This window comes from Arthrobacter sp. 131MFCol6.1 (assembly GCF_000374925.1).
Classification (GTDB): Bacteria; Actinomycetota; Actinomycetes; order Actinomycetales; family Micrococcaceae; genus Arthrobacter.
Window position 1 is genome coordinate 286,954 of record NZ_KB895541.1, and the last position, 53,798, is coordinate 340,751.

Consider the following 53,798-nt stretch of genomic DNA (forward strand, 5'->3'; position numbering starts at 1 on the left):
CCGCCGCCAAGGCCTTCACAGCTGCCGGCGCCCGGGTTCACATCGCCGACATCAATGCCGAGGCGGTGGCCGCAGCCAGCGCCGGTAACCCGGACATCACCGGATCAGTGACGGACGTCAGCAACCCCGACGCCGTCGCCGCCCTGTTCCAGGACGTCAAGAAGGAGCTTGGCGGTCTGGATGTGCTGGTCAACAACGCCGGCATCGCGGGCCCCACGACCCCGGTCGAGGAATACGACGCCGGCGCTTTCGCCGCGGTCATTGGAGTCAACCTGCAGGGCACGTTTAATGTCACGCAGCGGGCTATCCCTTTGCTGAAGGAATCCGACGCCGCGTCCATCGTGACCATGTCTTCCCTGGCCGGCCGGTTCGGCTACCCGAACCGGGTTGCTTATTCCACTACCAAGTGGGGCCTGGTCGGATTCGCAAAGACGCTCGCCATGGAACTGGGACCGTTTGGCATTACCTCGAACACTATCCACCCGGGCGCCGTGGACGGCCCGCGCATCATGAGCGTCTTCGAGGGCCGTGCGTCCATCTCCGGCCGCACTGTTCAGGAGGAAGTCGACTCCGCGATGGCCAACCAGTCGGTGAAGCAATTCATCAACCCCGACGACATCGCCGCCCTGATCCTCTTCCTCGCCGGCCCGCACGCCCGCACCATCTCCGGCCAGATGTTCCCCATCGACGGCGACTCCAAAGCCGCAGTCTAATGAGCGCGAGGCATATTGCCGCGCAGGCGCCAGCCATCGGCCGCCCCGCCGGGACAAACGCACTCCCCGTTATCGTCGCAATCTATCCCGGCTTTGCCCGGGGAATCCTGGCCTGGACGGTTCCGCATATACCCGTCTGACATGCGTTTTGCGGCGCTTCCGCCACAACGAAGAGCACGACAAGCGATTCTTGGTAGCTGGCCCTTCCGGAGTCCTGGAATCCGTCGCTGGGGGAGAAGAGTTCCCTGCCTCTTTTGGGCGCCGGACGGATCTGTCAGCCGAGGGCCGGAATCTTTTTCGGGTTTCAAGACGCTCCCTGTTCTCCCGGGAGGCGGAGCGTGAGTTGCCGGGCGTGGAAGTCGAAGTGCTGCGTGGGGTAGGCGTAGACGGCGTTGAGCGTCATCTGGGGTTGGAAGAACGGGTCCCACCGGTCGGGGAACGCCATGGACCGGAGGAGGGACCCGGCGCTCTCGTGGTCGAGCCGGCGGGACAGGGCGGCGATGGTTCGGTCCAGTTTCCGGCCCATCCGCTCTCTGTTGTAGACCAGTGCGGCGGCACGGGAGCCCCAGTAATTGACGACATCAAACGGGCGCGTTCCGGCGTTCAGGACCGCGGCGAACGCCCGGCCCGCCGGTGGGGGAAGACGGCTGACGACGCGGACCAGGGGGAGTAGGGCACGAACCACCATGTAGCCGAAGACCATGTGGAAGAGCAGCTCTTCATTGGTCCATCGCGTGCCGTCGCTCTTATGGTGAAGACCGGCGGGCGATGCGCCCTCCAGCCACATACGGAGTTCGCGGCGGGCACGGCCGTACCCGGCCAGGATCTCTTGTTTCGTTGGCTCCATGCCGGGCCCCTCGCACTCTCAGATCCACAATCGGCCGCAGCCTGGTGGCCGGACAGCCTTCATTATGCCTTCACCGGCCAATTGCGGCTCTGATGCCGGTTCCGGGCAAGCCGGGGCGGCCTTGCCCGCTGCCAAAACCACGTGGCAGCGTGGCGATCAGGTGCTGCGGGACCTGTATGTATGCGCGTGGCATCACCGAGGCGATGATGACGGGCGTTCGACGATGGACGAGCTCGCTGGCCGGACCCTGGCGGCCGGCAGGGTACTCGTCTTTTGAGGCTCGTGCGTTGGTGGCCAGGAAACTCACGGTGCCGTGGGGGACGGTGGCATGATCCGCGGTCAAGCGCATGCCTCCCATCCTTCCCGGGCGGCCCATCATGGGACCGCCCATGTCGGTCGCGGCGACGTTGACGACGGTTCCGGCCAGGCCGGGAACCGCGCAGCCGCCCGGGCGAAGCCGCCGCCTGTCCGCGGGACGGCCAAGACCGCGACGGCGGCGAGGGAAGCCACGCCGCCCCAGAAGATCAGCATCATCAGCGCCATCAGCACCCACCCCCAGACGCCCCAGCCGCCATTCCATCCATACATCATGCGAAGACCTCCATCCTTGTGACGAGCTTTCTTGGTACCGGCCCTGTGAACGGCGCTTGTGCCTTCATTGCGGCGGCAGGGCAGTGATGTATCTAGGCGGCGGCTTCCACGGGCAGGCCGCCGAGGCGCCATTCGAGCATTCCCTCGTTCAGCCGTCTGGCCCTCCGGCCGGTGGAGCGCAGCAGGTCTACCGCTTCGTAGGCCAGGACGCAGTAGGCGCCGCGGCAGTAGGCGACGATCTCCCGGTCCCTGGGCAGCTCGGCGAGCCTGTCGCGGAGCTGGTCGAGCGGGATGGAGAGGGCTCCGGGGATGTGGGCGGCGTGATACTCCTCGTCGGGGCGCACGTCCAGGACTGTCACGGTTCCGGCGCCGGCACGCACGAGCAGGTCTTCCCGGGTGACTTCCTCGTCGTGGGCCCGCGCGCCCTCCAGCCCCAGGTAGGCGATGCGTTTGGCTTCGACGTCCGCCACGTGCTCCTGCGCGACGGACCGGAGCAGGCTGTAGAGCCGGAGGATGTCCGGGCCGGCGAGGTCGTAGTGGATCCGGTTGCCGTCCCGCCTGGTGGTGACCAGTCCTGCCTGGCGCAAGGCCTGCAGGTGCGCCGAGGCCGTGCTGAGCCCCAGTCCGGCGGCGGCGGCGAGGGTTTCCACGCTGCGTTCCCCCTGGGTTAGCAGGTCCAGCAGCTCCAGGCGCTTGCCGTTGGCCAGGGCCTTGCCCACTCTGGCGAACTCCTCGAAGAGTTCCGATTTCCTGGCTTTGTCGCCCACTTGCTCCTCCAAAGTTCCATGTAATACTGGAACAAATACTATTCCACGTTTATCTGGAATACCACTCTACCGCCGGTATACCGGCGTGGAAGGAGATGAAGTCATGGGCCTCTTGAATCTGATCCCCGTCGTCGACGAAGGACTGGGCAACTCCACCTACCTCCTGGACCTTGGCGAGGGCCGCGCCCTCGTCATGGACCCCGAACGGGACCTGCGGCAGGTACGCGCCGAGTCCTCCTCGCGCGGATTGAGCATCGCCTTCGCGGTGGAAACCCACCTGCACGCCGACTTCATCTCCGGCGTCGCCGAACTCGCCGAGATTGAGGGCGCCACCGTACTGGCCCCCGAGGTCGGCTCCCGCAGCTTCGCCCACACCGGGCTCAGCGACGGGCAGAGCGTCGAGATGGGCCGTTTCACCCTGCAGGCCCTGCACACCCCCGGGCACTCGCCCGAGCACCTGTCCTATGTCCTGTTCGAGGACGGGGACCTGGCCGGGATCTTCACAGGAGGTTCCCTGATGGTCGGCACCGCCGGGCGCACCGACCTGGTCAGCCCGGACATGACGGTACGCCTGGCCCGGGCCCAGTACCGGTCCCTGCAGCGGCTGATGGAATTCCCCGACACCACCCCGGTCTGGCCCACCCACGGAGCCGGTTCCTTCTGCTCCGCAGGCGGCAGCGGCGAACGGGTCACCACCATCGGCGCCGAACGGGCCACCAACCCGCTGCTGCAGGTCGACGGCGAGGACGCCTTCGTCGACGCGCTCCTGGACACCCTGGGAACCTTCCCCGAGTATTTCCTCCGCCTGGGAGAAATCAACAAACGCGGCCCCGCCGTCCTGCGCGAACAGCCCCGTCTCACACCGCTGTCCGCAGACTCCGTCGAGGAACTCACCGCAGACGGTGCGCAGGTCATCGACGCACGCCAGCCCGCAGACTTCGCCGCCGGGCACATCCCCGGTGCACTCTCGATCCCGTTCCGCCCGGTCTTCGCCACCTGGCTCGGATGGCTCGCCACCCCGGACCGGCCCGTCGTCATCGTCCGAGGCCCGGAACAGGACCCCGCCGACATCGTCACAGCCTCGGCGAAGGTCGGCTTCGACGCCCTCGCCGGGGAACTGGACGGCGGCTACCCCGCCTGGACCCGGGAACACGCCGGAGCCGACGCCGTACGCCTGATCGGGTCCGGGCAAATGATGGACCGGCTGCAGGCAGGGGCCGCCGTGCTCGACATCCGCCAGACCGGCGAATACGATGCAGGCCACGTCCCCGGTGCCGTGAACATCGAACTCGGCTACCTCGCCAGAAATCTCGCCGACGCGCCCGAAGGCCCGGTCATCGTGATGTGCGGTCACGGTGAACGCGCGATGGGCGGGGCGAGCATCCTCGCCGCATCCGGCCGCACCGGCATCGCCGTCTTCAACGGCGGACCGGCCGACTGGGCGGCCGCCGCCGGCCGCGCCGTGGAAACCGGCACGGACCTGGAGGCTGCCAAATGAGCAACCGCGACACCAGCGCAGAGACCGGCACCGCCGCACGGCCCGCGCTCACCCTGGGCCTGCGCCAGAACCTGGCCCAGTTCATGCTCCTGGTGGCAGTCAACGCGCTCGTCGGGGGCACCCTCGGCCAGGAACGCACAGTCCTGCCGCTGCTGGCGGACCAGGTCTTCCACCTGGACCTCTACACGTCCGCCCTGACCTACATCCTGGCCTTCGGACTCGCCAAGGCCGGCACGAACTACTTCGCAGGCACCCTCTCGGACCGCTACGGCCGAAAGCCCGTCCTCGTGACCGGCTGGCTCGTCGCCGTGCCCGTGCCGCTGCTGCTGATCTTCGGACCTTCCTGGGGCTGGATCGTCGCCGCCAACGTCATCCTCGGCATCAGCCAGGGACTGACGTGGTCCACCACAGTGGTGATGAAGATGGACCTCGTCGGCCCGTCCCGGCGAGGCCTGGCCATGGGCCTGAACGAGGCCGCCGGCTACCTCGGCGTCGCCGGGACCGCCCTGGCCACCGGCTACATCGCCGCCAGCTACGGGCTGCGGCCAGGGCCCTTCCTGCTCGGCGCGGCCTACATCGCGCTGGGCCTGGGCCTGTCCGTGTTCGCGGTGAAGGAAACCCGGGGCCATGCCCGGCTCGAGGCCGCCAGCCACACGGCGGCCCATGCTGGCGCCCACGGGGAGCTGAGCAACCGGGAAATCTTTACCCTCACCAGCTTCCGGGACAAATCGCTATCCTCGGTCAGCCAGGCCGGCTTGGTCAACAACCTCAACGACGGCCTCGCCTGGGGCCTGTTCCCGCTCCTTTTCGCCGCAGCGGGACTGAGCATCGAAAAGATCGGGATCCTCGCCGCCGTCTACCCCGCCGTCTGGGGAGCCGCGCAACTCGTCACCGGCGCGATGTCGGACCGATACGGTCGGAAATGGCTGATCGTCGGCGGCATGCTCGTCCAGGCCGCAGCCCTAAGCATGGTCGCCTTCGGAACCGGCTTCGGGATCTGGCTTGCCGCCGCCATCCTCCTGGGCCTGGGAACCGCCATGGTCTACCCCACCCTGCTGGCCGCCATCGGCGACGTCGCGCACCCGGAATGGCGGGCACGCTCGGTGGGCATCTACCGGCTCTGGCGCGACGGCGGATTCGCCGTCGGCGCCCTGCTCGCCGGCATTCTGGCGGACGCCTTCGGCATCCCGGCAGCAGTTGCCGTCGTCGGCGCCCTCACCGCACTGTCCGGGATCCTCGTCGCGGTACGCATGCGCGGTTCGGACCACATCTCCACCAGGTAGTCCCACGACGCAGACTGAGGTCACCGGTATATTCGCGCTGTGCTCAGTCTGCGCCGATATTGCCGGCGGCCAATGGGCCCGCCTGATGAATGCGGCGGCACCAAAGTTTTCCACCGCACCCTTTGCCCTGCCGCCAGCCTCCATGCTCAGGTGAATAAAGGATTAGCCCCATAGGTTTTGCCCGGGCCCAAGGTCGGCCCGGCCGATGTTGAAGGAGCCCTCATGCCAGACAAGGAATCTCAGAACGCTAGCCCGGAGGAAAGTGCCTCGCGGGGGCTGGTTGTCCATGTCGCCGGACCGGCCGAGGGCGCCGGGCTCGCTGCAGCACGGGTTCAACGCTGGGGGCTCGATTAGCGAAGCTCTTGGTCAAGGCATCCGGATCCAAGCTTGCGGGAACAGCCTGAGTTCGGTGGAACTGACCCCGGGGCAGCTTCTTCCCGGGGTCAGGTCCGTCCCGGCGGCGATAGCCTATCTCGCGACGCGGCAGTGGGAAGGTTGGGCATACATCCGCTTGTGAGATCCACTGCCATCAGGCGGACGGGCTGCCCGCTGATCCCGGCCGGGTGGGAAACAGCGGCCGGCAGGTCGTGCACACATCCCCGCTATCCCCGTCGGGGGAGGCTGAAACGGCCTTCCGCTCGAGTTCGAGGCGCTCCCGCAACTCCCAGCGCAACAAGGCAACGGAGAGGAGCGCGAAGGCAGGCTGGATCACGCCGGCCAGCACTGCGGGGGTGGCGCCGGCAAACAGGTGTGCCGCGAGGCTCCCCTGGCCGGGGGACGTTGCGAGCACCAGTCCGGTGAGGCCAAGGACAGGCCATCGGAGGTCGCAGAGGGTGGCCTCGGCACCGATGGGGGCGCCGATGTAACTGCCTGCCACCAGGCCGGTCAGGAGGGACCCCGCCGCGAGGACCACAAAAGACCACCAGATGGCAGCCGTTTGTGTCATCATGCCGTTCGCGGCAACGACGACAGCCGCTGCGGCGGCAGCGGCGACGGCTGCCACCGCCACCCGTGACGACTGCCAGCGGCGAATCTGGCCCCAGTCACGGCTCATGGACCACAACGGTGTGTGGACCCTTCCACTGTGATCGTCGCCCGGGATTTCTTGCTCGATCCGGCTGTCCGCATCCATGACTCTTCCTAGCTGTGCTCTGGTTGTGGGTTCGCTGAGCCGGCGCGAGAGTGCAGCCCGGTCCAGATGACCACAACACCCACGAGGGTCATCGCGATAAAACCGAGGCCGGAGTATCCCATCGAGGCAAGAACCGGGCCGGCCAGGGCCCCGCCGAGCGCCTGCGGCATTCATGCTGAGATCCGAGACGCCCTGGATGGCGGGACGATCCTGGATATGGACGGACTCGGCCACCATGGCCGCGCGCGGCCGGGTATGGCGCGGATGATGCCCGCGTTCCAAGCCGTGGCGTGCTGGAGCCTAGGGGTTGGCGTTCGTCCATCCGGGGTCGACGGCCAAGGCCACCGAGATCTCAGGGACTGTTGTCAGTGAGTTGTGCACCGTGCAGTGGGAAGCGACGGCGAGCAGGGCCTCGTGCCGCTCAACAGGCACGTCGGCGGGGATGGTGAGGTGCACGTCGATCCGGGCGACGCGTGCAGGGCGTGCGCCCATGTGGAATTCCGCCTCCACGGCCAGGCCCCCGGTGGGCAGGTTGTGCCGGTTGAGGTAGCGGCGGGCGTAAAACGCGACGCAGCTTGCGAGGCTCGCAACGAACAGCTCAGTGGGGGTGGGGCCGGTGTCCTCCCCGCCGTCGCCGTCCGGCTGGTCGGTCCGGATGACATGGCCGCGGACGTTGATGTCGAAGCGGTCACCGCCCCGGTGTACGACGTGTACCGGCTGCTGTCTCCGGACGCGGGGCCACTGGCCGGCGTTGTACTGCCGGGGACTGTGATGACTGGTTGGCTGCTCATGTGTGCTTCTCGATCCGTCGGTGGGGCATGGCCCGGAAGACCCCGTCCGGGGCCGGGGGTCGGGTGGCTTCCTAGGATGCCGGGGCGGCTGCCATTTTCGCCCGGACCTCGTCCATGTCCAGCTCCTTGATGCCCTTCATGAGCTGTTCCAGTCCGGTTGCGTTCATTGCCCCCGGCTGGGAGAAGACGAGGATCCCTTCCCGGAAGGCCATCAGGGTGGGGATGGAGGTGATGCGGGCGGCGGCAGAGAGGCCGGGCTCGGCCTCGGTGTCCACCTTGGCGAAGACGACGTCCGCGTGGTTCTCGGAGGCCTTGCTGAAAGTGGGGGCGAACATCCGGCACGGGCCGCACCAGGCAGCCCAGAAGTCCACCAGGACAATGTCGTTGCCGGTGATGGTGTCATTGAAGGTCGCTTCGGAAATATCGATGGTTGCCATAGGAAAACATTATACCCCCGGGGGTATTTTGGCAATAGAGAAGACCGCCCGGCGCCAGTTTGCATTAATACCCCCCGGGGTATCATTATGGAAGGGTAACTACCCGCCCGGGTTGCCGGACATCGTGAAAGGACACCAGCATGAAGAGCATTTCAGTGGACGATCTGGCCGCACTCGGGCCTGATGTTTCCGTCATCGACGTCCGGGAAGAGGAAGAATACGCGCAGGCCTGCGTTCCCGGGACCAGGAACATTCCACTCTCACGTTTCCAGCAGTCCCTCGGTGATGTTCCCATCGGGCGGACCGTGTACGTGATGTGCGCCTCCGGCGGCCGCAGCTCCCGCGCCACCGCACACCTCACGGCAGGAGGCTATGACGCGGTGAACGTCATGGGCGGCATTACGGAGTGGTACCGCAGCGGGCACCCGGTCAACTACCAGGCCGGCGGCAAATGAACATGTCCACCACCCTCAGCCCGCACCTCCAACCCGACTCCGGCAGGCGCCGCACCACCGGCCGCCTCAAGCGCGCCAACGGACAGCTCACCGCCCTGATTGCCGCCGTCGAATCGGGGGCAGACTGCCGGAACGTCGTCACCCAGCTGTCGGCGGTCCGCGGCGCGCTGGACAAGGCCGGATTCGAACTGATCTCGACGGCGATGCGCGACTGCCTCACCGAGCCGGTGGACATCCTCGCGGCGGGTGGCGTACAGCCCGGGTTGCCCGGCCAGAAGGCCACCCTCGAGGAAATCCGCACCCTCTTCCTGCGCCTGACCTAGTACGGCGTCAGCCGCAGTCCCGGGAAGCCCCTAAGTCCCCATTTTCGCAGCACCCCAGCCCCGTCCTACCGAAAGGTCCAGCCCATGGAAATCACCCCGCAACAGCTCGCGGAACAGCTCAAGAGCGGCAGCGATGCCCAGATTGTGGATGTCCGCGAACCGGCTGAAGTCGCCGAAGGCATGATCCCCGGCGCGACGCATATAGCCCTGGGCGAACTGGCCGGCCGCCTCAACGAGCTGGACAAGTCCCGCACCGTCATCGCCGTGTGCCGCAGCGGACGGCGCAGCGCAGCTGCCGCGGACCAGCTGGCCGCCGCAGGCTACACGGCGTACACCGTGCCCGGCGGAATGCTCGACTGGACAGCCGCAGGGTTCCCCGTCAGCTGACCCCATCAGACTGCCCGGGCGGCGCGCCCCCAAGCGCAGCCCGGGCTTCCACTTGCCCGGACCGTGTCCCTGACATGGCGAACGGGGCGGTGGAGGACGGTTACCGCAAGCGCGGAGCCGCCACAAGAAATGCTCCAAGATATACCGAAAGAGATCATGACTTCCTTGAAGACGACCAATGCCCTTGATACCGCTCCCAAATCCATCGATGCCTCGACCCTGAAGGCTTGGGAAGACAACCACGATGATCTGATGATCATCGACGTGCGCAGCGGCGCTGAGTTCGATGCCCTGCACATCAATGGCTCCTACCATGTGCCGCTGGCCCTGCTCAGCGAACACACCGAAGAGTTCGCTGCCAAGATGGGTACCCGCGTGGTCCTCGTCTGCCAGTCCGGCAACCGGGCCGAGCAGGCCCGCAAGCATCTGGACTCTGTCGGCCTGGCCAGTGCGAGTGTCCTGTCCGGCGGTGTGCCCGCCTACGCAGCGGCCGGCGGAAACGTGGTCCGCGGCCGTGGCGCCTGGGCCCTGGAGCGCCAGGTCCGGATGACCGCCGGCTCCCTGGTCCTGGCCGGCGTGCTCGGCAGCAAGTTCATCTCGCCCAAACTCGGCCTGATTGCCGGCGGTATCGGCGCCGGCCTGACGTTCTCCGCCGCCACCAACAGCTGTGCTATGGGTCAGATGCTCTCCAAGATGCCGTGGAACCGCTCCGCGAACGAGCCCACCGCGCACCAGGCCCTGAAGAACCTGGACGCCCGGGCATGATCATCTCCGCGGCGGCCTTCGGGCTGATCGTCGGTGGCCTGCTGGGCCTGGTCGGAGGCGGCGGATCCATCCTCGCCGTGCCCGCCCTGGTCTATGGCGTGGGGCTGCCGCTTGCGGCGGCAATCCCGACGTCGCTGGTCGTCGTCGGCGCTTCCTCCGCCGTCGCGGTGCTGCCCCGGCTGCGGCACGGGGTGAACTGGAGGCTGGCCCTGATCATCGGCGCGGCAGGAACAGTCACGGCGTACCTTGGCGCGGCGGTCAACCGGCTTCTGGACCCGAAGATCCTGCTGCTGGCTTTTGCCGCGATCATGGTCTTCGCCGGCATCCGGATGCTGATGCCGTCCAAATCCTTAGGCGGCGCCTGCGCACTGCCCGGCGGCGGCGTCAACTGGCGCAGCTGCCTGCCCAAGGCAATCGCCACCGGCGCCGTCGTCGGGTTCCTGACCGGTCTGCTGGGCGTGGGCGGCGGCTTCCTGATCGTCCCGGCGCTCACCCTGGTGCTCGGGCTACCGATGGCGTTGACCGTCGGGACCTCACTGGTGATCATCGTGATCAACTCGGCCGCCGGCTTCGCCGCCCACCTCGGGGACCTGCAGATCAATTGGGCCGTCACGGCGGCCTTCGCGGTCACCGCGATGGCCGCATCACTCGCGGCCGGACGGATCGGCACCAGGATCCCGGACAGGGTCCTTAAACGCGGCTTCGGAATCCTGGTCTTGGCTGTCGCCGCCTACGTCGCCGCACAGGCACTCCTGTCCTGAGAGCGACTGCAGGGGAACAGGGAAGCGCCGGAGGAGATATCCTCCGGCGCTTCCCTGTTCCTCAACGCCTGTGCCGGGAGAGTCGACCTACCGTCCGAACAACTTCGCGAAGAAGCCCTTGCCGGTCGGCTTCTCCTGCTCGTGCCCGCGGCAGCGCTGGGAGACCGGGACCCCGCGCATGACCTGGTCAACGTGTTGACCGCATCCCGCCCACGTCGTCTTCTGGCATTTCTTGCATGTCACTGCACGGCACATCTGGTTGCTCCCCTTACCTGGCTGGACTGTCCCATCAGTATACCCCATGGGGTATTTTGGTGAGGGAATACTTCCCCCTGAAGCTGGAGGGGCAGTCCGGCGTGCCGGGGCGGGTGCGGCCAAAGGGCGGCTCGGTGTCGGCGGGGCAGGGTTTCTTCACCTGTTCTGGACGCCCGGTTCACAGGTCGACCTTGACGACGCATGAAGGCGCTGGACAGTCTCGCCTCGTCACAAGGCCGCGGGCTGCGTCAGGGATAGCGTCTCCGCTCTCTGATGTGCCAGGGGGTGCGAGGCGTCCTCACCGCGTCGGCCTCCGGCAGGAAAATCCTCTTGATTCGGCTGCTCATCGGGAGCATTGTTGGCCCTGCGGAACGGCGTAGTGCCGCGAGGACGGGGTTTCCGTAGCGGGAGGCATGATGGCGGCAGGCATGGTTTTCCGGATTGTGGTCGGGGTCGACGGGTCGGATTCTTCACTGGCGGTCCTGGATTGGGCCCTTGAAGAGGCCCGGCTGCGGTCAGGGCAGGTTCACGTTGTCACAGCATGGCACTACCCCGTTATCGGGGACGCTGCCGGCAAAGCTGAGGACCATGATTCATTCGGAGACAATGCCCGGCGCGCACATGCTGATGCGCTGCGGCGCGCATCTGGAACCGGCCTTGCGGTCACCGGTGAAGTGATGGAGGGGCACCCCGCCGACGTGCTCCTGAAGGCTGCGAGCGGGGCGGACCTGCTGGTGGTCGGATCGCGGGGTCACGGCGGCTTCGCCGGAATGCTTCTGGGCTCGGTATCGAGCCACGCGGTGCACCGCGCCCAGTGCCCCGTGCTGGTCGTCCGTACCGGCGCCGAAACGGTTCAAGGCTGAGGGCAGGTACCCGAGCCTCAAGGGCCTTCTTCCGCACAGGCAACCCGGCTTCTGGAGACTATCGGCCCCAACGCGGTCCCCCTGAAGCGGACCCGGCTCGCGGAGCGCATCCTCAGGAAGCTCTGGGCGCCCGTGCCCTGGATGCTGGAAGCAACCATCATCCTTGAGTTCGCACTCGCCAAATGGCTCGACGCGACCATCATCCTGGCCGTCCTGACCCTGAACACGGTGTTGGGAATCATCCAGGAGAGACGGGCCGAGGCGGCAGTGGATTTGTTACGCAGCCGGCTGGAAATCAATGCCCGCGTGCTGCGGGACGGGACGTGGACGCTGCTGCCGGCCTCCCGGGTGGTTCCCGGCGTTCAGGAAACTGAAGCTGCACACTGGCTGAGCACATGAAGTATTGCCCACAGGGACGATGCAACCGTCTCACGGCCGACGTCCGCGGCATCGACGTCGTTCACGATGATGTCTCGGAACAGGACGGCGAAACCCCCGCCCGCGACCGGGGACAAAACGTTGGCGGTGGCCCGGTGTCCCGGACCGCCGCCAACGCTGTCAATCAATCAGTTCAATTATTTCCAGGATCAGTTGCTGGCAACGGATTCCCGTGCCTGCTGCCAGGCGGCCCATCCGGCGTAGCTGCCGTCGAGTTCAACGACGTCGTACCCGGCCCGGCGCAGCGCGCTGGCCGCGACGGAGTTCCGGACGCCGCTCTGGCAGTAGGAGACGATGGTGCCCTCGGCGGGGAGCTGGTCCAGGTTCCACATCACGCGGCCGCCGCTGAGCTGGTGGGAGCCGGGGATGTGTCCTGCGGCGTGCTCGGTGCGGTTGCGGACGTCCAGGACCATCGCGGCGTCGAAGCCGTCCAGTTCTTCAGGCTGGATCAGCTGCGGGGTGCTGGCGGGCAGTCCCTCGATGCTGGTGACGTAGCCGGCGACCTTGTCGATGCCGACCCGGACAAGGTGGTCCCACATCTCCTGCGCGGCGGCCTGACTGGGGGCCAGCAGCACGAGCGGGTTCTTGTCGGTTTCCGGGTTGACCACCCAGGCGCCGAAGCTGGCGGTGGACTTCCCGGCCGGGATGTTCAGGGACCGGGCGACCGTGCCTTCGTGGACCTCGGCGTTGGAGCGGGTGTCCACAAACGTCACGGTGTCGTCGGCGAGGCCGGCCACGACGTCGGCGGTGGCGAGTTCGGTCAGGGGAGTACGTTCGCCCATGACGGTGGGGCCCTCCCGGTTTTCGCGCTTCATCCGGCCGAAGTAGGCGTGCGCGTCGGGCTGGCCATCGAGGAGTTCGGCGACGAAGCCGTCCTCGTCATTGGCGGCCAGGTAGGGGCCCCACCAGGAGTACAGCCGTTCGTAGCCGACCGTGGAGGAGGGGATGGCGCCCAGGGCCTTGCCGCAGGCGCTGCCGGCGCCATGGCCGGGGTGGACCTGGACATGGTCGGGCAGGGTCAGGAACTTATCCCGCAGGCTCGCGAAGAGCTGACGGGCGCCGGCGAAGCGGGTGTCGACGCCGCCGGCGGCCTCGTCCAGCAGGTCCGGGCGGCCCAGGTCGCCGGAGAAGACGAAGTCACCGGAGAGCAGGTAGCCGGGGGCGTCGGCGAACGCGCCGTCGGTGATCAGGAAGGACAGGTGCTCCGGCGTGTGGCCCGGGGTGTGCAGAGCCTTGACGGTGATGTTGCCAAGGGTGATTGAGTCGTTGTCGTTCAGCCGCTCGGCCTCGAACCCGTACTGCCAGTCCGCGCCGCCCTCGCCGGAAACGTACGCGGTGGCGCCGGTCGCGGCGGCCAGTTCACGGGTGCCGGAGAGGAAGTCTGCGTGGATGTGGGTTTCGGTGACGGCCACGATCGTCATCCCGTTGGCTGCCGCCAGGTTGCGGTAGACGTCGATATCGCGGCGGGGGTCAACGACGACCGCCTCACCCTTTGCCTGGCAGCCGATGAAGTAGCTGGCCTGGGCGAGGTCTTCATCGTAAATACGCTCGATAAGCATGATGCTCTCTTTCGTTGGGCGGTGGGGGAGTTTCCGGGAGGGGATCCTCCATCGGTCTACTCCCAACGATAATACCCCCGGGGGTATGTTGCAAGCCGCACTCAACGGGCCTGGTGCTGACTTCCCGCCGCTAGCCGTTATACCCTCCGGGGTATAGAATTGGCAAAGTACCCACCCACCTTTGGAGCCCGCCATGGAACTTGATTCGACAGAACTCACCCCGATCATCAACCGGCTCAAGCGAGCCCAGGGACAGCTCGCCGGCGTCACGCGCATGCTCGAGGAGGGGAAGGACTGCAAGGACATCGTCACCCAGCTCGCCGCCGTCTCGAAGGCTTTGGACCGGGCCGGGTTCGCGATCATCGCGAGCGGGCTTGAACAGTGCCTCGTCCGCGGGGATTCGAGCATGGACACCAAGGACCTGGAAAAACTCTTCCTCTCCCTCGCCTGAGACCACCGACTATCCGCGCAGGAGCAGCCATGAGCTATACGCATACCGTTACGGTCCCGCTGGGTTGGGAAGAAGCAGTGCAGCGCACCCGCGAAGCCCTCGCCGGACAGGGGTTCGGCATTCTCTCGGAAATCAACGTCCGTGCCACCTTTGAGGCCAAGCTCGGCGCTGGTGCCGCCGAGGACCTCGGCGACTACGTGATCCTGGGCGCCTGCAACCCGGCCCTCGCCAGCCGGGCCCTCGCCGCGGAACCGGACATGGGCGCCCTGCTGCCCTGCAACGTCGTGGTCCGCCGGGGCAAGGACGCCGTCGAGACAACCATCCAGGCCATCGACCCGCAGACCATGGTCAAGCTCAGCGACAGCCCGGCCGTCCGGGACGTGGCCAATGACGCCGACGCCCGGCTCCGTGCCGCCCTGCGCACACTCAACGGCGCAGAAATCCCGGGAACTGAAGCCCCCGACCCCCGATAGCAGGGCGAAGCCCTGCCGCGCGGCCGATAGGCGCTGAGACATCAACCCTACGGTTTCTATGTCAGCCTCTGGAGTTGTTCCGGGTGAGGAGCTGTCCGGCGGGGCCCCTGCCGGTCAGTCGTTGGATTACGGCGAGGCCGGCCGGTGTTCCGGGTCAGTGCTCTTCCAGGAGCCCGTGGCCCGCTTGCGGATGACCGAGCGCAGCACCAGGGCGAGGCCTGTGGCAATGACGATGGCGAGCTGGATGAGAAGGTAGGCGGCGAGGACGGCGAAGGCCGTCCCGATCAGGCGCATCGCCCGGGTCTCCCGGTCCGCGTGGATGCCTTTGAGCTGCCAGACCGCCACGGGGAGGCGAAGATTTCGATGAGGGAGTCCAGGCCGAACCCGGCCAGGGCCGGTGATCCGGCGCGGAGGGGGGCGGCGGCCAGGACGCCGAGGCCGATGATGTTCCAGCCCAGGGTGGTGTATTCAAGGCGCACCCTCGGCGCAGCAGGAGCCCGGGGTCTTTGCTGGTTGCGGTACCTTCTGCGCTGCTCATCGGCCTTTCTTTCTGGCCTCTGGTGGGGAGGTGTACCTGGTTGCGGTGGGCGGCCGGTTCGAGCTGGAAGGTGGAGTGTTCGACGGGGACGTCGAAGTGTTCGGCCATGCACTGCTGCCGCTCCGCCAGAATCGTGGCGGCGTGACCGTCGGTCAGACACCCTTCCTCAAGGTCACATGCCCGGTGATGATCGGGGTGCCGGAAGCGATGAGGGAGGCATGCAGGTCGTGGCCATCATTCCGAAGTCCAGGATGGCCCCGTCAAGCTTTCCCGCGAGTTCATGGCTCACGCTGATCGCGATGTCGCTGGTCTCGTCCCGGTGGTCTTCCCCGGGGACCACGGGAGTGCCGTCGCCGGTGGCTGTTTTCTCGTGGAGCGTGCAGAGCAGATATTTCTTCGGTTCCGTGCGGGCGAAGTAGAGTCCCTGCCGACGGCAACCCCCTGCACCCTGATAGCAGTGCAGGGTTCCGCCGAAGACGCCGATCATGGCGGCGGCCTCGGCGGCCACCGTGAAGCTGCCCTGGCCCGGGATGCGCGCTCGCATGTCACGGCCTTTCCCCCGATCGTCCACGGGAGTGCGGGCTGGGGTCATTCGTGCCCGTGCGCGGACGTTGACCGTGCCAGCTCCCCGCCACCGTACGTTGTCCCGGTGGTTGTCTGGATCGCGATGCCGTCCAGGTTCGGCAGAGCATGGCCGAGACGGTGCCTGGCAACCGCGGCGATCTGTTCTGCTGCCGAGACCGGCATGTCGGCGACCTGGATGCTGGCGTTGCCCTGTAGGCGGTGGCCGATCCAACGCAGTTGCAGGGCTGGGACGGCTTCCACGCCGGGGGTCCCGGCGAGGGCGGACCGGGCACGGTCTAGGAGGTCAGGGTCGATGCCGTCCATCAGGCGCCGGCCGATGCTCCGCATCGTGCCCCAGAGCAGGATGATGATGGCGGCGGCGATCAGTAGCCCCACGATCGGGTCGGCCAGAGGGAACCCTAGCCAGACTCCGATCACGCCCAGCACCACGGCAAGAGAGGTGAAGCCGTCCATCCGGGCGTGGACGCCGTCGGCCACCAGCGCGGCCGAGCCGATCTTCCGGCCGATCCGGATCCGGTAGATGGCCACGGCCTCGTTGCCGGCGAAGCCGATCAGGCCGGCAACGGCGACCCATCCCAGATTGTGGATGGGCTGGGGGTGGATCAGACGGTCGACCGCTTGCCATCCGGCCACGAGGGCCGAGAGGGCGACGACGCCGACGATGAAGAGTCCGGCCAGGTCTTCGGCCCGGCCGAAGCCGTAAGTGTAGCGTCGGGTCGCGGGCCGGCGGGCCAGCAGGAACGCGATCCACAGCGGCACGGCCGTCAGGGCGTCGGAGAAGTTATGGATCGTGTCAGCGAGGAGGGCCACGGATCCGCTGATCAGCACCACGAGGAATTGAAGGATGGTGGTGCCAAGCAGCATGAAGAGGCTGATCTTCACCGCCCTGACGCCCTGTTCACTTGCCTCAAGGGCGTCGTCGACAGAGTCCGCGGCGTCGTGGGTGTGCGGGACGAACAACCCGTACAGGAAGCCCTTGATCCCCGTCGGATGCTCATGGGAATGGCCGTGGGCGTGCTCGTGGCCGTGCTCGTGGCCGTCGTGGTCGTGCCCCTGGCCGTGGTCATGGTGCTCATGTGTCTGGGCCCCTGACCCGTGACCATGACTGCCGGCGTCCTGGGGTGTGTGGACGGGCGCGGTCGCCCCGGGACGGTGGAGATCTCGGGGTTCGGTCACGACGGGTCCGCGCTTTCGGTGTGGTGGTGGCGGGGGATTCCGCCGAGGGAGTGTTCGGCCTGGAAAATGGCGTCGGTGACGAGCTGGCGGGCGTGTTCGTTCTCCAGCCGGTAGAAGACGCGTGTTCCGTCTTGCCTGGTGGTTACCATACGTGCGAGGCGCATCTTTGCCAGATGCTGGGAAACGGCCGCCGGGGATTTGTGGACGATCTCGGCCAGCTGGTTGACCGGCAGTTCACCCTCGCGCAGGGCAAGGATAATCCGGACACGGGTGGCGTCTGCGAGCATGGCAAAGACCTCGACGGCAAGTTCCACATACTGGCTGTCCGGTTCAAGTCCGCATAGCTGTTTATCTGCATCCATACGCAGATTATTTCACACCGCGTCAATGGTGTCGCGGAGCGGGCGGCTTCACGCGCAGCATCACAGCTACTGGAAGACGAGGGCAGTCGACTGTGGTCCATAGAATCGGGGACGCATGCCGTCACGCCCGTGCCGGTTCACGCCGGGGATGCTCCGACGAAGGGCGTCGATCGGCCGACGCAGTATGTTGCTTCTTCGGTAGTTCTGATCACGTATCAGGAACCGGAACGCATGATGCGTTCGCAGCCCTTCTCGCCCCGTGTGAGGGGCGCCAGAAGTGGCGTCCGCTTCCAAGAGAGCGAGATGCGGCTTGTCCTGCGTGCAGTGTCTGCCTGTTTCGACAAGCCGGCCGTTCAGATGGCGGGGGAGCGGCGTTCGATCAGGATAGTGTCGCGCCACTGCCCGGTGAGCGGCCCGTAGGTCATCCTGGCGATGCGCTGCCTGCGACCGACAACGAAATACCCGTTGGCGAGGTGGAGTCTGAGGCTGGCTTCGTTTTCGGGAAAGACGCTGGCCTGGATCGTCCAGATCCCGTCACTCTCCGTGGAGTCTGCAAGGTCATGAAGCAGCGCTGCGCCCAGGCCGCGCCCGCGCGCAACGGCTGCGATGTAGACGGAATGCTCGACCACGCCGGAGTAGGCGGGGCGGGCCGAGACGGGGGAGACGGCGGCCCAACCAAGGATCCTGCCGTCTGTTGTTTCGGCGACGAGGCGGTGGCGGGGCAGTTTGGAGCTGTTGAACCGTTCCCAGTCGGGTGCCTCTGCTTCGAAGGTGGCGTGGCCGGTGGCGATTCCTTCACGGTAGATCCGTTGAACGGCCGGCCAGTCGCCGTCGCGCATGGGGCGGATCGTGACAGCGGAGGGTTCCGCCGCGGTCACAGGGTCGCCAGGAGTCCGGCCGCCTGTTCCAGGGCGCCGGGAACCAGGGAGTAATACGCCCAGGTGCCACGCTTTTCGCGGTGCAGCAGACCCGCATCGACCAGGACCTTCAGGTGGTGGGAAACGGTGGGCTGGCCCAGGTCCAGTGGCTCGGTCAGGTCGCAGACGCAGGATTCACCGGAGGGGCCGGCCTTGACGATGGAGAGCAGTCGCAGTCGGTTCGGGTCGGCCAGCGCCTTGAAGACCAGGGCCTTCTGCTTCGCCTCTTCAGCGCCCAGGGCAGGGGGCCCTGCCGGGGTGCAGCAGGCTTCATCCGTGGCCGGCTCGAGGATAGGCAGCGAGTTCATGTACCTATTATGCCCTGACATTGACAATCATCAATGTATGGGCGGGTGGGAGTGACCCGGCGCAAGCCCTGCCGACGAGGATCCCCAGGTGGGCCCGAGAATGGCTACGCGCTGGCTCCTTCGGAACTGTGCGCCAGGACGACGTCGTCCGCGGCGCGGGCCGCGGAGGGGAACAGGACGAGGAAGAGGCAAAGGCCCACTGCTGCGCCGACCAGCTGCGCCACGACGAAGCCGGGAACGGAGGACGGTGCGATGCCGGCGAAGGTGTCAGTGAAGATGCGGCCCACGGTTACGGCCGGGTTTGCGAACGACGTCGAGGACGTGAACCAGTAGGCGGCGCCGATGTAGGCGCCCACCGCCGGCGCGGCGAGAACGCCACGCTTGGTGGCAGCCAGGGCGAAGATCAGCAGAACGAGGCCCGCGGTGGCGACGACCTCACCCAGGAGATGCCCGGTGGTTGCCCGGTCCTTGACCGAAATGGAGGTGCCCACCGCAAACATGGCGTTCGCCACGACGCTGCCGCTGACTGCACCCACGGTCTGGGCGGCGACATAGGTGACGAGCTGGGGGAGGGTGATCCCGGTGCCGCGGCGCCGGCCCAGGATCCAGTCGGCGAGGGAGACCACGGGGTTGAAGTGGGCGCCGCTCACGGGCCCGAGCACCAGGATCAGCACCGTCAGTCCTAGCACCGTGGCGGTGCTGTTCTGGAGAAGCTGCAGGCCAACGTCATTCGGAGAAAGCTGCTGCGCGGCGATCCCGGAGCCGACGACGATGGTCACGAGCAGGCTGGTGCCGAGCAGTTCGGCGACGGCACGACGCCACAACGGCGGTTGTTGAGAAGTCATACCAACAGCTTGACCCAAGATATTTACTCAGTCAAAATTGAATCAATGAATACTGACCCAGTTGAAGTCTTTCGGGCGCGGGTCGCCAAGCACGCGGCCCTCGCCGACTCTGCGCGGTTGCGAATCGTGGACCTGCTGATCCTGGGAGACTTTTCCCCCACGGAGCTGCAGGCCGAACTCGGAATGCCGTCGAACCTGCTGTCTCACCACCTGCGCACGCTGGAAGGAGCGGGCCTGGTGATCCGCCATCGTTCGGAGGCGGATAAGCGCCGCAGCTACATCCGGCTCGCCGAAGGGGCCCTGGAGGGATTGGCTCCCGGGGCCGAACACGGAGCCCGCCGCGTCCTCTTCGTCTGCACCCGGAACAGCGCCCGGTCCCAACTGGCCGTCGCACTCTGGAACCAGCTCAGCGAAATCCCCTCGGCCTCCGCGGGTACGCACCCCGCGGACCATATCGCCCCGGGCGCTATTGAGGTCGCCCGCCGCCACGGCGTCCCACTCGCGGACCTTCCCCCGCGCCGGCTGGAAGAGGTGGCGCACGATGAAGACTTCGTCGTGACCGTGTGCGACAACGCCCACGAGGAAATCCCCAACCTGGGAGGAATCCACTGGTCCGTTCCGGATCCGCTCCGGCTGAACACCGAGGACGCCTTCGAAGGCGCCTTCACTGACATCGCCCGCCGCGTCAGCGACCTCGCACCCCGCCTGCACGCGGCCTAAAACCCGAAACCCCGCAAATATTGACAAGTATCGATTTATTGCCCGATACTTCATGCATCGATAAACATCAATGTCTAGTCGATGGTGCGGGGACGACGACCTCATCAATTCCGATCCACACCTAACTGATTTCAGGAGAAACCCGTGAGCACCGAAACCGCCAAGAAGCCCTCCGTCCTGTTCGTCTGCGTCCACAATGCCGGGCGTTCCCAGATGGCCGCCGCGTTCCTGACCACCCTCGGGGAGGGTCGGATCGAGGTCCGTTCCGCCGGGTCCCAGCCCGCGGATAAGGTCAACCCGGCCGCCGTCGAGGCCATGGCGGAACTCGGCATCGACATGTCCGCCGAAATCCCGAAGATCCTCACCACCGAGGCCGTAAAGGAATCCGACGTCGTGATCACAATGGGCTGCGGCGACGAATGCCCCTACTTCCCCGGCAAGCGCTACGAGGACTGGGTCCTGGAGGATCCGGCCGGGCAGGGCGTGGACTCCGTCCGCCCGATCCGCGACGAGATCAAAACCCGCATCGAGGCCCTGATCGCCTCCCTCACGTCCGTCGTCAAGTAATCCGTACCGAGCACCAGGAGACCTTCGTGAGCGTCGACAGCCGAAACCCTGAACAGCTGATCATCATCGGGTCCGGCCCCGCCGGGTACACCGCGGCGATCTACGCCGCCCGGGCCGGGCTGAAGCCCCTGGTCCTGGCCGGGTCGGTCACCGCGGGAGGTGCGCTGATGAACACCACCGAGGTGGAGAACTTCCCCGGTTTCCCGGGCGGGATCCAGGGTCCGGAGCTGATGGACGGGCTGCAGCAGCAGGCGGAGAAGTTTGGCGCGCGGGTGGTGTTCGACGACGCCACCGAAGTGACGCTGACCGGGCACCTGAAGCGTGTGGTCACCGGCGCCGGGGAGACCCATGAAGCTCCCGCGGTCATCCTGGCCACGGGCTCGGCGTACAAGGAACTCGGACTTCCGGAGGAGAAGAAGTTCAGCGGCCACGGTGTCTCCTGGTGTGCCACCTGCGACGGCTTCTTCTTCCGGGATCAGGACATCATCGTGGTCGGCGGCGGAGACTCCGCCATGGAGGAGGCTACGTTCCTGACCCGCTTCGGCAAATCAGTGACCGTGGTGGTCCGCAAGGGCGAACTGCGCGCCTCCCGCATCATGGCCCAGCGCGCCAAGGACAACCCCAAGATCAGCTTCGCCTGGAACTCCGCCGTCACCGCGATCCACGGCAACGGCAAGGTCACCGGTGTGACCCTGACCGACACCCGCACCGGCGAAACACGCGAACAGCCGGCCACCGGGATCTTCGTCGCAATCGGCCACGTGCCGCGGACCGACCTCGTGGCCGGGCAGGTGGAGCTGGACGCCGAGGGCTACATCAAGGTCGACGCGCCCACCACGGTCACCAACCTTTCCGGCGTGTTCGCCTGCGGCGACGCCGTGGACCACCGCTACCGCCAGGCCATCACCGCCGCCGGAACCGGCTGCGCCGCCGCCCTCGACGCCGAACGCTACCTCGCCGCGCTCGAGGACGCGGACAGCATCGCCACCGCCCTGGTGGAAGAACCCACCCACGCCTAAACCCGGGAAAGGGAGGGGGTGAGCTGAATGAGCACAGGATGCTGCGGCGACGGTTGCTGCGACGACGATCAGGATTGCTGCTGACACCCTCCCGCCTGCCGGCCCCACAGGACCGGCAGGCACCCCCAGTAAGAACCGCCACACCTACGGATGAACAGAGGAAACCATGGATTCAGCGAAGAACCTTTCCGTTGCCGTGATCGGCGCCGGCCCCGTGGGCCTGGCCGCCGCGGCCCACCTGATCGAACGCGGCCTGGAACCGCTGATCTTCGAAGCCGGCCCCTCCGCGGGCGCGGCCATCGAGCAGTGGCGCCACATCCGGCTGTTCTCCCCGTGGCGGTACAACCTCGATGCCGCCGCCGTCCGACTCCTCGAAGCCTCCGACTGGGAATCTCCCCGACCCACGGCCCTTCCCTACGGCGGAGAACTTATCGATAACTACCTCACCCCGCTGGCAGCGCTCCCGGCCATCAGCCCGCGGCTGCAGACCGGTGCCAGGGTCATCTCCGTGACCCGCGCCGGCATGGACAAGACCCACACCCGCGGCCGTGAGGGCACACCGTTCATCGTCCGGGTGGAGCACGGGGACGGCGAAACCCGCGACCACACCGTGGCCGGGGTCATTGACGCCTCCGGCACCTGGTCCAGCCGTAATCCGCTGGGGACGTCCGGACTGCCGGCCATCGGCGAAGATTCCGCCGCCGGCCGGATCTCCTCGCCGCTGCCGGACGTCATCGGCCGTGACCGGAAGGTGTTCGCCGGACGCCGTGTCCTGGTGGTCGGCGCGGGACACTCCGCCGCCAACACCCTGATCAGCCTCGCCGACCTGGCCAAGGACGAACCGGACACCCGGATCCTCTGGGCCGTCCGCGGCGCGTCCGCCGACAAGGTCTACGGCGGCGGCGACGCCGACGGGCTCCCAGCCCGCGGCCAGCTCGGCGCCCGCCTGCGGCGCCTCGTCGAGGCAGGAACCATCGAACTGCACACCGGCTTCGGCATCGCTTCGCTGACGCCCCTCGCCTCGCACGTCACCGTCGAATCCGTGGACGGCCGTATCCTGGAGGCCGACGTCGTCGTGCCCTGCACCGGCTTCCGCCCGGACCTGGACATCCTCCGTGAACTCCGGCTGAACCTGGACCCCGCCGTCGAGGCACCCACCGAGCTCGGCCCGCTGATCGACCCGGAATTCCACTCCTGCGGCACCGTCCCCCCGCACGGCGCGACAGTGCTGGCCCACCCGGACAAGGACTTCTACATCGTCGGCATGAAATCCTACGGACGGGCGCCGACCTTCCTGCTCGCCACCGGCTACGAACAGGTCCGCTCCGTCGCCGCAGCCCTGGCCGGGGACCGCGAAGCGGCGGACACCGTTCAGCTCGAACTCCCCGAAACCGGTGTCTGCTCATCCGACGCAGGCACCAGCTGCGACGTCCCGGCAGCAGCCGACGGGCTTGTGGCTGAAACCTCCGGCGGCTGTTGCGGAGCCCCCGAACCTGTCCTCGTCGGGTTCCCCACCGGGCTGGCCCACGGCCGCTCCGGCGACAACAACTGATCCGGACTTCCCTTCCATGAATCACGTCCTTGGAGTGCTGAAATGACTGAACCGCACGAAAACCGGCAAGGAACCAGTCGGGGGCTGGTAGAAAACACGGAGCTGCTGCACCGCATCAGCAAGCGACTCACCGACAACATCAAAGCCCGGGTCCAGACGCTTCATGCGGAGCTGACCGGAAACTAGGCACTTGCCGCGCGTGAAGTGTTCGCTGCAGCGATTGCCTTTGCATCGGTGAAGTCCTCGGTTCGAGTGAGCCACCCAGGCGTATCCAAGACCGGTCGAGAACGTTCAAGTGGGCTGACGGAGCGGAGGAGGATCCGAGGAATGGGCCGGTCAGTAACGACCCTTATCGGGCAGACCGTGGAACGGGCAAACGGACTGCTCTGGGTCTGCGTGTGGCGGGTGAGGCAGCTGCACGCCCAGCAACTCCTGCCGTGGAAACCGTCCCTGTTCGACCAGAATCACCAATCAAAGGCGGCAGTCATCGATTCAGTCGCCGAGGAGCTCGGGGGACTGGACGGCTTGATCAACAATCTCGGCCCGGGCGACGGGATCAGGTTCCTGAACCTGGACATCGAAACCTGGGCCAGGACCCTTGAGGTGAACCTCAACGGCGCCTTCGAGTGTTTGCAGGCCGCGGCCCGCCGTATGGTCAATGCAGGCACAGGTGGGCGCATCGTTGCGGTCATCAGCTCCCATGAAATCCAGCCGCAGGTTGGTGCTGCCGCATGAGACGCCTCGAAGCATGCACTCGGGGATTGATCAAGACAATGGCGTTGGAGCTGGCCGAGTTTGGCGTTACGGCCAACAGCATGGCGCCGGGAGAGATCGTCACCCCCATGATCGGGCAGACCGATCAGAATCCCACGACCACGGGTCGGCTTGGAGTTCCCATGGGGAGGCCGGGGGACGGGTGGGGGAAGTGCAGTTTCGGAGGCTGCCCGGGTTGCCGCCAACTCGCATCTCGTCCTTTCCCTTCCGCGAGAGCCTGGATACTCGGCTTAGTCTCCGGACACCTTGCCGACTCGTTTAGTAATTTGCAGGGGCCGGCCACGCTCCGGCCGGGCCCCTAAGCCCATGCCCTGGCCACCAGGTCTCCTGCAGGACCGAGGATGAAGTCAACATTGAGGGAGGAGCTGGGCCCCTCACCCATGGAGATCTTCTCGTCGAAAGACCCAAAGGTGGCCGGCAAGAAGTACCCCACGTTGTCCCAGTAATACTGGAAGATATACAGGAGGGGATCTTCGATCGTATCCAGGTCCTCCCCAAGGCGATACACAACGATGGCCTTCTGGCGGACCTCTCGTGAATTCGAGCACCAGGGCAGAATCAGCCCGCCCGCATTAGCCATATTTCCATGCGGTACCTGATCCGTGTCCCTCGGAAGGATCCCCGAGGGATCGCCCGGGCCAAAGAGGGGATTCCACTCAAGGTCCTCGTAGTACAGGTTCATGCCCGCATCGGCTGGCTGCCCCGGACGACGGGTCTGGTTGGTGAGCTTTTCCAGGCCTGAATTCCACAGGAGTGGTCCTCTACGGTCCTGGGCGCCGTACGAAACTTTCTTCCGGGACGCGGAAATGGACGCCCGCTCCGCGTCTTTGGCGGCCCTGGTCGCCGTTGCCGTCTTTGGGCTTGTGGGCGGTTTTTCGAGATCCATTCTTACTTCTCCTGTCCAAGTGGCGACCGGAGCGCTCCCGTGGTTGACCGCAAGCGGCTCCGCCTGGGAGGGGCTCAAGGGATGCAATATGCTCCGCCGTGCAGCGGTTGTTGCGGCATGAGGGCTGGGCCCGGACGGTCATCGGCCATCGGCGGCATGACTCTCGTGTGAACTTTGCGTCCGGTGCTTGCCGTACGTCAAGGGCCTCTGACATGTCCGGATAGTTCCGCCCGGCCGGGCAGCGGCACAGGATGCGTCGCACACATTCCCATTACCTCCTCTTCGATTCACGAAACCCGATTCGCTGACCTTGATCGGCTGTGCGATTTCGAGAACTGCCATCGAGATGCGTCTCCCGAAGGGCTCGCACACTTTCGGCGCTCAATTGAGATCGCTCTCGGAATCCTTCGTTTGCGAGAACAACACAGGTGAGCGATCGATTTGTTCGTAAGGCACCTTGGCTGCATGGGTCTGTTTCATGCCCGGGCAAAGGACTGGAGTTGGTTTAGGCTGCGCGGCGGGCGAAGGAGCGGCTGAAGGCTTGTCCGGATTCGGCGAAGCCGCTGCCTGTCATGGGGGTTGGCACGTGGGCGGCGTCTCCGACGATGGCGACCCTGCCTCTGGCGAGTCGTGCGGGCACGTATTCGGCGATGGGTGTGCCGATGACGGCTCTTCGTTCGATGCTGTCGAGGATCGCATTGTTCTAAGGCGAGGGAAACAGTTCGCGGGCCTCTGCGGCGAGTTCCCGGAAGGTCGCGTTCGGGATCCCGGCGGGCATGAGCGAGTGCCGCGCCACGGAACCGGTGACGCTGCCGCCTGAGCGGAGCAGTCCGTTTCTGCTGGAGTCGTACCAGGCCCAGCCGAGGCGGCGTGATCCTGGGGCGAGGGAACCATTGGCGCCCGGGAGCGGGTAGCCGAGCAGCGTGTTGTCATTGTCGCCGAGGAAGGCGACGTCTTGTGGCCAGAGCCGGGCTCCGATGGCTGATTCCTCGGCGATGCCAATCCATATGACGTAGCCGGCGAAGGTGGCGTCCGGGTGTCCTGGTGCAATGTGCCGGCGAACGGTGCTGCGTCCTGGCCCGTGCGTGTCTTGCGCGGCGTTGCCAAGTCCTGTTCGGAGGTGCGGACCCGGACGCAGCCGCTGATCTGCGCGGGTCCCGGCCGCCACCGGCAGGCGCGCCATAACGGCACACCAGCATCCGTTGACAACATCATCGAGATTCCTGCGGGAATTCCACCGCGGAGTTGATGAAAGCCGCAGTGCGTCACATTTTGGCACTACGGCGGATACCATCGGAGGGTGAAGGCATACCGCCGGCGCAGGAGACGAGCCTTTCTGCATCGGCGTGCGTCCCCGGCCGCCAAACGCCGGCCGGCCGCCAAGGGGCTGACGCAGGGGGAGGTGGCTACGCGGGTCGAGCGCGGGCTCACCAACCGCGTGCCGGACACCACTAGCCGGAGCCTGTGGCAGATCTTCCGGGCCAACGTCTTCACGCTCTTCAATGCAATCGTCGGCACGAGCTTCCTGCTGCTGTTGCTCCTGGGGCAATGGCGGGATGCCCTGTTCGGCCTCGCCGCTGTCAGCAACGCCGTGATCGGCGTCGTCGAGGAATACAGGGCGAAGAAGTCCTTGGACCGGCTGGCTGTCCTCAACGCCCCGCTCGCGCGGGTGTTGCGCGAGGGTCAGATCCACGACATCGCCACGGCCGACGTCGTAAAAGATGACCTCTTGGCGTTGCGGGCCGGGGATCAGATCACTGCCGACGCTGCCGTACTGGAGTCGTCCGGCCTGGAGGTGGACGAATCGCTCCTCACGGGCGAAGCAGACCCGGTGGGTAAGGATGCGGGGACGGAAGTACTCTCCGGATCGATCGTCGTGGCCGGCCACGGCAACGCCCAGGTTGTCCGGGTCGGATCGGCGTCGTTCGCGAGCCGGCTGACGGCAGATGCGCGACGCTTCTCACTGGTGAACTCCGAGATCCGCAACAGCCTCAACCGTGTAATGCGCTGGATCGCCTGGATCCTGCTGCCCGTGGCCCTCCTCGTGCTCAACGGCGAGATCCAGGCGCGCGGCGGCTGGCAGACCGCCATTTCCACCGGTGCCTGGACCCCCGCGCTCGTGGGACTCATTGCCAGCATGATCGCGATAGTCCCGCTGGGACTAGTGCTGCTGACGAGCGTGGCCTTCGCCGTGGGCGGACTCCGACTGGCTAAACACAACGTACTGATCCAGGAACTCGCGGCTGTCGAGGGACTGGCACGCGTGGACGTACTGTGCATGGACAAGACCGGCACTCTCACAGAAGGAGGGCTGGTCTTCGACGCGGTTCACCCGCTGGCGCCGCAACCGGGATGGGAGCAGGCCCTCGCATGGTTTGGCGCCGAACCCGAAGCAAACGCCACGGCACGCTGCCTGAGCACGGCCTTTGAGGATGACGGCGGCCTTCAACCCGTCCGGTCCGTGCCGTTCTCCTCCGCCCGGAAGTGGAGCGGAGTCAGCTTCAACGGGAGCGCCCGCGGTGCGCGCACCTGGATTCTCGGAGCACCGGAAATGATGCTTGTGCAGGGTGACGACGCAGCCGCACATCTGAAGCCGTCGATCCCGGCGCCCGACGGCGCAGTACCGCGCCAGAGCGACGTCTTGCGCCAGGCCGGCGAACTGGCCGCATCAGGGCTGCGGACCCTGCTCCTGGCCGGCGCGGATCAGTTGCCAGCCAATGGGAAGGCGGAGCAGCTGCCGGCGTCGCTCCACCCTGTGGCGCTGCTGACCTTCCGGGAACAGCCGCGCTCCGATGCCCGGCAGACCCTCGAGTTCTTCCGGACCGAGGGGGTCGGGTTGAAGATCATTTCCGGCGACGATCCCCGCACCGTTGCCGCCATTGCCCGCAGGGTTGGCCTGGAGGTCACGGAGGGCTTCGACGCACGCTCACTGCCGGAGGACCCGCTGCATCTGGAGGAGGTGATGGAATCAAACATGGTGTTTGGCCGAGTGACGCCAACCCAGAAGAGGGCGATGGTCGAGGCGCTCCAGCGCCGGGGACATACTGTGGCCATGACCGGCGACGGCGTCAACGATGCCCTCGCGCTCAAGACGGCCGACCTTGGCATCGCCATGGACTCCGCGGCGCCCGCCACCAAGGCAGTCGCGCGCCTGGTATTGCTCGACGGCCGCTTCGACCGGCTTCCCGGAGTGCTCGCTGAGGGCCGGCAGGTCATCGCCAATATTGAGCGGGTCTCCAGCCTCTTCCTCAGCAAAACGGTCTATGCGACCGCCATCGCGGTGACCTTCGGGCTCCTGCAGTGGACGTTTCCGTTTCTTCCCCGCCAGCTATCCTTCACGGACGGCCTGACGATCGGAATCCCGGCCTTCTTCTTGGCGCTCATGCCGAACCCGCGCCGCTATCAGCCCGGATTCCTGCGCCGGTCCCTATGGTTCTCCGTCCCCGCCGGACTGATCGTCACGGCTTCCCTGCTCACACTGAACGCATTCGCGCCGCTGGCCGGAACGGCTACGTCCGAACAAGTCAGCAGCGCCTCTGTGCTGACGCTGTCCATGGTCGGACTGTGGATCCTCTCGGCTGTGTCGCGCCCCCTCAACGCGGCGCGCCTGGCCGTGGTGTTGGCCATGAGCGCCTCCCTGCTGGTCTCGCTCAACCTCCCGCTCGTGCAGGAATTCTTCCTGCTTTCCCGTCCACCCGGCGGGTTGTTGCTCGCGGCCGTGGCGTGCGGGGCCGCTGGGGGCCTCGGAGTCGAGGTCCTGGCCCGGGTCCACGCCCGGGCATTCCCACGACAAGGTCCAGTGGTGAAGAGGGGGTAAATGGGCTCAGGTGTGCTGCGACCGCCGTGTACATGACGACGAAACGCAGCAGCGGCGTTATCTGCGCTGCGCACAGCAGCAGGACTGTGGGCCTCTGGGCCTGCCTGAGGGCTGCCAGGAACTGGGTTAGCGCGCTGCCGGTACCACGCGGCGCGCGCGGCTCTATGTATGGTGGCGGCGGCGATCGCTACCATGAGGAAGCCGTTGGCGTTCTCGTTTGAGGCCCGTTGCCAGGGGCTAGCCGGATCGCAGAAGCACACGGGTATTCCGAGTGCTGCGGTCACCTCGACCGCCAGCTGTGGACAGCTCTCAGTCACGTCGGGCTGGTGCGCGACAGCATCAATTAAGCGGGGAAGGCTTGCTTGCGTGCGGTGGTGACGATGATAAGTGCTGCTATCAGGAGCGCGAAGGTTGCCCACGCCAGCGAAGAGGCTCCGAAGCCGCTGAGCAGGAGCCCGCCGATGATCCCTCCGCCGGCGATGCCGATGTTCCAGCCGGTGACCATGACGGACTGGACCAGATCGACGGCGGGTCCACCGGCGTCCGCGGCGGCGGTCTGAAGCAGGCTTGCAGCTCCGCCGAACGCGAGGCCCCACAGGGCGGCGCTGATGAAGACGGCCGCGGGCAGGTCTGCCAGGATTCCGAGGGCGAGAACTGCCAGAGCGAAGAGGGCAGAACTGGCGATCATGAGGGTCCGCAGGTGCCGGTCGATGAGGGCTCCGGTGATCCAGATGCTGACCAGGGATGCGACGCCGAAGACGAGCAGTACGGCGCTGACGCTGTCGCTCATTCCGACGGGTGCCAGGAAGGATGCGATGTAGGTATAGAGGAGGTTGTGCGCCATCACGTACAGGAGCGTGACGATCACGACGGGCAGGACACCTGGGGCTGAGAAGACCCTGGCTACGGGAGTGCGTTCGCCTTTGGCCTGTCCGGCGAAGTCCGGGACGGCGGCGAGCACCCAGGTAATCAGCAGAAGAGCAAGAAGCGCCATGACGCCGAACGTGAACCGCCACCCGATCAGGCCAGCGAGAAGGGTTCCCGCAGGTGTGCCGATTGCCAGGGCCACCGGTGTCCCTGCCAGGGCGATGGTGATGGCGCGTCCATGGTGGTTAGGCGTGACCATACGCCGGGCATAAGTGGCCAAGATCCCCCACAACACCCCGGCGAACACTCCGGCGACGAACCGGATGATGAGCGTCAGGACGAAGTTGTCGGAGACGGCGGTGACGACGCTTGTAACGGCGTAACCCGTGAGGGCCAGGAGCAGCAGTTTCCGGCGTTGCCACCCCATCGTCGCGCTGATCAGGGGTATGGCGCCTGCAATCGATCCGATCGCGAACACGGTCACGGTCTGGCCGACGGCGGACTCGGAAACCCCAAGATCGCCACTCATGGCCGGAAGGATTCCGGCGGGCAATGTTTCGAGCATGATGGTGATAAATCCGGCGGCGGCGAGGGCCAGCAGACCGGCCAGCGGGAGGGTCCCAGAGTTCCTGGTTCGGTCCGGGGCATAGTGTTGTGTTTGAGTCATAACCTTACTTTCAATGGTTGACACTAGTGTGAAGGTCAAATTCCGACCGAACACCCTGGAGGGAAGGCTGGCTTTATGCGCATCGGAGAGCTTGCGAAGGTGACTGACACTCCCGCCCGGTCATTGCGGTACTACGAGGAACAGGATCTGATCATTCCGAGGCGGTTACCCAACGGCTACCGGGAATACGACGAGTACCTGATCAACCGGGTAAACCAGATCCGCGGGTTGATCGACAGCGGGCTCCCGACGAAGATCATCAGACAGATCCTGCCCTGCGTGGACAAAAGCCCCGCGATCCACCCGGGCGACGCCACACCTGAACTGCTGGCCGTCCTCGAGGAGCAGCGGGACCGGATGACGCAACGCATCGACTGCCTCACCCGCAACCGCGAGGCCATTAGCAACTACATAGACGTCGTTAGCGAGACCATTACGGCGTCAACTGATACGGGCGCTGCGTAACCCCCGTCAGGCGCTGGGGAAACGCCCCGGCTTGGTGGCGGAGCACCCAGGTCAGGCGATGCTGATGACGATCTTTCCGAAGGCGCCTTCGGCCAGTTTTTCGTAGGCGCGGGGGGCGTCGTCGAAGGTGAAGACGCTGTCGATGACGGGCTGGATGGTGTGTAAGTCGAGGAATTTGACGAGCTCATGGAAGGAGCGGAGGTGGCCGACGGCGATCCCTTGGATGTGGGTCTGGTGCCAGATCAGGTCCATGAGGTCGAGGCTGGTTGTTTGTCCTTCGAGGAAGCCGATGACAGCGACCAAGCCGTTTCCTTTCGCGGCCCGGATCGAGTCGCGCAGTCCGTCCCCTCCCACGACATCGAGCACGACGTCAACGCCCTGGCCGTCGGTTTGTTCCAGGACGGCTCCGGCCCAGTCGGGGGTGGTGCGGTAGTTGATGGTGTCTGTCGCGCCCAGTTCGCGGGCCCGGGCGAGCTTCTCGTCGCTGCTGGAGGTCACGATCACCCGGGCCCCGAGGGCTGAAGCGAGCTGGATGGCGAAGATGGAGACCCCGCCGGTGCCCTGGACGAGCACGGAGTCGCCGGCCTTCAGTCCCCGGTACTCCTGGAGGGCGAACCAGGGCGTGAGGGCCGCGATCGGCAGGGTTGAAGCTTCTGCGTCGCTCATGTTGGAGGGCGTGGGAACGACGTTGTCCTCGCCGAGGATCTGGTACTCGGCCAGGCCGCCGTTCAGGGGCCCGCCCATCTGGAAGTCGGCGTACTCATTGCGCCAGGGTCCCTCGTGCCAGGTTGAATAGAAATGGGAGGTCACTCGATCGCCCACGCGGTATTTCGTCACACCCTCCCCGACAGCGGCAACAACTCCCGCCGAGTCGGCCACCGGGATGAGCCCCTTGGGCTGCTTCTCCGGCGCATAGATGCCGTCCACCAGCGCCTTGTCCCGGTAGTTCAGCGATACGGCGGACACCTTTATCAACAGCTCATGCGGTCCCGGCGTGGGCGTCGGCACCTCGCGGAGTTTGAGGTTTTCCAGTCCGAATGCATCAAGTGTCCAGGCACGCATGCGTGTCTCCTATGTGTGGTGGTGGGAGGCGGCCCCCGCGGTGACGTGCCGGAAGGAGCACGTGGAACACCACCCTACGGCCTTAGTTTGATAGAAATCAAAATAGACTGTCATCAAACTAAGCGATGCCATCAGTGGCTTGGCGGGCGCATATCCTAAGGAAGCAGCGGTAATCCACCGAGCTCCCGGCTCACCATGCGAACCCAACACCCGCCTGCCCGGTACGATCGCGAAGGCCCAGGAGCCGTGCATGAAAGGCAAGAGATGTCCCGAGGACGGGAAATAACCGACGAACCCGAAGTGGACGACTTCGATTTTCCCCGCGTGCTGAACGCCGTTGCGGACCCGATCCGGCTGGCTATCGTCACTCAGCTGGCTGCCGCACCGACGGACGTCAGCTGTGGCTCATTTATCCTGCCCGTGCACCCGTCCACGGCGACGCACCACTTCACGGCGCTCCGCCAGGCAGGCGTCATCCACCAGTACTACGCCGGGACCTCACGCATGAACGTCTTGCGCCGCGACGATCTGAACGAGGCTTTCCCGGGCTTTCTGGACTCTGTCATCAGCGCCGTCACAAAGGTTTCAACGTCTGCACGCTGAGACAGCCAGGAGCAGCCTCGCGGGAAGGCAGCACCGGTGGAAGATTCCGCCTCGTCCACGGGCTTTTCGCTCAGGTCACCGCACGCCAACAGTGAACTACGTCAACGGCTCTCACTTCCGGGATCGTCAACACATGGCGACATTCCAGTCCACCAAATGACAGCAGGAGGACTCATGAGAGGATCGTCCATACCGGTCAGGGCGGCCTGGGCAGGCATGGCCGCGGCGGGCCTCATCCTGCTGTGCCTGGGTCTGGGCCAGAAATTCTACTTCGGGTCCGTCACGAATGCTTTTGCGCGGGACCAGATCGGCAACACGCTCATCCTGGCCGGGGACGTCCTTGGTCTGGCGGCCGCCGGCTGGTCGCGGTATCGGGGCGATCCCTTGTGGGTCACTGTCACTGTAGCGGTCCCGGCCGTGGTCATTGGGGGACTGAATCTGGTCGTCGAAGACAGCCTGCTGCCGCACATCGCTGCGCTGGCCGCCGTCCCGCTGGGGGTTGTCGGGGTTATTGGCGGCGTCGTGGGTCAGCGGCGCCGAACGCCTTCGTGACCCCTCACGACAAAACAAGAAGGGCCGCGCTCTCGGGGAGCAGTTCAGGGGGAGGGTGCGGCCCTTTTGTGAACTGGCGGCCGTCTCCCGGGGGCTATCTGCCACGCCGATAATGGACCTTTCGTTAAACCCGTTTGACGTACTCATGGCTGTCGGGTTCGGAAATGTCGCCTCCAAGGGACGTGGGGGAGGGGCTTTGTCCTCTACCGTGAACTTGGACACCTTGACCGCGTCGGAGGAATAGCGGGGGCTGCAGTTGGCTTGTTCATACCGGGGCGTCGACGACCGGCTGCCTCGTGAAAGGACTTCCGATGCCCACTTCCTTTGTCCCGTTCAGCATTCGCGCTACCGTTCGCGAAGACCATAAGCGCTCCTTCCGCACGGACATAGAACGTCTGACCGGCAGCGATCGTGGCTGGTCGCCGCTGGACGTCGTCAAGTCCACGGACACGCAGGCGCTGCTGCGCGGAGCGATCGCGCAAGGCGTTCACACCGCCACCAACGAGAGCCTGGCCCGCTACCTCCAGAACCGTCTTGCCGCCGATAACGACATCCATCTGGATCTCACCGTCTGCATCGGCCGCTAGCAAACGCCTTACGACTTGGATATGGTCACGAACCTGCGTTCGTTCCTCGAAGCATCGGAGCGTTACCTCCGCCACATCTATTGCCGGGACCTCACGATGGAGGGCGGCTACGACAACGAGTGGATCACGGGGTATGGCACATCGCCGCCAACTTGGTCTCCGCTTGGTCCGTAACGGGCGGGCGCTGACTCGGCTCGGCTTCCCGCGTCAGGTGGTGGGGTGGTCCAGCTTGAGTGAGATCGGGTAGCCGGAGTCACTGCAGGCCTTGGCCACGCCGACGAAGGAGTCCTTGAGCTCCGCGCGCACATCGGAGACGGTGTAGTCGCCGTTGGCGCGACTGGTCCCGGCGTCGGCATACCTGCCCTGTTCGATCACGACTTCCATCATGTACTTCCGGACCTCGCCCAACGCCACATTCTGTGCGTCCGGTTCCGTCTTGTCGGCTAGAAGCTTGAGGGCGGCGCCGTAGGCGCCTCCGCTGGCGCCTGCCTTGGTCTCCAGGTCGACCGAGTTGTAAGCGGTTTCGAAATTCCGGCACGGGGCTTCGTTCGCCCTGACGGAGCAGCCGGACAAGGCAGCGGCGGTGGCGACTGCGAGGAAGACAGGGAGTGCTTTCATTGGGGCATCCTACCTACGAATCGGCCCAGCGGCGGGCGACTGCGGTGGTCATTTGTGGCGTCAACATCGCTGATCTGGGGTTGTTCGTGGTCTTTGAACAGCGGTGGTACCGGCGGAGAATGCGGGCCCTCAGTGAGTAGCGAAGCGTGGATTGTGAATGCCTGCTGGTCAGATTCGTGGGACTCATCGCACGAGGGATGCTGCGCTGCTGACCCGTGCTGACCAGCGGCGGTTATCCAGGATCAGTGGCAGAAGGGCCGCAGGGGAGGGAGCAACGGCGGCGGCCTGCGAGGCTTCCTCGGCCTCCCCGTATCCCCAGAGTGCGAATATTGTGGGGATTCCGTGTTTAGCTGCTCCCGCGACGTCGTAGCTTCGGTCTCCGACCATTGCGGGACTGGAGATGTCTACGCCTGTGGAATGGAGCCGAAGCAGCAATTCGGCGATGACGTCTGCCTTGCTCGCTCTTCCCTCGGTATCTGACGCTCCGCATACGTTGACGAAGTGGCAATCAATTCCGAACATTCGTGCCAGTCTTATTGCTTGATCTTCAACCTTGGACGTGGCTACGGCCATCGGAATGCCGGCCGAATGTAGGCGTTCTAGTAGACCGATGATCCCGTCGTATGGGCTGGACTGTTCGGCGCCGTGCTCGGCGTATGCCTTGCGGTAGTGTTGGAGGGCCTTTTGGGCGGTTTTCTCGTCCAGTTGTGAGACGGTTCTGAAGGACTCGATCATCGGTGGTCCGACGAATCGGCGCAGTGTGTCCATCGATGGGACCGGTGCGCCTACAGCGGCCAAGGCCTGGGCAGCGCTTGCTGTAACGCCGGGTGCTGAGTCCAAAAGCGTTCCGTCCATGTCGAACAGGATGCAGCTTATGCCAGTGAGAGCGGACGGCGCTTGGTTCAGGTGTGTCATTCTTTTCGAGGTCTTTCGGTCTTGAAGTTTGGTTCCATTCCGGTTGTACCCGGGGGATTATCGCGGTGAAGGGTAGGCATGGATCGAGTGAGTCTTGATCAGATAGATCAGAGGATTCTTGCGGAGCTCACGAAGAACGCCCGCATGAGCCACGCAGAGCTGGCGACCAAAGTCCTCCTGTCGCGGAATGCTGTGCGCCAGCGGATCGAACGGATGGAGCGGCAGGGGTATATCCAGGGGTACACGATTGTTGCCGGCCCACCGGGCCAGGGCCCGGTGTCCGCTTTCCTGATGGTTTACAGGAAGGACCGGGTGCGGGGGGCTGATGTCATCTCCGTTTTACGGTCTATTCCCGAAGTGGTTCTGTGCGACGTCGTGAGCGGTGACTTTGACCTCCTGGTGAGGGTCGAGGCCCGGTCGCTGGAGAGGGTTCAGGAGATCTGGGAGCAGATCGCGGCCATTCCCGGAGTCACGGACACGGTGACGGCCATGACGCTCTCCAGTTACATCAGGCGGGGCGCCGGAGGTGCCCGGGCCACGGAGTGAAGTGATCAGAGCCCGCATATGTCCGGTCTCCTGACTGGCAGCACGGCGGATGCAAGCAGCGCCTGGGCTGCCTCCCGCTCCAAGAGGTTCCTGCTGGTGACGACGTCCAGAATGGTTGACCCGTTCTGAAGGGCTTCCTTTGCCACCGCTGCTGCTGCGGCATACCCGATGGCCGGTATTAGGGCCGTTGCGAGACCCACCGAGACTGACGTCTGGCGGGCGAGGTGTCCGGTGTTCGCTTCGATACCCTCCATGCAGTATCGACGAAGGGCGTGCGATCCTTTTTCGAGCCATGAAATGCTTTGAAGAAGGACATGGGCAATGACAGGTTCGAAGGCATTGAGTTGGAGTTGTCCGTTGTCTGCAGCCATCGTGACTGTAGTGTCAGCTCCGGCAACTGCGAAGGCGATCTGATTCATGGCCTCCGGGATGACCGGATTGACCTTTCCCGGCATGATTGATGACCCGGCCTGGCGCGGGGGCAGGATAATCTCGCCGAAGCCGTTCTGTGGACCGCTCGACAGCAGCCGCAGGTCGCTGCTGATTTTGGACAGCTTTATGGCCGTGCGCTTCAGCATGCCCGACAAGTGCATGAAAACACCAACGTCGGACGTCGCTTCGATGAGGTCGGCGGCAGGAACGACCGGGACGCCGGAGACCTCGGAGAGCGCCAAAAGCACGCGTTGCTGATACCCCGGCTCGGCGGTGATGCCGGTCCCGATGGCGGTGGCGCCCAGGCTGCACTCGAGCAGCAGCGCCGTGGATTCCATCAGCCTGGAGCGGTCTTCTTCCAGCGTCGCGGCGAAGGCAGTGAACTCCTGCCCAAGGGTCATCGGGACGGCGTCCTGAAGCTGTGTCCTGCCCATCTTCACCACGTCGGCGAATTCAGCACCCTTGCTGCGGGCGGACTCGGCGAGCTTGCCCAACTCGCGGTGGAGCTCTGCGGTGGCGAAAATCAGTGCCAGTTTGATCGCCGTGGGATAGGTGTCATTCGTGGATTGGCACCGGTTAACGTGATCAATGGGGTGCAGGTGCTGGTAGTCACCGCGGCGGTGGCCCAGTTTTTCCAGCGCAAGATTCGCGATCACCTCGTTGGCATTCATGTTCGTGCTCGTTCCGGCACCGCCCTGAATGACGTCCACACAGAACTGTTCGTGGTGATGTCCGTCCTGGATTTCCTGGCACGCTAAGCGGATCGCTGTCGCCACCCGAGGGTCAAGGATGCCCAGTTCGCAGTTGGCCTGCGCCGCAGCGTTCTTGATCATCGCCAGCGCACGGACCAGGTGCGGGTGGCGGGAGATGGGAATCCCGCTGATGGTGAAGTTTTCCAAGGCCCGGGCGGTGTGCGCTCCCCAATAGGCTGTGGCCGGTACAGGAACGCTCCCGAGCGAATCCGTCTCAATGCGGCAGGTCATGGTTTTCCATCCTCTGTGTGGAAGTGTGGGTGGTGGCGTGGGTGAGTGCCGCTTGCTCGGAGGAACTGGAGGGCGCAGGGCCCGGTCGCGCCCTCCAGGTCGATCAGTTCTTGATGCAAATGACCTTTGGCTGCGTCATCTCCTCATACGCGAAATGGACGCCCTCCCGGCCCATGCTCCCGTACTTGGCCCCACCGAACGGCATGCCGTCGAACCGGTAGTCAGAGGAATCGTTAATCATGACGCCGCCTGCTTCGAGCTTGCGGGCCGCATCCATGGCCCTGGCCAGGGAGTCGGTGAATATGCCCGCATGGAGACTGAACTCGATGGCGTTGGCGACGTCGATGGCCTCTTCGAAGGTGGTGAATTTATGCAACATCACCACCGGCCCGAAAACCTCCTCCTTCCACAGCCTGCTGTCCGCCGGGACGGCTTCCAGAACGGTCGGCTGAAGCACATTTCCGTCCTTGACATTGCCTGAGAGCAGGACAGCGCCGGCACCGAGAGCCCCGTCCAGCTTCGTCTGGAGCTCCTGCAGGGCGGCGGGGCTGATCATGGGCCCGACATCCGTCCGTTCATCCGATGGATCTCCGGCAACCAACCGCGCCGTTTCCTCCAGGAAGCGCCGGCGGAACGCGCTGTACACCGGGGCGGCTACGAGGATCCGCTGCACCCCCACGCAGTTCTGTCCGGCGGCCCAAAACGCTCCGGAGACGCAGGACTCCACCGCGTTCTCGATGTCGGCATCGTCCAGGACGATCACGGGTGCGTTTCCACCGAGATCCATCGAAAGCTTCTTCAGACCTGCGGTGCGGGCGATACTCTCACCCGTGGAGAACCCCCCGGTGAAGGACACCATTCGTACGTCCCGGGACCTGATGATTGACTCGGCCACTTCCCGGTCGCCGTGAACAATCGTGAGGGTCTCCGGCGGGAGCCCTGAGCTGACGAGGGCGTCCGTGAGCAGCTGGGCTGACAGCGGAGTCAGGGCCGAGGGTTTGAGGATCACGGCGTTTCCTCCGGCGATGGCCGGGCCGATCTTGTGAGCCACCAGATTGAGGGGGTCGTTGAACGGAGTGATCGCGGCAATGATGCCCAAGGGTTCGCGGGAGTACCACCCGGTCCGGTCCTCTGAGCCCTCGTACGAGTCAAAGGGGATGACTTCGCCTGCGTTTCGGCGCGCTTCGGCAGCGGAGAGGCGGAGCGTGTTGACCGCCCGCTGTACTTCCTTCCGGGCCTGGCGGATCGTCTTCCCGGCCTCAGACACAATGGTTTGCGCGAACTCCTCGTGGCGCTGCTCGATCTCTGTTGCGGCGCCGTCGAGTATCTTCCCGCGGGCATTGCGGGACAGCGCCCGTGCTTTCCGGGCGCCGATGCGGGCTGTTTCAATCACGGCTTCGCCGGCGGTGGCTTCGGTCAGCGAAACCGCGCCGACCACCCTGCCGTCGTAGGGGCTCCTGACGTCTCGGAACTGCGGCAGCACGGTTTCCGTCGAATACAGTGTGGATTCAAGCATTTGCAGCTGCTCCCGTCCGGACGGCGTGCATGGCGATGATGTCGGAGAGCAGGGCGTAAGCGGTTTCCACGCGGCCGGCTCCCGGTCCTGAGACAGTTACTGCGCCCAGAAGGTCGGTGTCGAAGGACACGGCATTGGTTGCGCCTGAAATGCCGGCCAGCCCGTGGTCGAGGGGGAGTGCTACGGGGGATACGCCTGCTGTCACTGACCCGTCCAGGTTCCGCCGTGCAGCACCGACGAGCTTCCATCGGCGTCCCTCGCGGGCGGCCTTCCGGATATTCTCCGGCGTCACAGCTGAAATCCCCTGCCGCTGAACGTCCTGGAGTTCCATGCCTGCGTCGAGCAGTTCGTTGGCGAGGATGAGGACCTTGAGCTGAACGTCGTAGCCCTCAATGTCTGCTGAGGGGTTTGCCTCGGCATAACCGAGTTCCTGCGCCTCGCCGATAGCCGCCTCGAGGCCCAGCCCGGCTTCCATCCGCCCGAGCACATAGTTGCTGGTGCCGTTGAGAATGCCTTCGAAGCCCTTCAGCTCCAGCCCCGCGAACATCTTCTTGGCCAGGCGAATGACGGGAGTGCCGCTCATAACGGCACCCTCGAACTCGAAGTGCACGCCGTTCTGTTCGGCCAGGGAGGTCAGCTCAGCGCCACGGAGGGCAACGGGGCCTTTGTTCGTGGTGCAGACGCTCTTGCCGGATTCGAGCGCCCATCGCACGTGCGAGACTGCCGGCTCGCCGTCGTCGGGATTTGTGAACGTGGCCTCGCAGATGATGTCAGCGGTGCAGTTGCGGATAACGGATTCGTTATTGGTGTCCGCGGATCCGCCGTATTCGGCGAAGGTTTCGCCCCCACCACCCAGATTGAGGGGGATGGAAAGGTCGATGCCCTCGGCCTGGACCAGGGAGCCGAGGCGCAGGTCGGTGATGGCCACGACCCGCAGGCCGAAGCCCAGCTCGGTATGAAGTGTCTCGCCGCGTGTTGCGATCAGTTCGGCCAGTGTCCGGTTGACGCCGCCGAAGCCGATCAGCGCAATGTCGTAGGTGGTCATGGTGCTCCTTCAATCAGTTACATCGGTCTTCCAATGCTCACCGCATTCCATGTCCGTCAGTGCATGTGATTGTGACCGAAAAACAGGGCGAAGTGACCATGTGCCTGCCGATTCGACATCGACGCCCGGATGTAACTAAGTGCAACATAGGCATGGTGAAATGTTTTTAATGACCAAAATCTCGTTTTCGTGTTACTTTCATCACTACCGCCATTGCACAGTCCGGGGCGGCCCGTCCTGCCCACCGGGACGATATGCGCACCTTTCGCATCAGACCTGTCCACTCACCTGGGAGAAACCATGGAACCGTCAACACCTGTCCAGCTGGAACCACAGCCCACGATTCCCCCGTCGACCGATTCCGGGCTCCGGCGGTCCATGGGGGCACGGCATCTGGTCATGATCGCCATGGGTGGGGTGATCGGTTCCGGGCTGTTCCTTAGCTCGGGCTACACCATTTCCCAGGCCGGGCCACTCGGGGCCGTCATCGCTTATCTCATCGGTGCCTTCGTTGTGTACCTGGTAATGGCCTGCCTCGGCGAACTTGCCATCGCGTATCCGGTCTCAGGCGCCTTCCACATCTACGCTGCTAGGTCGATCGGGCCGGCCACCGGCTTCGTCACGGCCTGGCTCTACTGGCTCTGTTGGGCAGTGGCCATCGGATCGGAGTTCACTGCCTCAGGCCTCCTGATGCAGCGGTGGTTCCCCGGGGTTGAGGTCTGGGTCTGGTGCGTCATCTTCGCCTCGGTCCTCTTCGGCTTCAACGCCATTTCCTCGAAGTTCTTCGGCGAGTCGGAGTTCTGGTTTGCCATCGTCAAGGTCGGCGCCATCGTGGTCCTCATCATTTTGGGCGGCGCGGCGCTCTTCGGAGTTCACCCGCTTAGCGAGGGGACCAACCACCCGTTCATGCTGGAGAACTTCAACACGTCTGGCGGCCTCTTCCCGAACGGCTTCGCCGGCGTCCTTGTCACTGCTCTGGCCGTCTTCTACGCCTTCTCAGGCTCTGAACTCATCGGCGTGGCGGCAGGCGAAACAGCCGACCCTGCCACCAGCATCCCGAAAGCGATGCGCAGCACAGTCATCCGCCTGCTGATCTTCTTCGTCGGGGCGATCGCCGTCATCGCCGCGACCATCCCGTTCGAGCAGGTCGGACTGGATGAAAGCCCGTTCGTGACGGTCTTCTCATCCATAGGCATTCCTTTTGCCGCCGACATCATGAATTTCGTCATCATCACCGCACTCCTCTCCGCCGGAAACAGCGGTCTCTTCTCCTGCGCACGGATGCTTTACTCCCTTGCCGACGAGGGGCACGCGCCGCGGGCGCTAAAGAAACTGACCCGACGCGGGATCCCCATGATCGCGCTGTCAGTCAGCATGCTCGGAGGCCTGGCATCTCTCATCAGCAGCGTCGTCGCACCCGAAACGGTCTACCTGGCGCTCGTTTCGGTGGCAGGGTTCGCCGTCGTCGGGGTCTGGATGTCCATCACCGCCTCGCACTTTTTCCACAGGAGGTCCTTCGTGAGGAAGGGCGGCGATGTTGCTGCCCTTCCGTACAAGGCACCGCTGTTCCCGCTGGTGCCGATCCTGGCCTTCTCGCTCTGCCTTATTTCGCTCATCGGCATTGCCTACGACCCGAACCAGGTAGCAGCCCTCTATTTCGGAGTCTCTTTTGTTGGCGCCTGCTATGCCTTCTTCTACTTCAAGTACGGACGCAAGGCGCGCGAAAGCCAGTTGTCCTAAGGCCATCATCAACTACCGCCTACTCTGCTTCACGGCCGGGACTTTCGTTCCCGGCCGTGAAGCAGTCCAACGGATATAGCCATGAGTTCACAAGATCTGATGCAACAAATGCGCAGTTCGGCCCAGGACGCCGGCAGTTGGCTGGAGATTGACGCCGCCGCTTTCGAGTCAAACGTCCGGAACCTCCTGTCCATGATCGATGGTCGGTCTCTCCTGTGCGCCGTGGTCAAGTCCCAGGCCTACGGACATGGAGCCGACCTCTTACTCCCTTCCCTTGTTCGTCTCGGCGTCCCCTACGTGGGAGTGGGAAGTAACGAAGAGGCGGCCATCGCACGCCGCTGCGGCTTTGAGGGCCGGATCCTGCGTGTCCGTGCCGCGGCGCCGCAGGAGATCAAGGCCGGCCTGCGACACGACATCGAAGAGCTCGTTGCCGACCCGCAGAGCGCATGGGAGATGCACAAGATCGCTGCCGAGGCCGGGAAGGTGGTGCGAATCCACCTCGATATCAACTCTTCCGGGATCAGCAGGCACAGCCTCGACGTCTCATCCGCACTTGGGCGGGCGTCCGCGGTAGCGATCGTGAGCCACCCGGGACTTCGACTGGCCGGGATCATGACGCATTTTCCCCAGGACGACAACAGCCACATCGAAACGGCTCTTGTGCGTTTTCAAAGCCAGGCGTTGGCGCTGCTCCAATTGACCGGAGTTCCCCGGGAGGAAGTGCTTCTTCACTGCGCCAATTCCTACGCCGCGCTGAACGTGCGCGGCTCGTGGCTGGACATGGTCCGTGCTGGGGCAGTCCTCTACGGCGATTCAGAACCGGCATCGGGGCAGTTCCGGCGGTGCCTGGCCTTCAAAGCCCGGATCGCGTCTATTAACAGCTACGCAACAGGAACGAAGGTCGGCTACGGGCTAACCCACACCCTGGACCGTGACTCCAGGCTGGCGTCAGTGACAGCAGGGTACGGAGACGGCTACCGGCGTGCGTTGGCCAGCCAGGGCGGCGTACTTGTCCGTGGCCGTCGCGCTGCCATTGTCGACGTCGGTTCGATGAATTCCATGGTTATCGACGTCACCGATATAGCGAACGTCTCCCCGGGAGACGAAGTCGTGCTGTTCGGGCGGCAGGGAAGCGCCGAAATCGCTCCGGCGGAACTCGAAGCAGCGAATTCAGCCATACTGGCGGACCTCTACACTGTGTGGGCACAAGGAAACCGCGTCCTCGTTAACAATGAGGACATGTGAGAATAGGCGTAGTTATCGGGCGGAAGGAGCACGGATCATGGATTCTTCCTCGGAAGCGTCGTCCATGGCCCAAGGACTTCGGATAGTCCGGCTGGTCGCGGACCGGGAGAAGTGGGGCAGGCGGCTTCTCGGCGTTTCCCAGCTCGCATCCGAGCTGGATATGGAACAAAGCCGTGTCTCCCGGCTGACACAGGAATTATGCGAGCTGGGACTGCTGGAACGTGTCGAACGGGGACCCTTCCGAACCGGCCCACGTTTTTTCAGTCTGGCCGCGACGCTGAATGCCGGATGGGTCCACGAATCAAGAGCCGAACTTGAGGCTTTGGTGGCTTCGTTCGGCCTCAGAGCCAGAGTTTCCGTCCGCGAGGGCTTCCGCGTCATTCTCCTGCGTGCCTCCAGCAATGACGCCGTCCCCGGAAGCTTCGTGAAACCCGGCATGGTGACGCCCGTATGGTGTACCGGGTCCGGCCGGGCCCTGCTCTGGGACGAGCGGCAGCCAGCCGTCCAAGCCCTCCTTAGGGACGTCAACTTCATCGGCGTAGGCGGTCCGGGAGCGGCCCATTCCCCCCAGGAACTTGCCGAATTGATGGACCGGGACAGGGCTCGGGGTTTCATTGTCGCGGAGGAGGAATTCGAGCACGGCGTCTGCGAGCTCGCCGTTCCGGTCCGCAGCGCTGACGGATCCATCCTTGCCGCGCTCAGCGTCCTGGGGGGCCGGGACGAGATCACATCCAGGACTAGTGACATTGCCGAGGCCCTCACGGCCGCAGCCGAACGGCTGGGGTCCTGCGAGGGCGGCGTCCGGGGCGACGCCGGCCGTAAGGGCCTTGCCAGCTAGAGCCCGTTCGGTGCCGATGTGTGGCCCAACGCCGATTCAAGCCACTTTCCCCAGGACAGGAGAGCCGTGGCGCAGACTTCCCGCCGCGGCTCCAGGCGGGTCTTGGTGCCTACAACCTGAAGGGCTGCGACCACGTCGCCCTTGAAGTCCCGAATCGGAACGGCCAGGGAATACAGTCCGGGCTCGGCTTCCTCATCGACAATGGAGTACCCCCGGGCCCGCGCCCCGCGCAGACGCGACAGGAAGTCCTCGACGTCGAGCGGTGTGTTCGGACCGTGACGCACGAAGTCAACGCCGGAAAAAACGGTTCGGACCTCGGCGTCCGACGCTTCCCACATCAGGGCCTGGCCGGCGTCACTGCAGTAGGCCGGGTAGGGCCGGCCCAGCCAGGAACCGACCATGTTGCTGCTTGCCGGAACACGTTCGCCGATGGTGACCGTGCTGTCGCCGCGCAGCATGCCAAGGAAGCATCCTTCATCAGTTTCGCCGGCCAAGCCTTCCAGTGCGGTCACGCCGTCGCTCTGCAGCCGCTGCTCTGTCAACAGCTGCGCGTCTGTCAGGAGCGACCAGTTCAGGGTGTAGGAGCGATGTTCGCCGCGGGCCAGAAACCCCTCCTGCTCGGCGGTCCGGAGGCTGCGAGAAACCTGGCTGCGGTCTTTGCCCAGATCGGCGGCTATGTCAGCGACCGTTCCGCCAGGCAGCCCTCCTGGGTTGCGGGCGCCCACCGCTAGGACAGCCATGATTCCCCGGCCCATGCTGGACGTCTTAGACATGGAACCGATTCTAGTCACTGGATCAACGTGTCTTAGTGGATGGCGAAGACCCGGGCTGGAAAACCGCTGCCTTGCAGCGGCTTCGGCCAGCTCGCAATGAGGATCGCGCCCGCTTCCGGAAGCCCGTCCAGGTTGGCCATCAGCTCGATCTGCCACCGGTTCTGGGCCAGGACATAGGTCTCCAAGGTGAAATCCTGGCGGGATGTGGCACTCCCTGGGTCTGTGTCCGTCTGCTCATGGCCGACGGCAGTCACCGAGCGCTCCTCGATCAGGAAGGAGAGGACTTCCTGCGACCATCCCGGCGTGTGGCTGACACCTTCATCATCCCTGTTTGCCATGGCACCCGTGTCGGGCCAACGATGGCTCCATCCCGTCCGCAACGCCACAAAGGCACCGGGTGCGATGGCGCCATTGCGGTGCTCCCATGCCTGAATGTCCTCCATCGTGGGCGTGGCATCCGCATTTTCGATGACCCGCGAGGTGATATCGAGGATAACCAGCGGAAGGACCATGTCCTCCACGGGAATCTGGTCCAGCGTTCGTCCTCCGCGGATGAAATGCGAGGGCGGATCAACGTGCGTTCCCCATTGGCCGATGATCGAATACCGGTGAGCGGTGAAACCGTCGCCTTTCTCCAGATCGAACACCGCCTCCCTGATTTCGTCGGGGAATGCCGAAAAATGCGGCTGGCCGGGGTGGAAGGCGTGCGTCAGGTCGGTGAATGATCGGCCGGCAAGCAGCGGCTGCAGATCGTCCCAAAGTCCGGCCGTGGTGGCTTCAATCATGATGCGGCCCCGTTCACATGGAATGCCGGAATCGCGGTGCTGGAGACGCTGATTGGCCCCGTCAGTTCGATGACGGGCACCTCCCAGGGATGGATATCCACCATGCGCTGGACGAATCGTTCCACGGCGGCGTCATCGAGCAGCGCATCGAAATACGTCGTGAAGACGAAGGTCGGGGAAATTGTCCGCTGCCCCACCTGACCCAACGTAGGGTTTGCGCCTTCATTGCAGGTGAACCCCTCGAAACCTACACCGGATTCGAAGACATGTCGGTAGTTGCCAAAATCCCCTAATTCGGGGGAATCGGACAAAGCCTGGAGCAGGGCTCCGATGCCCGCCTCGTCCTTGAATGCTTCTACGTCTCCCTTGGTGAGCCGCGAGAACGATTCCGAAGCTATGGGCCAGTGCACGCGCAGCTTGCGTACTGATTTCATTTCAATCTTCAAGGGAAGCCTCTTCCTGGGCGGATCGCGAAGGTGTCTGAAAGCCATGGTGGCATAGTGTGACGGTCATTACAAGCATGAATAAATGCTTATTACGCACAACATTTGGAGCAGGGGTTTGCGTTCACTCGGCACATCCGCCAGACTTTGGGCGTGACTGGGCCGCAGGACATCGGTTGCTGCAAGCGGCTGCTGACCGTCATCTGCAAGTCCAGGGCTGCACAGCGCTTTTTGGCACTGCACGGTGTGCTACCTTGCATTGCCTTGGCCACGAGGGCCGCAACTGCCCGGCAGACAAGAACGAACCGAACCGCTTGGAGCCCTGAACGATGCCCAGTAACACCATGCTTTCCCGCATGCTCGACGCCGGAGCGAACCTGACCGTGGACGGTGCACTCGCCACCGAGCTTGAAGCGCACGGCTGCGATCTGGAAGACCCCTTATGGTCGGCTAAAGTCCTTCTGGAACAACCGCAACTGGTCAAGCGCGTACACCACGACTACTTCCGCGCCGGAGCCGCCGTCGCCATCACGGCGAGCTATCAAGCCACACCCCGGGGATTTGCGCGGCGCGGCATCGGCGAGGAAGAGGCCTTGGAACGGGTGGCATTGAGTGTGCGCCTGGCTGACGAGGCACGTCGCGAGTACATGGCCGAAAACCCGGATGCGGGCCCCCTGCTGGTTGCAGGATCGGTCGGGCCCTACGGCGCGTACCTTGCCGACGGATCGGAATACCGGGGCGACTATGTCCTCAGCCGAAACGAGTTTTTGGAGTTCCACCGGCCTCGAATCGCAGCGCTGGTGGAGGCCGGAGCGGACTTTCTTGCCTGTGAGACCCTGCCTTCGTTGCCGGAGGCAGAGGCCTTGTTAGCACTCATGAAAGAGTTCGACGTCGAAGCCTGGCTCTCCTTCACGCTACGGGACGGCGGCCACATCAGCGACGGTACGCCGCTGGCTCAAGCGGCAAAGCTCTTCACGGCGGAGCCGCTCGTGGCGGCGATCGGCGTGAACTGCGTGCCGCTGGAGCTGGTCTCCCCATCGCTGGAGGCCCTGGGCAGAGCCACTGATACGCCCCTGATCGCATATCCGAATTCGGGCGAAAGCTATGACGCAGTCACCAAAACGTGGGGGCCGGCCGCGGCGAGCCCTTCAGCCCCCGATAGCAAACGGCCCGCAAGCCTTGCGGAGGGAACGCCAATCTGGCGTGAACTTGGTGCCCGGCTCGTTGGCGGGTGCTGTCGAACGACCCCACAGGATATTGCGGCCGTGACGGCGCTGTCAGAAACTCACAAACCTGAATAACGACCGGTTGGTGCTACTAGTGCAAGGAACTTGTGACGCGTCACGAACCTGGCCTATTCGCAGGGCGGGCGAACCGATCGAGTTGGTGACGGGCAGGGTGCCGCCGGGGCGCCAGGTGCTTCAGGCTCCGGACACGGTGCCGGTGGCCGGGGTGCGGACTACCTGCCCGGCGTAGGAGAAGCCGCCGCCGAAACCGAACAGCAGAACGGGGCTGTCGGGCGGAAGCTGTCCGCTACGCACCAGCCTGGCAAGGGCGATCGGGATACTGGCCGAGGACGTGTTCCCCGAGGTGACGACGTCACGTGCGGTGATCTCGCGGGAGATCCCGAGTTGATCGGCGAGGGGCTCGATGATGCGCAGGTTGGCCTGGTGCGGGACGAACCCTGCGAGCTCGTCCGGCCGGATGCCGGCGATCTCGCAGGTTTTCCGGGCCAGCGTGGCGGCCTCGCTGATGGCCCAGCGGAACACGGACATGCCTTCCTGCTGGAAACGGAGTTTGGGTTCTTCGATCCTGACAGCGTGGGACAGTTCGGGGACTGATCCCCAGTGGACTGGTCCGATTCCCGGAGTTGGTGAGGCGGTGAGCACGAGGGCGCCGGCGCCGTCACCGACGAGTACGCAGGTGGTCCTGTCGGTCCAGTCCGTGAAATCACTGAGCTTCTCGGCCCCGATGACCAGGGCGGTGTTGGCGGCCCCGGAACGGATGGCCTGGTCTGCGACGGCAAGGGCGTGCGTGAACCCCGAGCAGGCGGCGTTAAGGTCGAAGACGGCAGGGTTCCGGGCACCCAGCGCGGCCGAGACCCGCCCTGCGGTGCTTGGGGAGCGGTCCAGTGCGGTCACGGTAGCAATGACGACCAGGTCCAGATCCGCGGCTTCGATCCCGGCATGTTGAAGGGCGTCCCGCCCGGCTTGGGTAGCCATGTCCGCGACGGACTCGGTATCGGCGATGCGGCGTTCCTGGATCCCGACCCTGCTGCGGATCCATTCATCGGTGGTATCCACGATCTGGCTCAGTTCCTCGTTATCCAGGATCCTTGCGGGCTGGTACAAGCCGACCCCTGCGATCCGGGAGCCCCGGCCTGTTAAGGGTTTTGGTGCGGGCACGGTCGGTGCTGTCATGTTTTGCTCCTGAATATCGGGACCGGTCGGCCGGGGCTTATGAGGCTGGGCAATGCAGAATGCGGGCCGTACAGGGATGTGTGGTGCAGGTTCCGGGAGCGGGCTGTCCGTCAGGGGTGTTCCCGCAGTGTGTTGAAAAGTTCAGAAAGGTTCATGCCCGCCGCCGCCGCCGCATCGGCGGGCGGCACTTGGGCGGCCATGGCCCGGCACAAGGCTAAAACCAGGCCGGATGCCTCCGTTCCGGAACCGTAGTGTTCCGCCGGTTGGGTGCAGTCGGGTGCGGTGACGGCATAACCGTGCGCTGGCAGGTAGCCGCCCCGGGCGGCGGCGGCCTCGATACTTTTCAGGTGGTAGTCCATTGCTTCCTTGTCCCCAGTGTCTTCGTGCTCTCCTGGTGGTGGGTGCGGGTTGGGCGTTTACGATGCCGTAGGCGGGGACTGTGCCGGCGCGGCCGGTCTGCGGGCCAGGACCACGCAGTCCAGCGCGGGCCGGCGGGCCCCGGGGACGGGCCGTGACCGGATTTCTGCTGATTCGACCTGCAGCCCGGACGCTCTGGCCCAGGCGGCAACCTGCGCGCTGTCGTGCAGCACGGACGGGTCACGGGTTCCGGCCATGCCTTCCCGCGGGTCGGCGGGGTCGTGGCCGGTGTACAGGAACAGCCCGCCGGGGGCCAGGCCCGGGGCGTTGCGGGCGATGACGCGTTCGAGGTCGGGGCCGGGCAGATGAAGGAAGGCGGCCAGAACAAGGTTCAGGCTTCCGCGTACCGGTGCGCAGGTGGTGACGTCGGCGACGGACCAGGTGATCAGGTCCGTGACGCCTTCGGCGAAGGCGCGCCCGCGCCCAATATCCAGGGCTTCGGCGGAAAAGTCCATGGCTGTCACGTGCCAGCCGCGTCCGGCGAGCCACACGGCATTGCGGCCGTCGCCGGCCCCCAGATCCAGGGCCCGTCCGGGGGCAATCCCGTTCAGCATGGCGCGGACCGAGGAGCTTGCCGGCGCCCAGCCGCGGTCGTTCTCGGTGTACCAGCGGTTCCAGGCTTCCGCGTCCGCGGGGTACCCGGTCCCTCCGGGCATGGAGTGCTTCCACGCCGGCAGCGGCATGCCGTCTACGCTCATGGCCGGCTCCTGCCCGGGCGCAGCGCTGATGCTACTGCGGGCCGGCCCTGTGAGTTGTTGCACCGTCCGAACACGGCGATCACGGCGGGGATGCCGACGGTCGGGCCGGTCAGTACCGCCGCGGCCAGCCAGGCCTGGTTCGTGGGCCCCGCGAAAAGTGCCGGGAGGTCGAACAGCAGTAGGGCCCCGAGTCCGAAACCCAGGAGGTATTGTGGCAGACGGCCCGGTTCGGTCCGGGATTCCAGGGGTGCTGCTGGCGGCAAAGGATGCTCCTGATCATTCAGCGGACCGTGGTGCGGCCGGGACTGGCTGCCGCGACCTGGCCACGGTCGGGGTCCTGGCCGTCGTTGGGTGCTTTGTCCCGTGCGGGGTTTTGGTCGGCGCGGGCGACGTGGCTGCGGGCGTGTTCCACGGCCGGAGGCAATTCCGCGAAGAGGTGTTTGTGGTGGCGCAGGGATTCCAGCACGCCCACCCGGGTGACCAGGGCCAGGTGGCGTTCCTGGATTCCTTTGATCAGTACGGTGATGCCGCGGCGTTCGAGGGCGTTGACGATGTCGGTGATGACCCTGGCCCCAGTTGCGTCCAGGACCTGGAGCTGTGACATGCGGATGATGACGACATCGACGTTGCGGATCGCGCTGACCCGGTCCAGGACGCGTTCGGCTGCGGCGAAGAACAGGGCCCCGTCGAGTCGGAACACGGCGATGTGTTCGTCGCCTTCCTGAACCGGGCCCGGGATCTCTTCCCGGTGGACCCCGCTGGACTTGACCAGTGTGCGCAGGGCGAAGAAGGACGCGACGGCGATGCCGATCGCCACTGCCTCGATCAGGTCGAAGGAGACAGTGATCAGGGCCGTGACGAAGAACACGACCGTGTCGGCACGGGTCGATCCGATGACGCTGCGCAGGGTGGCGGGGGAGACCATGCGGGTGGCGGTGACCATCAGGACCCCGGCGAGGGCGGCGAGCGGGATGCGTGAGACCGGACCGGTGGCCAGGTACACCACGCCCAGCAGCACCAGAGCGTGCGTGACGGCGGCGAGCCGGGTCCGGCCGCCTGAGCGGATGTTCACCGCGGTACGGGCGATGGCGCCGGTGGCCGGCATGCCGCCGAAAAACCCGGAACAGACGGAGGCCAGGCCTTGGCCCAGGAGTTCACGGTCGGCGTCGTAAGGGCCGGTATCGGAGATCGACGCGGCAACCCGGGCCGAGAGCAGCGACTCGATCGCCGCGAGGGCCGCGATGGTCGCGGCCGGCCCGGCAAGCGCAGCCACGGTACCCCAGTCCAGGGCGGGGATGACCGGGGCCGGCAGGGTGTCGGGCAGGGTGCCGATCCGGGCCACCGGCAGGTCCAGCACCTGGGCAGCGATGCTGGCGATGATGATGGCGATGAGGGAACCGGGGATCTTCGGGTGGATGCGGGGTGCGGCGATCATGATGACGGCGACAAGTGTCACCAGCGCCAGCGGGGCAAGGAGGGCGGCGGGGGACGCCGTTGTGAGTCCCTGGACGGCAGAGACGGCGGCGTTGCTGCTCGGTCCGGCTTTGACGCCGAAGGCGGCGGGGACCTGCTGGAGGAATATGATCATGGCAATCCCGAGGGTGAACCCCTCGATCACCGGCCAGGGCAGCAGGGTCACGACCCGGCCGAGCTTGAGCACACCGGCGGCGACCACGATGACCCCTGCCAGGACGGCCACTGCGGCCAGGGCACCGACGCCCTGCGTGGCGATGACGGGACCCAGGACGACGACCATCGCTCCGGTCGGGCCGGAAACCTGGATGTTGGAACCACCGAAAACGGCGGCGACGATGCCGGCGATCACGGCGGTAATCAGTCCGCTGGCCGCTCCGGCGCCGGAGCTGACCCCGAAGGCCAGCGCCAGGGGGAGGGCGACGATACCCACGGTGACCCCGGCGATGAGGTCCCCTTTCCAGGTGCGGGGCAGATCCGTATAGTCCCTCGGGCCGGGCAGAAGCGCCCGGGCCGCGGTCAGGGCCCTCATCGTGAGCTGCCGTCGGCCGCAGCCGCCGGGGACGCAGCGGCCTTAGACGTGGCCTCGGTATGTTCGAGCTGCTCGCGGGTGGTGTGCAGCATGTCGTTGAGCAGTAGACGTGCCACGGACAGCAGGTCAGCGACCTGAGGGTACGCCAGGGAATAGAACATCTGCAGGGCCCTGCGTTCGCCCTTCACCAGGTGGTATCGGCGCAGCACGGACAGATGCTGGGACAGATGCGAGGCCTCTAGACCTGTTGCGGCGAGCATGTCAGTTACCGATACCTCGGGCGCCGCGGAGAGCAGCTCCAGGACCCTGATCCGCACGGGATGCGCCAGACCCTTGAAAAGATTGGCCTTCACTTCATATAACGGTGCCCGGAAATCCGAAAACTCGTCCATGCCTGCCTCCCGGCCTCTCACTACGAACCTCTGCTTGACTATTTCATGCTTCTATCATCCAATATAACAGGGGATGGGTCAGGCTGCCCCTGCCGGGCCTCGGCTTCAGCGGACTGGACTGACACTTCACGCCGGACCAGGGCATCCGCAGCTACTCTCGCCCGGCCGGGGAAAGGGGCGCCATAACGCCCTTCCCGACAAAGACCCCTCCGGCCGCCACGGCCCGCCGGAGGACAGAGGCCCGGCACCCGGGAACCGGTTCCCAGGTGCCGGGCCGGCCGCGTCATGCCGCGGCCTTCGGACCCGCTGCCCGGACCCTGCCCCCCCAGGTCCGGGCAGCGGCCAGGACAGCGGGCGGCGTGATGCGGCCGCTGCCGGAACCCGGACAAGCTCGGCCCGCGCGGCAGCGCCCGGGTGCTGGCACCGCCCGGGACCATGGAATCCTCTTCACGAGGGAGCGCACAGCCTGGTCCGGTACTTCCCCCCGGTGGCGCCCTGCTGAACAACGGCTACCCCGTCGTCCACCTGCCGAAAACACCGACCTGGACATCAGCGCCCTCGCCCGGTCGGGCTGGAGACCGGCGCCCCGGACCTCAGGGCCGACCTGCCATGCGCCGAACGTCTGACACCGAGACCCTAAATTCAGGCCGCCTGCCTGCCGTTGCCGGTGACGGCATGCCCTCCCCGGCAGGGATGCCGGGGAGGGCGCTGTACGTCTGCCGCGGTAGTTCCCGGCTTCCGTCGGGTGATCTGCCTCGCTTCTCTCCACGGGGTGCTGAGCCGTGTACAGACGTTCCTGCCGTCCATCGTCCGCGACGGCGGTGCCATAGGGGCTATTATATAAATTGATGTAATCATCAAATAGTAAATTACTTGAAGGCCCCTGGCCCCCTTCGTGGGACCCGCAGCCGCTCCTGAACTCCTATTGGCCTCCGGCTGCGATGCTCCGATGAACCACCCATCACCGTCTAGGATCATCCCCGCCAACGCCACAAAGCGCGGGGGAAGGAAGAGAACCTTGCCAAACACCACACAGTCCACCGTCATGGATACCGCACCGGCCGCTCTGGCCCGGGTTTCGGAGTGGGTCGGCGAAGTTGCTGGCCTGACCCGGCCGGACCGCATCCACTGGGTCAACGGCTCCGACGCCGAATACCGCCAGATCACCGACGGGCTCGTGGCCGCCGGCACCCTGGTCCGGCTGAACGAGGAACTCTTCCCCAAGTCCTTCGCGGCGTTCTCCGACCCCAAGGACGTTGCCCGGGTCGAAGAGCAGACCTACATCTGCTCCGAACACGAACGCGACGCCGGCTTTACCAACAACTGGATGGCGCCGGCACAGATGAAGGAGAAGCTAAACGGGCTCTTCCGCGGCGCCATGCGGGGACGCACCATGTATGTGATTCCGTTCGTGATGGGCCACCTCGACGCCGAGGACCCCAAGTTCGGCGTTGAGATCACCGACAGTGCCTACGTGGTCGCCTCCATGCGCATCATGGCCCACACCGGCTCCGAAGTCCTGGCCAAAATGGTCGAACTGGACGCGGACTTCGTCCCCGCCCTGCACTCCGTCGGCGCACCGCTGGAGCCGGGGCAGCAGGATGGCAGCTGGCCCTGCAACCCGGACAAGTGGATTGTCCACTTCCCGGAGGAGCGCTCCATCTGGTCCTTCGGCTCCGGGTACGGCGGCAACGCGCTGCTGGGCAAGAAATGCTACTCACTGCGCATCGCGTCCGCGATGTCCCGGCAGGAGGGCTGGCTCGCGGAGCACATGCTCATCCTCAAACTCACCAGCCCGGAGCAGAAGGCCTACTACATCTCCGCCGCGTTTCCCTCCGCCTGCGGCAAGACCAACCTCGCGCTGCTGAACCCCACAGTGGACGGCTGGAAAGTGGAAACCCTGGGAGACGACATCGCTTGGATTCGTGTCGGAAAGGACGGGGAACTGCGGGCCACCAACCCGGAGGCGGGCCTCTTCGGCGTTGCACCCGGCACCGGATGGCACACCAACCCCAACGCGATGGACGCCATCGCCAAGGGCAACACCATTTTCACCAACGTGGCTCTCACCGATGACGGCGGCGTCTGGTGGGAAGGCATGACCCGGGACGCTCCGGAGCACCTGACAGACTGGACGGGCCAGGACTGGACGCCGGGCTGCGGCAGCCCCGCGGCCCATCCCAACTCGCGGTTCTGCACCCCCATCAGCCAAGTCGATATCCTGGCCGAGGAATACTACCAACCCCAGGGCGTGCCGCTCTCGGCCATCTTCTTCGGTGGGCGCCGGAAGACAACCATCCCCCTGGTCACCGAGTCCAGGGACTGGGCG

Annotated in this window: 62 protein-coding genes and 1 pseudogene (2 of these 63 only partly in view); 29 read left to right on the top strand and 34 right to left on the bottom strand. The window is 65.3% G+C overall.

What is annotated here, in order from left to right:
- On the top strand, positions 1–713 hold the 3' portion of the coding sequence (locus C566_RS0101355; RefSeq protein WP_018772524.1) for an SDR family oxidoreductase. 49 nt of this gene lie to the left of the window's left edge; the window shows 713 of its 762 coding nt (coding positions 50–762); its start codon lies beyond the left edge, outside the window; it ends in the stop codon at positions 711–713.
- 304 nt (positions 714–1,017) lie between these two features.
- On the opposite strand, the gene C566_RS0101360 is transcribed toward C566_RS0101355, so the two are convergent.
- The 3 genes from C566_RS0101360 to C566_RS0101375 form a co-directional block, all read right to left on the bottom strand.
- Positions 1,018–1,560 carry a DinB family protein gene (locus C566_RS0101360; protein WP_018772525.1) on the bottom strand — a complete coding sequence of 181 codons (543 nt, stop codon included), beginning with the start codon at positions 1,558–1,560 and terminating at the stop codon, positions 1,018–1,020.
- Between the two features lie 375 nt (positions 1,561–1,935).
- On the bottom strand, positions 1,936–2,151 hold the full coding sequence (locus C566_RS22855) for a hypothetical protein (protein WP_018772527.1): 216 nt from the start codon (positions 2,149–2,151) through the stop codon (positions 1,936–1,938).
- Between the two features lie 92 nt (positions 2,152–2,243).
- Entirely contained in the window at positions 2,244–2,918 is a 675-nt protein-coding gene (locus C566_RS0101375) for an ArsR/SmtB family transcription factor (RefSeq protein ID WP_018772528.1), read from the bottom strand.
- A gap of 103 nt (positions 2,919–3,021) precedes the next feature.
- On the opposite strand from C566_RS0101375, the gene C566_RS0101380 reads away from it, so the two are divergent.
- Positions 3,022–4,416, top strand: a complete 1,395-nt coding sequence (locus C566_RS0101380; protein ID WP_018772529.1) for an MBL fold metallo-hydrolase — start codon at positions 3,022–3,024, stop codon at positions 4,414–4,416.
- Positions 4,413–5,699, top strand: coding sequence for an MFS transporter (locus C566_RS0101385; RefSeq protein ID WP_018772530.1), 1,287 nt, complete (start codon positions 4,413–4,415; stop codon positions 5,697–5,699). Before C566_RS0101380 ends, C566_RS0101385 begins: the two co-directional genes overlap by 4 nt.
- Before the next feature lie 529 nt (positions 5,700–6,228).
- On the opposite strand, the gene C566_RS0101395 is transcribed toward C566_RS0101385, so the two are convergent.
- The 4 genes from C566_RS0101395 to trxA form a co-directional block, all read right to left on the bottom strand.
- On the bottom strand, positions 6,229–6,831 hold the full coding sequence (locus C566_RS0101395) for a hypothetical protein (protein WP_018772532.1): 603 nt from the start codon (positions 6,829–6,831) through the stop codon (positions 6,229–6,231).
- Between the two features lie 8 nt (positions 6,832–6,839).
- Positions 6,840–7,001: a hypothetical protein gene (locus C566_RS22255; RefSeq protein WP_018772533.1), complete on the bottom strand. Its 162-nt coding sequence runs from the start codon at positions 6,999–7,001 to the stop codon at positions 6,840–6,842.
- Positions 7,002–7,131: 130 nt separating this feature from the next.
- Positions 7,132–7,509: an OsmC family protein gene (locus tag C566_RS20455; RefSeq protein ID WP_051082207.1), complete on the bottom strand. Its 378-nt coding sequence runs from the start codon at positions 7,507–7,509 to the stop codon at positions 7,132–7,134.
- Between the two features lie 184 nt (positions 7,510–7,693).
- Entirely contained in the window at positions 7,694–8,059 is a 366-nt protein-coding gene (gene trxA / locus C566_RS0101410) for a thioredoxin (RefSeq protein ID WP_018772535.1), read from the bottom strand.
- Between the two features lie 140 nt (positions 8,060–8,199).
- Here trxA and C566_RS0101415 point away from each other — a divergent pair, with 140 nt between their 5' ends.
- The 7 genes and pseudogenes from C566_RS0101415 to C566_RS0101445 form a co-directional block, all read left to right on the top strand.
- The gene (locus C566_RS0101415; protein WP_018772536.1) at positions 8,200–8,514 is read left to right on the top strand and encodes a rhodanese-like domain-containing protein; all 315 of its coding nucleotides are present in this window, start codon (positions 8,200–8,202) and stop codon (positions 8,512–8,514) included.
- Positions 8,515–8,516: 2 nt separating this feature from the next.
- Positions 8,517–8,837, top strand: a complete 321-nt coding sequence (locus tag C566_RS0101420; RefSeq protein WP_026266267.1) for a metal-sensitive transcriptional regulator — start codon at positions 8,517–8,519, stop codon at positions 8,835–8,837.
- A gap of 84 nt (positions 8,838–8,921) precedes the next feature.
- Entirely contained in the window at positions 8,922–9,224 is a 303-nt protein-coding gene (locus C566_RS0101425) for a rhodanese-like domain-containing protein (RefSeq protein WP_018772538.1), read from the top strand.
- 156 nt (positions 9,225–9,380) lie between these two features.
- Positions 9,381–9,989 carry a rhodanese-like domain-containing protein gene (locus C566_RS0101430; protein ID WP_018772539.1) on the top strand — a complete coding sequence of 203 codons (609 nt, stop codon included), beginning with the start codon at positions 9,381–9,383 and terminating at the stop codon, positions 9,987–9,989.
- The gene (locus C566_RS0101435; RefSeq protein WP_018772540.1) at positions 9,986–10,750 is read left to right on the top strand and encodes a sulfite exporter TauE/SafE family protein; all 765 of its coding nucleotides are present in this window, start codon (positions 9,986–9,988) and stop codon (positions 10,748–10,750) included. The genes C566_RS0101430 and C566_RS0101435 overlap by 4 nt, the downstream gene beginning before the upstream one ends.
- Before the next feature lie 683 nt (positions 10,751–11,433).
- On the top strand, positions 11,434–11,868 hold the full coding sequence (locus C566_RS0101440) for a universal stress protein (protein WP_043465846.1): 435 nt from the start codon (positions 11,434–11,436) through the stop codon (positions 11,866–11,868).
- A gap of 30 nt (positions 11,869–11,898) precedes the next feature.
- A pseudogene (locus tag C566_RS0101445) lies at positions 11,899–12,267 on the top strand (cation-transporting P-type ATPase); the annotation flags it as partial.
- Between the two features lie 188 nt (positions 12,268–12,455).
- On the opposite strand, the gene C566_RS0101450 reads toward C566_RS0101445, so the two are convergent.
- Positions 12,456–13,865, bottom strand: coding sequence for an MBL fold metallo-hydrolase (locus C566_RS0101450; protein WP_018772543.1), 1,410 nt, complete (start codon positions 13,863–13,865; stop codon positions 12,456–12,458).
- A gap of 193 nt (positions 13,866–14,058) precedes the next feature.
- Here C566_RS0101450 and C566_RS0101455 point away from each other — a divergent pair, with 193 nt between their 5' ends.
- Both C566_RS0101455 and C566_RS0101460 read left to right on the top strand, forming a co-directional pair.
- A complete protein-coding gene (locus tag C566_RS0101455; protein WP_018772544.1) occupies positions 14,059–14,316 on the top strand; it encodes a metal-sensitive transcriptional regulator in 258 nt (85 codons plus the stop codon).
- 29 nt (positions 14,317–14,345) lie between these two features.
- Positions 14,346–14,789 carry a DUF302 domain-containing protein gene (locus tag C566_RS0101460; protein ID WP_018772545.1) on the top strand — a complete coding sequence of 148 codons (444 nt, stop codon included), beginning with the start codon at positions 14,346–14,348 and terminating at the stop codon, positions 14,787–14,789.
- A 126-nt stretch (positions 14,790–14,915) separates the two neighbouring features.
- Here C566_RS0101460 and C566_RS22580 read toward each other — a convergent pair whose 3' ends face one another.
- The 7 genes from C566_RS22580 to C566_RS0101505 all read right to left on the bottom strand — a co-directional run bounded on the left by C566_RS22580 (position 14,916) and on the right by C566_RS0101505 (position 19,520).
- Positions 14,916–15,134: a hypothetical protein gene (locus tag C566_RS22580; protein WP_155846702.1), complete on the bottom strand. Its 219-nt coding sequence runs from the start codon at positions 15,132–15,134 to the stop codon at positions 14,916–14,918.
- A 365-nt stretch (positions 15,135–15,499) separates the two neighbouring features.
- On the bottom strand, positions 15,500–15,871 hold the full coding sequence (locus C566_RS20465; RefSeq protein ID WP_018772548.1) for a hypothetical protein: 372 nt from the start codon (positions 15,869–15,871) through the stop codon (positions 15,500–15,502).
- Between the two features lie 44 nt (positions 15,872–15,915).
- Positions 15,916–16,872, bottom strand: coding sequence for a cation diffusion facilitator family transporter (locus tag C566_RS0101480; RefSeq protein WP_018772549.1), 957 nt, complete (start codon positions 16,870–16,872; stop codon positions 15,916–15,918).
- Between the two features lie 212 nt (positions 16,873–17,084).
- Positions 17,085–17,450 (bottom strand): ArsR/SmtB family transcription factor, encoded by a 366-nt coding sequence (locus tag C566_RS0101490; RefSeq protein ID WP_018772551.1) that lies wholly within the window; start codon positions 17,448–17,450, stop codon positions 17,085–17,087.
- A 353-nt stretch (positions 17,451–17,803) separates the two neighbouring features.
- Complete coding sequence (locus C566_RS0101495) at positions 17,804–18,328, bottom strand: GNAT family N-acetyltransferase (RefSeq protein WP_018772552.1); 525 nt, start codon at positions 18,326–18,328, stop codon at positions 17,804–17,806.
- Positions 18,325–18,675, bottom strand: a complete 351-nt coding sequence (locus C566_RS0101500; protein ID WP_018772553.1) for an ArsR/SmtB family transcription factor — start codon at positions 18,673–18,675, stop codon at positions 18,325–18,327. The genes C566_RS0101495 and C566_RS0101500 overlap by 4 nt, the downstream gene beginning before the upstream one ends.
- A 104-nt stretch (positions 18,676–18,779) precedes the next feature.
- Positions 18,780–19,520 (bottom strand): aquaporin, encoded by a 741-nt coding sequence (locus tag C566_RS0101505; protein WP_026266270.1) that lies wholly within the window; start codon positions 19,518–19,520, stop codon positions 18,780–18,782.
- 45 nt (positions 19,521–19,565) lie between these two features.
- On the opposite strand from C566_RS0101505, the gene C566_RS0101510 reads away from it, so the two are divergent.
- The 6 genes from C566_RS0101510 to C566_RS23040 all read left to right on the top strand — a co-directional run bounded on the left by C566_RS0101510 (position 19,566) and on the right by C566_RS23040 (position 24,113).
- A complete protein-coding gene (locus tag C566_RS0101510) occupies positions 19,566–20,240 on the top strand; it encodes an arsenate reductase/protein-tyrosine-phosphatase family protein (RefSeq protein WP_018772555.1) in 675 nt (224 codons plus the stop codon).
- Positions 20,241–20,384: 144 nt separating this feature from the next.
- A complete protein-coding gene (locus C566_RS0101515; protein WP_018772556.1) occupies positions 20,385–20,807 on the top strand; it encodes an arsenate reductase ArsC in 423 nt (140 codons plus the stop codon).
- 26 nt (positions 20,808–20,833) lie between these two features.
- Entirely contained in the window at positions 20,834–21,826 is a 993-nt protein-coding gene (trxB, locus tag C566_RS0101520; RefSeq protein WP_018772557.1) for a thioredoxin-disulfide reductase, read from the top strand.
- Between the two features lie 166 nt (positions 21,827–21,992).
- Complete coding sequence (locus C566_RS0101525) at positions 21,993–23,378, top strand: FAD-dependent oxidoreductase (protein WP_018772558.1); 1,386 nt, start codon at positions 21,993–21,995, stop codon at positions 23,376–23,378.
- A gap of 42 nt (positions 23,379–23,420) precedes the next feature.
- Positions 23,421–23,564: a hypothetical protein gene (locus C566_RS22585; protein WP_018772559.1), complete on the top strand. Its 144-nt coding sequence runs from the start codon at positions 23,421–23,423 to the stop codon at positions 23,562–23,564.
- 141 nt (positions 23,565–23,705) lie between these two features.
- Positions 23,706–24,113 (top strand): SDR family NAD(P)-dependent oxidoreductase, encoded by a 408-nt coding sequence (locus C566_RS23040; RefSeq protein WP_026266271.1) that lies wholly within the window; start codon positions 23,706–23,708, stop codon positions 24,111–24,113.
- Between the two features lie 337 nt (positions 24,114–24,450).
- On the opposite strand, the gene C566_RS0101540 is transcribed toward C566_RS23040, so the two are convergent.
- The 3 genes from C566_RS0101540 to C566_RS22865 form a co-directional block, all read right to left on the bottom strand.
- Entirely contained in the window at positions 24,451–25,038 is a 588-nt protein-coding gene (locus tag C566_RS0101540; protein ID WP_018772560.1) for a hypothetical protein, read from the bottom strand.
- A gap of 505 nt (positions 25,039–25,543) precedes the next feature.
- Positions 25,544–25,732, bottom strand: coding sequence for an FAD-dependent monooxygenase (locus C566_RS23420; protein ID WP_442852616.1), 189 nt, complete (start codon positions 25,730–25,732; stop codon positions 25,544–25,546).
- Between the two features lie 9 nt (positions 25,733–25,741).
- Positions 25,742–26,221 carry an FAD binding domain-containing protein gene (locus C566_RS22865; RefSeq protein ID WP_018772562.1) on the bottom strand — a complete coding sequence of 160 codons (480 nt, stop codon included), beginning with the start codon at positions 26,219–26,221 and terminating at the stop codon, positions 25,742–25,744.
- Positions 26,222–26,440: 219 nt separating this feature from the next.
- Here C566_RS22865 and C566_RS20480 point away from each other — a divergent pair, with 219 nt between their 5' ends.
- The gene (locus C566_RS20480) at positions 26,441–28,855 is read left to right on the top strand and encodes an HAD-IC family P-type ATPase (RefSeq protein WP_018772563.1); all 2,415 of its coding nucleotides are present in this window, start codon (positions 26,441–26,443) and stop codon (positions 28,853–28,855) included.
- A 343-nt stretch (positions 28,856–29,198) separates the two neighbouring features.
- Here the strand turns inward: C566_RS20480 and C566_RS0101555 are convergent, their stop codons facing one another.
- Positions 29,199–30,389: an MFS transporter gene (locus C566_RS0101555; RefSeq protein ID WP_018772564.1), complete on the bottom strand. Its 1,191-nt coding sequence runs from the start codon at positions 30,387–30,389 to the stop codon at positions 29,199–29,201.
- Between the two features lie 75 nt (positions 30,390–30,464).
- Here C566_RS0101555 and C566_RS0101560 point away from each other — a divergent pair, with 75 nt between their 5' ends.
- Complete coding sequence (locus tag C566_RS0101560) at positions 30,465–30,854, top strand: MerR family transcriptional regulator (RefSeq protein WP_018772565.1); 390 nt, start codon at positions 30,465–30,467, stop codon at positions 30,852–30,854.
- A 51-nt stretch (positions 30,855–30,905) separates the two neighbouring features.
- Here C566_RS0101560 and C566_RS0101565 read toward each other — a convergent pair whose 3' ends face one another.
- The gene (locus C566_RS0101565; RefSeq protein WP_018772566.1) at positions 30,906–31,916 is read right to left on the bottom strand and encodes a zinc-dependent alcohol dehydrogenase family protein; all 1,011 of its coding nucleotides are present in this window, start codon (positions 31,914–31,916) and stop codon (positions 30,906–30,908) included.
- Positions 31,917–32,180: 264 nt separating this feature from the next.
- On the opposite strand from C566_RS0101565, the gene C566_RS0101570 reads away from it, so the two are divergent.
- The 3 genes from C566_RS0101570 to C566_RS0101580 all read left to right on the top strand — a co-directional run bounded on the left by C566_RS0101570 (position 32,181) and on the right by C566_RS0101580 (position 33,658).
- A complete protein-coding gene (locus C566_RS0101570; protein ID WP_018772567.1) occupies positions 32,181–32,519 on the top strand; it encodes an ArsR/SmtB family transcription factor in 339 nt (112 codons plus the stop codon).
- A 174-nt stretch (positions 32,520–32,693) separates the two neighbouring features.
- Positions 32,694–33,071 carry a hypothetical protein gene (locus C566_RS0101575; RefSeq protein WP_155846703.1) on the top strand — a complete coding sequence of 126 codons (378 nt, stop codon included), beginning with the start codon at positions 32,694–32,696 and terminating at the stop codon, positions 33,069–33,071.
- Positions 33,072–33,382: 311 nt separating this feature from the next.
- Complete coding sequence (locus C566_RS0101580; protein ID WP_018772569.1) at positions 33,383–33,658, top strand: hypothetical protein; 276 nt, start codon at positions 33,383–33,385, stop codon at positions 33,656–33,658.
- A 207-nt stretch (positions 33,659–33,865) separates the two neighbouring features.
- On the opposite strand, the gene C566_RS0101585 is transcribed toward C566_RS0101580, so the two are convergent.
- Together C566_RS0101585 and C566_RS0101595 are read right to left on the bottom strand one after the other, a co-directional pair.
- Positions 33,866–34,276 carry a hypothetical protein gene (locus tag C566_RS0101585; RefSeq protein WP_018772570.1) on the bottom strand — a complete coding sequence of 137 codons (411 nt, stop codon included), beginning with the start codon at positions 34,274–34,276 and terminating at the stop codon, positions 33,866–33,868.
- Positions 34,277–34,459: 183 nt separating this feature from the next.
- Positions 34,460–35,191: an HAD hydrolase-like protein gene (locus C566_RS0101595; RefSeq protein WP_018772572.1), complete on the bottom strand. Its 732-nt coding sequence runs from the start codon at positions 35,189–35,191 to the stop codon at positions 34,460–34,462.
- 78 nt (positions 35,192–35,269) lie between these two features.
- On the opposite strand from C566_RS0101595, the gene C566_RS0101600 reads away from it, so the two are divergent.
- Positions 35,270–35,737 carry an Lrp/AsnC family transcriptional regulator gene (locus C566_RS0101600; RefSeq protein ID WP_018772573.1) on the top strand — a complete coding sequence of 156 codons (468 nt, stop codon included), beginning with the start codon at positions 35,270–35,272 and terminating at the stop codon, positions 35,735–35,737.
- A 5-nt stretch (positions 35,738–35,742) separates the two neighbouring features.
- On the opposite strand, the gene C566_RS0101605 is transcribed toward C566_RS0101600, so the two are convergent.
- The 3 genes from C566_RS0101605 to C566_RS0101615 form a co-directional block, all read right to left on the bottom strand.
- Positions 35,743–37,152 carry an aspartate ammonia-lyase gene (locus C566_RS0101605; protein WP_018772574.1) on the bottom strand — a complete coding sequence of 470 codons (1,410 nt, stop codon included), beginning with the start codon at positions 37,150–37,152 and terminating at the stop codon, positions 35,743–35,745.
- A 103-nt stretch (positions 37,153–37,255) separates the two neighbouring features.
- A complete protein-coding gene (locus C566_RS0101610) occupies positions 37,256–38,668 on the bottom strand; it encodes an aldehyde dehydrogenase family protein (protein ID WP_018772575.1) in 1,413 nt (470 codons plus the stop codon).
- Positions 38,661–39,713, bottom strand: a complete 1,053-nt coding sequence (locus C566_RS0101615; protein ID WP_018772576.1) for a homoserine dehydrogenase — start codon at positions 39,711–39,713, stop codon at positions 38,661–38,663. Before C566_RS0101615 ends, C566_RS0101610 begins: the two co-directional genes overlap by 8 nt.
- Positions 39,714–40,013: 300 nt before the next feature.
- Between C566_RS0101615 and C566_RS0101620 the strand changes: the two genes are divergently transcribed.
- The 3 genes from C566_RS0101620 to C566_RS0101630 all read left to right on the top strand — a co-directional run bounded on the left by C566_RS0101620 (position 40,014) and on the right by C566_RS0101630 (position 43,536).
- Complete coding sequence (locus C566_RS0101620) at positions 40,014–41,453, top strand: amino acid permease (protein ID WP_018772577.1); 1,440 nt, start codon at positions 40,014–40,016, stop codon at positions 41,451–41,453.
- 81 nt (positions 41,454–41,534) lie between these two features.
- Positions 41,535–42,698 carry an alanine racemase gene (gene alr, locus C566_RS20485; protein WP_018772578.1) on the top strand — a complete coding sequence of 388 codons (1,164 nt, stop codon included), beginning with the start codon at positions 41,535–41,537 and terminating at the stop codon, positions 42,696–42,698.
- A 37-nt stretch (positions 42,699–42,735) separates the two neighbouring features.
- The gene (locus C566_RS0101630) at positions 42,736–43,536 is read left to right on the top strand and encodes an IclR family transcriptional regulator (protein WP_018772579.1); all 801 of its coding nucleotides are present in this window, start codon (positions 42,736–42,738) and stop codon (positions 43,534–43,536) included.
- Here C566_RS0101630 and C566_RS0101635 read toward each other — a convergent pair.
- The 3 genes from C566_RS0101635 to C566_RS0101645 are packed head-to-tail and all read right to left on the bottom strand — an operon-like array spanning position 43,533 to position 45,540.
- Positions 43,533–44,309, bottom strand: a complete 777-nt coding sequence (locus C566_RS0101635; RefSeq protein WP_043465664.1) for an IclR family transcriptional regulator — start codon at positions 44,307–44,309, stop codon at positions 43,533–43,535. The two genes, C566_RS0101630 and C566_RS0101635, sit on opposite strands and share 4 nt — an antisense overlap.
- A 32-nt stretch (positions 44,310–44,341) precedes the next feature.
- Complete coding sequence (locus C566_RS0101640; RefSeq protein WP_018772581.1) at positions 44,342–45,094, bottom strand: cyclase family protein; 753 nt, start codon at positions 45,092–45,094, stop codon at positions 44,342–44,344.
- On the bottom strand, positions 45,091–45,540 hold the full coding sequence (locus C566_RS0101645; protein ID WP_018772582.1) for a hypothetical protein: 450 nt from the start codon (positions 45,538–45,540) through the stop codon (positions 45,091–45,093). The genes C566_RS0101640 and C566_RS0101645 overlap by 4 nt, the downstream gene beginning before the upstream one ends.
- A gap of 326 nt (positions 45,541–45,866) precedes the next feature.
- On the opposite strand from C566_RS0101645, the gene mmuM reads away from it, so the two are divergent.
- The gene (gene mmuM / locus C566_RS0101650) at positions 45,867–46,838 is read left to right on the top strand and encodes a homocysteine S-methyltransferase (protein ID WP_018772583.1); all 972 of its coding nucleotides are present in this window, start codon (positions 45,867–45,869) and stop codon (positions 46,836–46,838) included.
- A gap of 120 nt (positions 46,839–46,958) precedes the next feature.
- Here mmuM and C566_RS0101655 read toward each other — a convergent pair whose 3' ends face one another.
- The 6 genes from C566_RS0101655 to C566_RS0101680 all read right to left on the bottom strand — a co-directional run bounded on the left by C566_RS0101655 (position 46,959) and on the right by C566_RS0101680 (position 51,469).
- Entirely contained in the window at positions 46,959–47,957 is a 999-nt protein-coding gene (locus tag C566_RS0101655; RefSeq protein ID WP_051082208.1) for a beta-ketoacyl-ACP synthase III, read from the bottom strand.
- A 110-nt stretch (positions 47,958–48,067) separates the two neighbouring features.
- The gene (locus C566_RS0101660) at positions 48,068–48,316 is read right to left on the bottom strand and encodes a hypothetical protein (RefSeq protein WP_018772585.1); all 249 of its coding nucleotides are present in this window, start codon (positions 48,314–48,316) and stop codon (positions 48,068–48,070) included.
- 57 nt (positions 48,317–48,373) lie between these two features.
- The gene (locus C566_RS20490) at positions 48,374–49,072 is read right to left on the bottom strand and encodes an SAM-dependent methyltransferase (protein WP_018772586.1); all 699 of its coding nucleotides are present in this window, start codon (positions 49,070–49,072) and stop codon (positions 48,374–48,376) included.
- Positions 49,069–49,335, bottom strand: a complete 267-nt coding sequence (locus C566_RS0101670; RefSeq protein ID WP_018772587.1) for a hypothetical protein — start codon at positions 49,333–49,335, stop codon at positions 49,069–49,071. Before C566_RS0101670 ends, C566_RS20490 begins: the two co-directional genes overlap by 4 nt.
- Before the next feature lie 17 nt (positions 49,336–49,352).
- Positions 49,353–51,077 carry a SulP family inorganic anion transporter gene (locus C566_RS0101675; protein WP_018772588.1) on the bottom strand — a complete coding sequence of 575 codons (1,725 nt, stop codon included), beginning with the start codon at positions 51,075–51,077 and terminating at the stop codon, positions 49,353–49,355.
- On the bottom strand, positions 51,074–51,469 hold the full coding sequence (locus C566_RS0101680; RefSeq protein ID WP_018772589.1) for an ArsR/SmtB family transcription factor: 396 nt from the start codon (positions 51,467–51,469) through the stop codon (positions 51,074–51,076). Before C566_RS0101680 ends, C566_RS0101675 begins: the two co-directional genes overlap by 4 nt.
- 949 nt (positions 51,470–52,418) lie before the next feature.
- On the opposite strand from C566_RS0101680, the gene C566_RS20495 reads away from it, so the two are divergent.
- A protein-coding gene (locus tag C566_RS20495) for a phosphoenolpyruvate carboxykinase (GTP) (RefSeq protein WP_155846704.1) crosses the window boundary here: on the top strand, positions 52,419–53,798 show its 5' portion. Its footprint extends 549 nt past the window's final position; only the first 1,380 of its 1,929 coding nucleotides appear in the window; its start codon is at positions 52,419–52,421; its stop codon lies beyond the right edge, outside the window.

Bases quoted from the DNA above. Each gene is read 5' to 3' on its own strand.
- C566_RS22255 (WP_018772533.1), bottom strand. From the start codon at position 7,001: ATGCCGCAGGCGCTCGGCGGGGCCCTGGCCGGCCCGGTTCTTGCCTCG.
- C566_RS0101675 (WP_018772588.1), bottom strand. From the start codon at position 51,077: ATGAGGGCCCTGACCGCGGCCCGGGCGCTTCTGCCCGGCCCGAGGGAC.
- C566_RS0101440 (WP_043465846.1), top strand. From the start codon at position 11,434: ATGGTTTTCCGGATTGTGGTCGGGGTCGACGGGTCGGATTCTTCACTG.
- C566_RS0101555 (WP_018772564.1), bottom strand. From the start codon at position 30,389: ATGACTCAAACACAACACTATGCCCCGGACCGAACCAGGAACTCTGGG.
- C566_RS0101380 (WP_018772529.1), top strand. From the start codon at position 3,022: ATGGGCCTCTTGAATCTGATCCCCGTCGTCGACGAAGGACTGGGCAAC.
- trxA (WP_018772535.1), bottom strand. From the start codon at position 8,059: ATGGCAACCATCGATATTTCCGAAGCGACCTTCAATGACACCATCACC.
- C566_RS0101450 (WP_018772543.1), bottom strand. From the start codon at position 13,865: ATGCTTATCGAGCGTATTTACGATGAAGACCTCGCCCAGGCCAGCTAC.
- C566_RS0101660 (WP_018772585.1), bottom strand. From the start codon at position 48,316: ATGGACTACCACCTGAAAAGTATCGAGGCCGCCGCCGCCCGGGGCGGC.
- C566_RS0101540 (WP_018772560.1), bottom strand. From the start codon at position 25,038: ATGGATCTCGAAAAACCGCCCACAAGCCCAAAGACGGCAACGGCGACC.
- C566_RS0101505 (WP_026266270.1), bottom strand. From the start codon at position 19,520: ATGACTTCTCAACAACCGCCGTTGTGGCGTCGTGCCGTCGCCGAACTG.
- C566_RS0101605 (WP_018772574.1), bottom strand. From the start codon at position 37,152: ATGACCTGCCGCATTGAGACGGATTCGCTCGGGAGCGTTCCTGTACCG.
- C566_RS0101460 (WP_018772545.1), top strand. From the start codon at position 14,346: ATGAGCTATACGCATACCGTTACGGTCCCGCTGGGTTGGGAAGAAGCA.
- C566_RS0101360 (WP_018772525.1), bottom strand. From the start codon at position 1,560: ATGGAGCCAACGAAACAAGAGATCCTGGCCGGGTACGGCCGTGCCCGC.
- C566_RS20490 (WP_018772586.1), bottom strand. From the start codon at position 49,072: ATGAGCGTAGACGGCATGCCGCTGCCGGCGTGGAAGCACTCCATGCCC.
- C566_RS0101560 (WP_018772565.1), top strand. From the start codon at position 30,465: ATGCGCATCGGAGAGCTTGCGAAGGTGACTGACACTCCCGCCCGGTCA.
- C566_RS0101610 (WP_018772575.1), bottom strand. From the start codon at position 38,668: ATGCTTGAATCCACACTGTATTCGACGGAAACCGTGCTGCCGCAGTTC.
- C566_RS0101490 (WP_018772551.1), bottom strand. From the start codon at position 17,450: ATGGATGCAGATAAACAGCTATGCGGACTTGAACCGGACAGCCAGTAT.
- C566_RS0101640 (WP_018772581.1), bottom strand. From the start codon at position 45,094: ATGATTGAAGCCACCACGGCCGGACTTTGGGACGATCTGCAGCCGCTG.
- C566_RS22865 (WP_018772562.1), bottom strand. From the start codon at position 26,221: ATGGCGCGCCTGCCGGTGGCGGCCGGGACCCGCGCAGATCAGCGGCTG.
- mmuM (WP_018772583.1), top strand. From the start codon at position 45,867: ATGCCCAGTAACACCATGCTTTCCCGCATGCTCGACGCCGGAGCGAAC.
- C566_RS0101525 (WP_018772558.1), top strand. From the start codon at position 21,993: ATGGATTCAGCGAAGAACCTTTCCGTTGCCGTGATCGGCGCCGGCCCC.
- C566_RS0101600 (WP_018772573.1), top strand. From the start codon at position 35,270: ATGGATCGAGTGAGTCTTGATCAGATAGATCAGAGGATTCTTGCGGAG.
- C566_RS0101680 (WP_018772589.1), bottom strand. From the start codon at position 51,469: ATGGACGAGTTTTCGGATTTCCGGGCACCGTTATATGAAGTGAAGGCC.
- C566_RS0101395 (WP_018772532.1), bottom strand. From the start codon at position 6,831: ATGGATGCGGACAGCCGGATCGAGCAAGAAATCCCGGGCGACGATCAC.
- C566_RS0101585 (WP_018772570.1), bottom strand. From the start codon at position 34,276: ATGAAAGCACTCCCTGTCTTCCTCGCAGTCGCCACCGCCGCTGCCTTG.
- C566_RS0101570 (WP_018772567.1), top strand. From the start codon at position 32,181: ATGTCCCGAGGACGGGAAATAACCGACGAACCCGAAGTGGACGACTTC.
- C566_RS20465 (WP_018772548.1), bottom strand. From the start codon at position 15,871: ATGCGAGCGCGCATCCCGGGCCAGGGCAGCTTCACGGTGGCCGCCGAG.
- C566_RS0101415 (WP_018772536.1), top strand. From the start codon at position 8,200: ATGAAGAGCATTTCAGTGGACGATCTGGCCGCACTCGGGCCTGATGTT.
- C566_RS23040 (WP_026266271.1), top strand. From the start codon at position 23,706: ATGGGCCGGTCAGTAACGACCCTTATCGGGCAGACCGTGGAACGGGCA.
- C566_RS0101580 (WP_018772569.1), top strand. From the start codon at position 33,383: ATGCCCACTTCCTTTGTCCCGTTCAGCATTCGCGCTACCGTTCGCGAA.
- C566_RS0101565 (WP_018772566.1), bottom strand. From the start codon at position 31,916: ATGCGTGCCTGGACACTTGATGCATTCGGACTGGAAAACCTCAAACTC.
- C566_RS0101430 (WP_018772539.1), top strand. From the start codon at position 9,381: ATGACTTCCTTGAAGACGACCAATGCCCTTGATACCGCTCCCAAATCC.
- C566_RS22585 (WP_018772559.1), top strand. From the start codon at position 23,421: ATGACTGAACCGCACGAAAACCGGCAAGGAACCAGTCGGGGGCTGGTA.
- alr (WP_018772578.1), top strand. From the start codon at position 41,535: ATGAGTTCACAAGATCTGATGCAACAAATGCGCAGTTCGGCCCAGGAC.
- C566_RS0101575 (WP_155846703.1), top strand. From the start codon at position 32,694: ATGAGAGGATCGTCCATACCGGTCAGGGCGGCCTGGGCAGGCATGGCC.
- C566_RS0101500 (WP_018772553.1), bottom strand. From the start codon at position 18,675: ATGAACTCGCTGCCTATCCTCGAGCCGGCCACGGATGAAGCCTGCTGC.
- C566_RS0101425 (WP_018772538.1), top strand. From the start codon at position 8,922: ATGGAAATCACCCCGCAACAGCTCGCGGAACAGCTCAAGAGCGGCAGC.
- C566_RS0101615 (WP_018772576.1), bottom strand. From the start codon at position 39,713: ATGACCACCTACGACATTGCGCTGATCGGCTTCGGCGGCGTCAACCGG.
- C566_RS0101620 (WP_018772577.1), top strand. From the start codon at position 40,014: ATGGAACCGTCAACACCTGTCCAGCTGGAACCACAGCCCACGATTCCC.
- C566_RS0101595 (WP_018772572.1), bottom strand. From the start codon at position 35,191: ATGACACACCTGAACCAAGCGCCGTCCGCTCTCACTGGCATAAGCTGC.
- C566_RS0101630 (WP_018772579.1), top strand. From the start codon at position 42,736: ATGGATTCTTCCTCGGAAGCGTCGTCCATGGCCCAAGGACTTCGGATA.
- C566_RS0101635 (WP_043465664.1), bottom strand. From the start codon at position 44,309: ATGTCTAAGACGTCCAGCATGGGCCGGGGAATCATGGCTGTCCTAGCG.
- C566_RS0101655 (WP_051082208.1), bottom strand. From the start codon at position 47,957: ATGACAGCACCGACCGTGCCCGCACCAAAACCCTTAACAGGCCGGGGC.
- C566_RS0101435 (WP_018772540.1), top strand. From the start codon at position 9,986: ATGATCATCTCCGCGGCGGCCTTCGGGCTGATCGTCGGTGGCCTGCTG.
- C566_RS22855 (WP_018772527.1), bottom strand. From the start codon at position 2,151: ATGATGTATGGATGGAATGGCGGCTGGGGCGTCTGGGGGTGGGTGCTG.
- C566_RS0101455 (WP_018772544.1), top strand. From the start codon at position 14,059: ATGGAACTTGATTCGACAGAACTCACCCCGATCATCAACCGGCTCAAG.
- C566_RS0101385 (WP_018772530.1), top strand. From the start codon at position 4,413: ATGAGCAACCGCGACACCAGCGCAGAGACCGGCACCGCCGCACGGCCC.
- C566_RS0101510 (WP_018772555.1), top strand. From the start codon at position 19,566: ATGAATACTGACCCAGTTGAAGTCTTTCGGGCGCGGGTCGCCAAGCAC.
- C566_RS0101420 (WP_026266267.1), top strand. From the start codon at position 8,517: ATGTCCACCACCCTCAGCCCGCACCTCCAACCCGACTCCGGCAGGCGC.